Origin of the sequence: Paramylibacter kogurei, assembly GCF_002742285.1 — a bacterium.
In the GTDB taxonomy this organism is placed as follows: domain Bacteria; phylum Pseudomonadota; class Alphaproteobacteria; order Rhodobacterales; family Rhodobacteraceae; genus Amylibacter; species Amylibacter kogurei.
Genome location: NZ_MDGM01000015.1, coordinates 1 through 57,671 on the forward strand (window position 1 = coordinate 1; position 57,671 = coordinate 57,671).

At 49.6% G+C, this 57,671-nt stretch carries 51 protein-coding genes, 1 tRNA gene and 1 riboswitch (1 of these 53 running past the window's edge); of the genes, 28 read left to right on the forward strand and 24 right to left on the reverse strand.

From position 1 onward, the window contains the following. Positions 1–393: 393 nt before the first annotated feature. From msrQ to clpB, 4 genes are all read right to left on the reverse strand, one after another. Positions 394–1,002: a protein-methionine-sulfoxide reductase heme-binding subunit MsrQ gene (gene msrQ / locus BFP76_RS14025; protein WP_240514073.1), complete on the reverse strand. Its 609-nt coding sequence runs from the start codon at positions 1,000–1,002 to the stop codon at positions 394–396. Between the two features lie 23 nt (positions 1,003–1,025). After that, positions 1,026–1,937: a protein-methionine-sulfoxide reductase catalytic subunit MsrP gene (gene msrP / locus BFP76_RS14030; protein ID WP_099594591.1), complete on the reverse strand. Its 912-nt coding sequence runs from the start codon at positions 1,935–1,937 to the stop codon at positions 1,026–1,028. 91 nt (positions 1,938–2,028) lie between these two features. Beyond that, entirely contained in the window at positions 2,029–3,522 is a 1,494-nt protein-coding gene (locus tag BFP76_RS14035) for an FMN-binding glutamate synthase family protein (RefSeq protein WP_099594592.1), read from the reverse strand. 275 nt (positions 3,523–3,797) lie between these two features. Further along, on the reverse strand, positions 3,798–6,407 hold the full coding sequence (gene clpB, locus BFP76_RS14040; RefSeq protein WP_099594593.1) for an ATP-dependent chaperone ClpB: 2,610 nt from the start codon (positions 6,405–6,407) through the stop codon (positions 3,798–3,800). A gap of 222 nt (positions 6,408–6,629) precedes the next feature. Between clpB and pyrF the strand changes: the two genes are divergently transcribed. Continuing rightward, on the forward strand, positions 6,630–7,325 hold the full coding sequence (gene pyrF, locus BFP76_RS14045; protein WP_099594594.1) for an orotidine-5'-phosphate decarboxylase: 696 nt from the start codon (positions 6,630–6,632) through the stop codon (positions 7,323–7,325). 20 nt (positions 7,326–7,345) lie between these two features. Continuing rightward, positions 7,346–8,605 (forward strand): DNA polymerase IV, encoded by a 1,260-nt coding sequence (locus BFP76_RS14050; RefSeq protein ID WP_099594595.1) that lies wholly within the window; start codon positions 7,346–7,348, stop codon positions 8,603–8,605. Here BFP76_RS14050 and BFP76_RS14055 read toward each other — a convergent pair whose 3' ends face one another. Beyond that, positions 8,606–9,466 (reverse strand): N-formylglutamate amidohydrolase, encoded by an 861-nt coding sequence (locus tag BFP76_RS14055; protein ID WP_099594596.1) that lies wholly within the window; start codon positions 9,464–9,466, stop codon positions 8,606–8,608. 104 nt (positions 9,467–9,570) lie between these two features. Between BFP76_RS14055 and BFP76_RS14060 the strand changes: the two genes are divergently transcribed. From BFP76_RS14060 to BFP76_RS14070, 3 genes are all read left to right on the forward strand, one after another. Beyond that, a tRNA-Val gene (locus BFP76_RS14060) sits at positions 9,571–9,645 on the forward strand. Positions 9,646–9,716: 71 nt separating this feature from the next. Beyond that, positions 9,717–9,842, forward strand: a complete 126-nt coding sequence (ykgO, locus tag BFP76_RS14065) for a type B 50S ribosomal protein L36 (RefSeq protein ID WP_072746485.1) — start codon at positions 9,717–9,719, stop codon at positions 9,840–9,842. 112 nt (positions 9,843–9,954) lie between these two features. Continuing rightward, positions 9,955–10,170: a WGR domain-containing protein gene (locus tag BFP76_RS14070; protein WP_240514074.1), complete on the forward strand. Its 216-nt coding sequence runs from the start codon at positions 9,955–9,957 to the stop codon at positions 10,168–10,170. 8 nt (positions 10,171–10,178) lie between these two features. Here BFP76_RS14070 and fdhF read toward each other — a convergent pair whose 3' ends face one another. The 11 genes from fdhF to BFP76_RS14125 form a co-directional block, all read right to left on the reverse strand. Further along, positions 10,179–12,953: a formate dehydrogenase subunit alpha gene (gene fdhF / locus BFP76_RS14075; RefSeq protein ID WP_099594598.1), complete on the reverse strand. Its 2,775-nt coding sequence runs from the start codon at positions 12,951–12,953 to the stop codon at positions 10,179–10,181. A 100-nt stretch (positions 12,954–13,053) separates the two neighbouring features. Beyond that, positions 13,054–14,337, reverse strand: coding sequence for a DUF3422 family protein (locus BFP76_RS14080; protein WP_099594599.1), 1,284 nt, complete (start codon positions 14,335–14,337; stop codon positions 13,054–13,056). Positions 14,338–14,438: 101 nt separating this feature from the next. Further along, complete coding sequence (locus tag BFP76_RS14085) at positions 14,439–15,602, reverse strand: DNA recombination protein RmuC (RefSeq protein ID WP_099594600.1); 1,164 nt, start codon at positions 15,600–15,602, stop codon at positions 14,439–14,441. Further along, entirely contained in the window at positions 15,599–17,449 is a 1,851-nt protein-coding gene (mutL, locus tag BFP76_RS14090) for a DNA mismatch repair endonuclease MutL (RefSeq protein WP_099594601.1), read from the reverse strand. Before mutL ends, BFP76_RS14085 begins: the two co-directional genes overlap by 4 nt. A gap of 48 nt (positions 17,450–17,497) precedes the next feature. Next, positions 17,498–18,811 (reverse strand): M16 family metallopeptidase, encoded by a 1,314-nt coding sequence (locus BFP76_RS14095; RefSeq protein ID WP_205661474.1) that lies wholly within the window; start codon positions 18,809–18,811, stop codon positions 17,498–17,500. Continuing rightward, entirely contained in the window at positions 18,808–20,151 is a 1,344-nt protein-coding gene (locus tag BFP76_RS14100; RefSeq protein WP_099594602.1) for a M16 family metallopeptidase, read from the reverse strand. The genes BFP76_RS14095 and BFP76_RS14100 overlap by 4 nt, the downstream gene beginning before the upstream one ends. An 84-nt stretch (positions 20,152–20,235) precedes the next feature. Continuing rightward, the gene (locus BFP76_RS14105; protein ID WP_165775729.1) at positions 20,236–20,733 is read right to left on the reverse strand and encodes a DUF3035 domain-containing protein; all 498 of its coding nucleotides are present in this window, start codon (positions 20,731–20,733) and stop codon (positions 20,236–20,238) included. A gap of 57 nt (positions 20,734–20,790) precedes the next feature. Beyond that, positions 20,791–21,339 (reverse strand): signal peptidase II, encoded by a 549-nt coding sequence (gene lspA, locus BFP76_RS14110; protein ID WP_338064521.1) that lies wholly within the window; start codon positions 21,337–21,339, stop codon positions 20,791–20,793. Further along, the gene (gene purH, locus BFP76_RS14115) at positions 21,263–22,855 is read right to left on the reverse strand and encodes a bifunctional phosphoribosylaminoimidazolecarboxamide formyltransferase/IMP cyclohydrolase (protein ID WP_099594686.1); all 1,593 of its coding nucleotides are present in this window, start codon (positions 22,853–22,855) and stop codon (positions 21,263–21,265) included. Before purH ends, lspA begins: the two co-directional genes overlap by 77 nt. A gap of 55 nt (positions 22,856–22,910) precedes the next feature. Next, entirely contained in the window at positions 22,911–24,545 is a 1,635-nt protein-coding gene (locus BFP76_RS14120; RefSeq protein WP_099594605.1) for a heparinase II/III family protein, read from the reverse strand. Positions 24,546–24,602: 57 nt separating this feature from the next. After that, a complete protein-coding gene (locus tag BFP76_RS14125) occupies positions 24,603–25,895 on the reverse strand; it encodes an RsmB/NOP family class I SAM-dependent RNA methyltransferase (protein WP_099594606.1) in 1,293 nt (430 codons plus the stop codon). An 89-nt stretch (positions 25,896–25,984) separates the two neighbouring features. On the opposite strand from BFP76_RS14125, the gene BFP76_RS14130 reads away from it, so the two are divergent. After that, a complete protein-coding gene (locus BFP76_RS14130; protein WP_099594607.1) occupies positions 25,985–26,161 on the forward strand; it encodes a DUF1674 domain-containing protein in 177 nt (58 codons plus the stop codon). 116 nt (positions 26,162–26,277) lie between these two features. Continuing rightward, positions 26,278–27,078: a hypothetical protein gene (locus BFP76_RS14135; RefSeq protein ID WP_133117444.1), complete on the forward strand. Its 801-nt coding sequence runs from the start codon at positions 26,278–26,280 to the stop codon at positions 27,076–27,078. Here BFP76_RS14135 and dapB read toward each other — a convergent pair. Then, on the reverse strand, positions 27,075–27,884 hold the full coding sequence (dapB, locus tag BFP76_RS14140; RefSeq protein ID WP_099594609.1) for a 4-hydroxy-tetrahydrodipicolinate reductase: 810 nt from the start codon (positions 27,882–27,884) through the stop codon (positions 27,075–27,077). The genes BFP76_RS14135 and dapB overlap by 4 nt on opposite strands. Positions 27,885–27,998: 114 nt before the next feature. On the opposite strand from dapB, the gene rbfA reads away from it, so the two are divergent. From rbfA to BFP76_RS14160, 4 genes are read left to right on the forward strand one after another with little or no spacing between them, the layout of a single operon-like run. Next, the gene (gene rbfA, locus BFP76_RS14145; RefSeq protein ID WP_099594610.1) at positions 27,999–28,403 is read left to right on the forward strand and encodes a 30S ribosome-binding factor RbfA; all 405 of its coding nucleotides are present in this window, start codon (positions 27,999–28,001) and stop codon (positions 28,401–28,403) included. Between the two features lie 6 nt (positions 28,404–28,409). After that, a complete protein-coding gene (locus tag BFP76_RS14150; RefSeq protein ID WP_099594611.1) occupies positions 28,410–29,168 on the forward strand; it encodes a sulfotransferase family 2 domain-containing protein in 759 nt (252 codons plus the stop codon). Next, complete coding sequence (gene truB / locus BFP76_RS14155; RefSeq protein ID WP_099594612.1) at positions 29,155–30,063, forward strand: tRNA pseudouridine(55) synthase TruB; 909 nt, start codon at positions 29,155–29,157, stop codon at positions 30,061–30,063. The genes BFP76_RS14150 and truB overlap by 14 nt, the downstream gene beginning before the upstream one ends. Beyond that, on the forward strand, positions 30,060–30,566 hold the full coding sequence (locus tag BFP76_RS14160) for a DUF1643 domain-containing protein (protein WP_099594613.1): 507 nt from the start codon (positions 30,060–30,062) through the stop codon (positions 30,564–30,566). Before truB ends, BFP76_RS14160 begins: the two co-directional genes overlap by 4 nt. On the opposite strand, the gene BFP76_RS14165 is transcribed toward BFP76_RS14160, so the two are convergent. After that, a complete protein-coding gene (locus tag BFP76_RS14165; protein WP_099594614.1) occupies positions 30,563–31,480 on the reverse strand; it encodes an alpha/beta hydrolase in 918 nt (305 codons plus the stop codon). The genes BFP76_RS14160 and BFP76_RS14165 overlap by 4 nt on opposite strands. Positions 31,481–31,559: 79 nt before the next feature. Between BFP76_RS14165 and BFP76_RS14170 the strand changes: the two genes are divergently transcribed. From BFP76_RS14170 to pnp, 3 genes are all read left to right on the forward strand, one after another. After that, positions 31,560–32,438, forward strand: a complete 879-nt coding sequence (locus BFP76_RS14170) for a DMT family transporter (protein WP_099594615.1) — start codon at positions 31,560–31,562, stop codon at positions 32,436–32,438. 126 nt (positions 32,439–32,564) lie between these two features. Further along, positions 32,565–32,834 carry a 30S ribosomal protein S15 gene (gene rpsO, locus BFP76_RS14175; protein ID WP_099594616.1) on the forward strand — a complete coding sequence of 90 codons (270 nt, stop codon included), beginning with the start codon at positions 32,565–32,567 and terminating at the stop codon, positions 32,832–32,834. A 395-nt stretch (positions 32,835–33,229) separates the two neighbouring features. Further along, positions 33,230–35,362, forward strand: coding sequence for a polyribonucleotide nucleotidyltransferase (gene pnp, locus BFP76_RS14180; protein WP_099594617.1), 2,133 nt, complete (start codon positions 33,230–33,232; stop codon positions 35,360–35,362). A 289-nt stretch (positions 35,363–35,651) separates the two neighbouring features. On the opposite strand, the gene BFP76_RS14185 is transcribed toward pnp, so the two are convergent. Beyond that, positions 35,652–36,092 (reverse strand): hypothetical protein, encoded by a 441-nt coding sequence (locus BFP76_RS14185; protein WP_133117445.1) that lies wholly within the window; start codon positions 36,090–36,092, stop codon positions 35,652–35,654. Between the two features lie 147 nt (positions 36,093–36,239). On the opposite strand from BFP76_RS14185, the gene BFP76_RS14190 reads away from it, so the two are divergent. Beyond that, positions 36,240–36,665 carry a hypothetical protein gene (locus tag BFP76_RS14190; RefSeq protein WP_099594619.1) on the forward strand — a complete coding sequence of 142 codons (426 nt, stop codon included), beginning with the start codon at positions 36,240–36,242 and terminating at the stop codon, positions 36,663–36,665. A gap of 57 nt (positions 36,666–36,722) precedes the next feature. Continuing rightward, positions 36,723–37,073: a RidA family protein gene (locus BFP76_RS14195; protein WP_099594620.1), complete on the forward strand. Its 351-nt coding sequence runs from the start codon at positions 36,723–36,725 to the stop codon at positions 37,071–37,073. Between the two features lie 25 nt (positions 37,074–37,098). Here BFP76_RS14195 and BFP76_RS14200 read toward each other — a convergent pair whose 3' ends face one another. Next, positions 37,099–37,551, reverse strand: coding sequence for a GAF domain-containing protein (locus BFP76_RS14200; RefSeq protein WP_099594621.1), 453 nt, complete (start codon positions 37,549–37,551; stop codon positions 37,099–37,101). A gap of 239 nt (positions 37,552–37,790) precedes the next feature. On the opposite strand from BFP76_RS14200, the gene BFP76_RS14205 reads away from it, so the two are divergent. The 5 genes from BFP76_RS14205 (at position 37,791) to BFP76_RS14225 (ending at position 42,997) form a co-directional block, all read left to right on the forward strand. Then, a complete protein-coding gene (locus tag BFP76_RS14205) occupies positions 37,791–39,092 on the forward strand; it encodes an extracellular solute-binding protein (protein WP_099594622.1) in 1,302 nt (433 codons plus the stop codon). A gap of 65 nt (positions 39,093–39,157) precedes the next feature. Continuing rightward, a complete protein-coding gene (locus tag BFP76_RS14210; RefSeq protein ID WP_099594623.1) occupies positions 39,158–40,039 on the forward strand; it encodes an ABC transporter permease subunit in 882 nt (293 codons plus the stop codon). Positions 40,040–40,049: 10 nt separating this feature from the next. Next, a complete protein-coding gene (gene ugpE / locus BFP76_RS14215; RefSeq protein ID WP_099594687.1) occupies positions 40,050–40,937 on the forward strand; it encodes a sn-glycerol-3-phosphate ABC transporter permease UgpE in 888 nt (295 codons plus the stop codon). A 9-nt stretch (positions 40,938–40,946) separates the two neighbouring features. Further along, positions 40,947–42,002 carry a sn-glycerol-3-phosphate import ATP-binding protein UgpC gene (locus tag BFP76_RS14220; RefSeq protein ID WP_099594624.1) on the forward strand — a complete coding sequence of 352 codons (1,056 nt, stop codon included), beginning with the start codon at positions 40,947–40,949 and terminating at the stop codon, positions 42,000–42,002. Continuing rightward, positions 41,999–42,997, forward strand: coding sequence for an endonuclease/exonuclease/phosphatase family protein (locus BFP76_RS14225; protein WP_099594625.1), 999 nt, complete (start codon positions 41,999–42,001; stop codon positions 42,995–42,997). The genes BFP76_RS14220 and BFP76_RS14225 overlap by 4 nt, the downstream gene beginning before the upstream one ends. A gap of 46 nt (positions 42,998–43,043) precedes the next feature. Here the strand turns inward: BFP76_RS14225 and BFP76_RS14230 are convergent, their stop codons facing one another. Then, complete coding sequence (locus tag BFP76_RS14230) at positions 43,044–43,697, reverse strand: peroxiredoxin (protein ID WP_099594626.1); 654 nt, start codon at positions 43,695–43,697, stop codon at positions 43,044–43,046. A gap of 68 nt (positions 43,698–43,765) precedes the next feature. After that, complete coding sequence (locus BFP76_RS14235) at positions 43,766–44,512, reverse strand: sulfite exporter TauE/SafE family protein (protein WP_165775731.1); 747 nt, start codon at positions 44,510–44,512, stop codon at positions 43,766–43,768. 110 nt (positions 44,513–44,622) lie between these two features. Between BFP76_RS14235 and BFP76_RS14240 the strand changes: the two genes are divergently transcribed. Both BFP76_RS14240 and BFP76_RS14245 read left to right on the forward strand, forming a co-directional pair. After that, the gene (locus tag BFP76_RS14240) at positions 44,623–46,056 is read left to right on the forward strand and encodes an aldehyde dehydrogenase family protein (protein WP_099594628.1); all 1,434 of its coding nucleotides are present in this window, start codon (positions 44,623–44,625) and stop codon (positions 46,054–46,056) included. 70 nt (positions 46,057–46,126) lie between these two features. Beyond that, entirely contained in the window at positions 46,127–47,305 is a 1,179-nt protein-coding gene (locus tag BFP76_RS14245) for a lytic murein transglycosylase (protein ID WP_099594629.1), read from the forward strand. A gap of 54 nt (positions 47,306–47,359) precedes the next feature. Here the strand turns inward: BFP76_RS14245 and smc are convergent, their stop codons facing one another. Beyond that, positions 47,360–50,818 (reverse strand): chromosome segregation protein SMC, encoded by a 3,459-nt coding sequence (gene smc / locus BFP76_RS14250; protein WP_099594630.1) that lies wholly within the window; start codon positions 50,816–50,818, stop codon positions 47,360–47,362. A 212-nt stretch (positions 50,819–51,030) separates the two neighbouring features. Continuing rightward, positions 51,031–51,248, forward strand: a riboswitch (cobalamin riboswitch). Between the two features lie 112 nt (positions 51,249–51,360). On the opposite strand from smc, the gene BFP76_RS14255 reads away from it, so the two are divergent. The 3 genes from BFP76_RS14255 to BFP76_RS14265 all read left to right on the forward strand — a co-directional run bounded on the left by BFP76_RS14255 (position 51,361) and on the right by BFP76_RS14265 (position 53,611). Next, positions 51,361–52,008 carry a HupE/UreJ family protein gene (locus BFP76_RS14255; protein WP_099594631.1) on the forward strand — a complete coding sequence of 216 codons (648 nt, stop codon included), beginning with the start codon at positions 51,361–51,363 and terminating at the stop codon, positions 52,006–52,008. Between the two features lie 68 nt (positions 52,009–52,076). Beyond that, the gene (gene cobW / locus BFP76_RS14260; protein ID WP_099594632.1) at positions 52,077–53,150 is read left to right on the forward strand and encodes a cobalamin biosynthesis protein CobW; all 1,074 of its coding nucleotides are present in this window, start codon (positions 52,077–52,079) and stop codon (positions 53,148–53,150) included. After that, positions 53,147–53,611: a GNAT family N-acetyltransferase gene (locus BFP76_RS14265; protein WP_099594633.1), complete on the forward strand. Its 465-nt coding sequence runs from the start codon at positions 53,147–53,149 to the stop codon at positions 53,609–53,611. The genes cobW and BFP76_RS14265 overlap by 4 nt, the downstream gene beginning before the upstream one ends. 4 nt (positions 53,612–53,615) lie before the next feature. Here BFP76_RS14265 and BFP76_RS14270 read toward each other — a convergent pair whose 3' ends face one another. Further along, a complete protein-coding gene (locus BFP76_RS14270) occupies positions 53,616–53,819 on the reverse strand; it encodes a hypothetical protein (RefSeq protein ID WP_099594634.1) in 204 nt (67 codons plus the stop codon). Between the two features lie 79 nt (positions 53,820–53,898). Here BFP76_RS14270 and cobN point away from each other — a divergent pair, with 79 nt between their 5' ends. Together cobN and BFP76_RS14280 are read left to right on the forward strand one after the other, a co-directional pair. Continuing rightward, a complete protein-coding gene (cobN, locus tag BFP76_RS14275) occupies positions 53,899–57,591 on the forward strand; it encodes a cobaltochelatase subunit CobN (protein ID WP_099594635.1) in 3,693 nt (1,230 codons plus the stop codon). Next, positions 57,588–57,671, forward strand: the beginning of a protein-coding gene (locus BFP76_RS14280) for a GFA family protein (protein WP_240514075.1). It continues 309 nt past the right edge of the window; 84 of the gene's 393 nt are visible here — the first part of the coding sequence; the start codon lies at positions 57,588–57,590; its stop codon lies off the right edge, out of view. Before cobN ends, BFP76_RS14280 begins: the two co-directional genes overlap by 4 nt.

Sequence of the window (57,671 nt, forward strand, 5' to 3'; positions counted from 1 at the left end):
CCAATCTTTATCTCTTTTTTCAACCTTCAGACCGTCTCAACTCCGTCGCCGTAGCGCCTAACTTGTCGTCGTCCCTTCCGGTAAGGGGGCTTTTAGTGTGACCAATCAAAACCCGCAACCCCTTTTTACAAAAAATACACATCTTTTAAAAAAATATAGGTAAACTACTGTTTTATAAGAGGAAAAAATACATGAAGCGTATCATCAGCCTATAAAAACAGCGTAATGAAACCGCATGAATAAGAGAAAACAGGGCTATCGTTTAATCTGGCTCAATGAATCGGATAAACTTTGCATGTGATTCAATCCAATTTTGGTGAAATCGCATGTCGGAATCGTCAAAAAATGCCCAGATCAAGCGACTCGTATTCGGGAATCGATCCGAATTTGCATTTATGCGAGTCGTTTTCGCCAGAATCGATACCCAACAAGCAGCAATCCAACGCCAAGATACAGAATCGGCTCTAGCTGCCATGTCTTTTTCAGCAAAACAAAATGCAACGCTGCCAAGGGCACCACGATATATGTCAGCTGATGCAGCTTGCGCCATGTTAAGGGGCCAAGTTTGCGAATGGATAGATTGTTCGACGTGATTGCCAGCGGTACCATCGCCAAAAATGAAATCACACCAATGATTATGTAAGGCCGTTTTGTGATGTCTTTCCAAATCGCAGACCACCACCATTGCTGATCAAGCCATAGATAGGTCAGCAGATGACCCAACGCGTAGAAGAATGCGAGCAGCCCAATCGCGCGACGGTATTTAATCAGGTTGATTTTGAACAGATCGCGCAAGGGTGTGATCAAGAGTGTAGCGATCAACAGCTGTAACGCCCATTCGCCAAGTTGATGTTCCAACGCCTTTAACGGGTCAGCGCCCAGATTATTGGAAACCGCTTGATAAAACAGCCATGCCGCCGGCAAAACACCCACTATATATATAGGCCACGCTGAAACAGTTTTCACAACTTGGTTCAAACGCTGCGTTTGGGTCATCGACATATCACTTCATTCCTTGCTTCGAATTAAAAATTCGTGCGCAAATCCATGCCTGAATAAAGTGATGCAACTTCGTCTGCATAACCATTGAACATGAGTGTGGGAATACGCTTGGCAAACAGTCCGCCACCAATGGGGCGTTCGGATGCTTGTGACCAACGTGGGTGATCCACCTCTGGGTTCACATTTGAATAAAAACCGTATTCGTTATCCGCGATCAAATTCCAAGTGGTGGGTGGTTGTTCGTCTGTCAGTGTGATTTTCACAATGCTTTTGATCGACTTAAATCCGTATTTCCACGGGACAACCAATCGCAACGGTGCACCATTTTGATTTGGAAGCTCTTCGCCGTACATCCCCGTTGCGATCATGGTGAGCGGATTCATCGCCTCGTCCAGACGAAGACCTTCGACATATGGGTATGGAAAGCGGCTGTTTTTCTGACCTGGCATTTCTTCGGGGCGGTATAACGTTTCAAAGGCCACGTATTTGGCACCCGATTGCGGATCAGCCTTTTTCAACAATTCGGATAATGAAAATCCAATCCACGGTACAACCATTGACCAAGCTTCGACACAGCGGAAACGATAGATGCGTTCTTCGAGTGTTACGTCCTTTAGAATGTCATCCAAGCCAAAGGTGCCCGCATTATTGACCAAGCCACCAATTTCAACGGACCACGGGTCGGTTGTTAGTGTGTGTGCATTTGCAAGCGGGTCGCCCTTGCCCGTACCAAATTCATAAAAGTTATTATATGTAACGGCGGCATCTCTTGGGGTGATTTCACCATCAACAGTATATTCTGACTTCACTACGTCCAAAGGTTTTGCAAAACCTATTTGTGGCAATGCCGTGCTCGCCAGTGCACCTGCTATGATTTTACGGCGATTTAAAAATACACCCTTGGGCGTTACGTCAGAATAATTCAACTTGGTCATTTCAATGCTCCCTTTGTCACATAATGACCTAATGCGCTTGCCTGAAAAAGACAAAACAAGCGCATTCACAAAGACGTTGGAAATCTTTCAATTAGTTGCCGGGCAACACATCGGGGCGCGGATACATGCGCGCCAGAGACATCGAACGCCCATTGGCCTGAACCACCCGAATATGTTTGCGTCTGATTTGGCGCGGCTCGGTGACGCCAACCGAATGAGCAATTGTTTCAACCTCATGGATGACACCATTTGCATAATTCGCCACTTTTTCCGATTTTACCAATGGCACCAATCCTTTTTGGAAACGTGGATCATGTGTGGTGATCCCAGTTGGACAGGTGTTTTTGTTGCATTTCAGCGCCTGAATGCATCCAAGCGAAAACATGAATCCGCGCGCAGACACGACAAAATCCGCACCAAGCCCCAGCGCCCAAGCCACATCAGATGGATTTATCAATTTACCTGATGCAATCAATCGTACACGTTGGCGAAGCCCTCGTTCGTACAACAAGTCCGACACGCGTGGCAAACTTTCGGCAAGTGGCGAGCCCACCAGATCCATCAATGGCATTGGTGCGGCACCCGTTCCCCCATCCCCACCATCAAGTGTGATAAAGTCGGGCGCATGTTCAATGCCCCGCGCAACAACACGATCCAAAAATTCGGCCATTGCCGAATAATCACCCATCACGGTTTTATATCCCACGGGTTTGCCCGTAACCTCGCGTATATGAATAATCTTGTCGATCAATTCATCCGCGTTGGCGATATCTTTGTGGCGGTTTGGCGAAATGCTGGCTTGGCCTTCTGGAATACCGCGAATGGCGGCAACCTCTGCATCCACCTTGGATGCGGGCAAGATACCACCCTTACCCGGCTTTGCCCCTTGCGCCAATTTAATCTCAAACATGCGTACCTGTGGATACGCGGCGACTTCACGAAGTTTATCATCGCTCAGGTTCCCCTCGTGATCACGCACACCATATTTTGCGGTACCAATTTGATAAACAATGTCGCAACCACCCTCCAGATGATAGGGCGATAACCCACCCTCGCCGGTATTTAACCAGATGCCCGCCTTTTTCGCGCCTGCACTCAATGCCTGCACCGCTGGTTTTGATAACGCACCATAGCTCATGCCAGAAATGTTGAAAAACGATGGCGCCAGAAATGGTGTCTTGCAATACGGACCAATTTCCAGTGGCTCGGTTTTGGCGGCCTGTTCATCAAGCGGTGGAAATGCCGCGTTCACAAAAATCGTTGTGCCAGGTTGGGTAAGGCTACGCGTGGAACCAAATGCAATGGTATTGCCTTTGGCCTTCGCTGCGCGCGCAACCCAATCGCGTTGTGCACGGTTAAATGGCATTTCTTCGCGATCCATCGCAAAGAAATACTGGCGAAAAAACTCACCCAGTTCAGTGAATAAATATCGGAACCGCCCCAAAACAGGATAGTTTCGCCGCACCGCGTCTTCTGTTTGGTTGCGGTCGATGAAAAACATAACAATCGCTGCAATCACGATGAAACAAAGCGCAACAACAAACACTGTAACGATCAGTTGCAATATATTCCCGATGAAACCCATGAAACTTCCTCCGCTTCAATTTGATTCCACATTATGTGCTATTGCAGCAGTAGCAAGTGCTAGTTTTTTAGGCACCAAAATAACTGATCTAAAAATTCGTTTTGAAATACGCGTATAGCAATGCGCCCACGATAATCATCCCAGGTATCCCCAGAATACGTCGTGCAAGCCCAAAAAATATCATCCGAAGGATCATTCCCATGCGGACTATCTAACCGCATTTTAACAGAATTCAACAGATGGAAAAATGGCGGCCAATATGACCGCCACTTTGCTCAATGTATCTTGGCATCTGATGGTTTGCGCGGGGGCTTTGATTTACCGTTCAAAACCAAACCCGTATCATCTGCGGTCACTTTCACGGCACTGCCATCCAACACATCACCAGACAACAACAATTCGGCCAATTCATCCTGCAATGCTTTTTGGATCACCCGTTTCAACGGACGTGCACCATAAACAGGATCATACCCTTGATCGGCCAACCACGTTTGTGCCGCATCATCCACATCCAGTGTAATTTTGCGCCCTTCCAATCGTTTTGCCAAAATGGCCAGCTGGATATCAACGATCCCATCCATATTTTCACGGCTTAACCGATCAAACAGGACGATTTCATCCAAACGGTTTAGGAATTCGGGGCGGAAATGCGCGCGCACCGCTTCCATCACTTGACCCTTTGCCTCTTCGGTATCTTGGCCATCGGGCAAAATGCTCAATGCTTGTGATCCAAGGTTCGAAGTTAAAATGATCAAGGTTTGTTTGAAATCAACGGTGCGTCCTTGACCATCGGTCAATTGCCCATCGTCCAAAACTTGCAACAACACGTTGAACACATCTGGATGGGCCTTTTCGACTTCATCAAACAACAACACCTGATATGGACGACGACGCACAGCCTCGGTCAACACACCACCTTCGTCATATCCCACATATCCGGGAGGCGCCCCGATCAGACGTGCAACCGAATGTTTTTCCATGAACTCGGACATATCAATGCGCACCATCGCGCTATCGTCATCAAACAGATATTCGGCCAATGCCTTGGTCAATTCGGTTTTGCCAACACCCGTTGGTCCCAAAAACATAAACGAACCAAGTGGGCGTTTGGGATCGTTCAACCCGGCACGTGCACGGCGCACCGCGTTTGATACCGCATGAACCGCATCAAATTGGCCGATCACCCGTTTGCCAATGGCCTCTTCCATTTTCAACAGCTTCTCGCGCTCGCCTTCCAGCATCTTGTCCACAGGGATACCTGTCCAACGCTCAACAACAGATGCGATTTGTTCTGGGCGCACGGCCTCTTCGACCATGACATCGTCGCCCGCCTCTTCTGCCTTGGCTAATTTCTTTTCCAATTCAGGAATAACGCCGTATTGCAATTCACCCATTTTGCCCAAATCGCCCGCACGTTTTGCGTTTTCAAATGCCACGCGTGCGCCATCAAGCTCTTCTTTGATATCACGAGCAGATGCCAGCTTATCGCGCTCGCCTTGCCACTTTGCGGTCATTTGGCTGGATTGTTCCTGCAATTCAGACACATCTTTTTGCAATTTTTTCAATCGATCTTGCGATGCCGCATCGGTTTCGGTTTTCAACGCCTCCACTTCGATTTGCTTTTGCAGCAATTCACGATCAATTGCATCCAATGCTTCTGGTTTGGAATCAACCTCCATACGCAAGCGCGATGCGGCCTCGTCCATCAAATCAATCGCTTTGTCTGGCAAAAACCGATCCGTGATATAGCGTTCGGACAAAGTCGCCGCCGCAACCAATGCACTATCGGATACGCGAATACCGTGATGCAGCTCGTATTTTTCCTTGATGCCGCGTAAAATCGAAATGGTATCCGCAACTGTTGGCTCTTCAACCAACACAGGCTGGAAACGTCGTGCCAATGCCGCGTCTTTTTCAACATGCTTGCGGTATTCATCAAGTGTCGTCGCACCAACACAGTGCAATTCACCCCGCGCCAATGCAGGTTTCAACAGGTTTGATGCATCCATCGCACCTTCTGATTTACCCGCGCCAACCAGCGTGTGCATTTCGTCGATGAACAAAATGATTTCGCCCGCGGCCTCTGTGACCTCGGTTAAAATTGATTTCAATCGCTCTTCAAATTCACCACGATACTTCGCGCCCGCAATCAATGCGCCCATATCCAACGCCATCAGCGTTTTGTTTTGCAAACTCTCTGGCACATCACCATTCACAATACGAAGCGCCAACCCCTCGGCAATTGCTGTTTTGCCAACACCGGGTTCACCAATCAAAACTGGGTTATTCTTGGTACGGCGTGACAATACTTGCATCGTGCGGCGAATTTCTTCGTCGCGCCCTATGATCGGATCAATCTTGCCATCACGTGCGGCTTCGGTCAGGTCACGTGCATATTTTTTCAATGCGTCATATCCATCTTCAGCACTCGCGCTGTCCGCTGTGCGTCCTTTGCGAATATCATTGATCGCTGCATTTAAATTTTGCGCATTAAGACCTGCATTTTTCAAAATTTCTTGCGCATCCGTTTTCACAATACAAAGCGCGGTAAGCATCCGCTCCACAGGAACAAAGCTATCTCCTGCCTTTTGCGCCAACTTCTGCGCCTCATCGAATACCTTATTCGTCTTTGTATCCAGATAAATGCTCGCGCTATCACCAGTGACCTTGGGCATTTTAGTCAATTTCGCATCAACATCCTGTAATGCACGGGATGGATTTCCACCCGCCGCCTTGATCAGGTTTGCCGCCAAACCTTCGCTGTCGTCGAGCAACGCCTTTAATAAATGTTCAGGTGCAAATCTTTGATGGCTTTCGCGCATCGCAATGGTCTGAGCTGCATTAATCATGCCCCGAGACCGTTCAGTGAACTTTTCAAAGTCCATGTTCATCTCCTATGTTAAGCACTTGCTGTGAAATTTGACGCCCAACATTAGGCACGTCTGGTGCAAGCCTTCTCAAAATAAATAAGAACTCTCGCAACACCTCGCAAGGGTTCACTTCCAAATGTTCAAAATATCCTCGCCGAAGGCATGCAAACCGAACCGTAAAACTTGACTTCACCATTGGATTGCAACAAACCAACCAAAACTTACAGGAGCCCACCCATGCAAGCAGATGATCGCCTTATTGTTGCCCTTGATGTGCCAAATGTTTTGGACGGTATGAAACTGGTGGAACAGCTTGGCGATAGTGTTTCTTTTTATAAAATCGGGCTTGGTATGCTAACTGGTGGTGGGCTAGCGCTTGCAAATGAATTGAAAGAAAACGGCAAACGCGTTTTCCTTGATATGAAATTTTTCGACATCGGTGCGACCGTCCAAAAGGCTGTATCAGGTATCGCACAATTTGATCTGGATTTTTTGACCGTTCACGGTGATCCACATGTGGTGCGGGCCGCCGTTGCGGGGCGTGGCAATACAGACTTGAAAATATTGGCGGTCACAATCCTTACATCGCTTGATCGCGGTGATCTTGACGACTGCCTTATTCAATCGGGCGATATTCAAAAATTGGTTGTTGAACGCGCGCGCCTTGCGTTGCTTGCAGGTGCCGACGGGGTCATCGCTAGCCCACAAGAAGCCGCACTGATCCGTGCATTACCAGAGGCAAACGGAAAACTAATCGTAACCCCAGGCGTGCGCCCAGCGGGTGGTGATGTTGGTGATCAAAAACGCATCGCAACACCAGCATCCGCCATCGGTGATGGTGCCGATCACATCGTAATGGGTCGCCCCATCTGGGCCGCAAAAAATCCCAAAGATGCGGCATTGGCCGTATTGGCAGAGTTGCAAAAAACCTGATCAAGTACGATAATCGCGCCATGAAACGCCAAGCTTTGTGCCGCGATTGTCTATCCGCAATCCCCGATAAAAACCGCTGCCCCAAATGTGGGTCGCCGCGCGTAATCGCGCACGGTGAATTGTTTTCCCTCAATATCGCGCATATGGATTGCGACGCGTTTTATGCATCCGTCGAAAAACGCGACAATCCAGAATTACGGGACAAACCCGTCATCATTGGCGGTGGCACCCGTGGCGTTGTATCCACCGCTTGTTACATTGCGCGGATCAAAGGTGTGCATTCCGCGATGCCAATGTTCAAGGCGTTGAAAATCTGCCCCGAGGCCGTCGTAGTGCGCCCGCGCATGGATGCCTATGTCGCCGCATCCAAAGAAATTCGCGATATGATGGATGCGCTTACCCCCATTGTGGAACCGCTATCACTGGACGAGGCTTTCATGGATTTGTCAGGAACCGAGCATCTGCACGGTGAACCGCCCGCATTATCAATGGCACGCTTGATTAAACGTATGGAAACCGAATTGCAATTGTCTGGGTCCATCGGCCTGTCGCACAATAAATTTCTTGCAAAATTAGCATCCGATTTGGACAAACCGCGCGGATTTTCAATCATCGGCGTTGGCGAAACGGAAACGTTGTTGGCGCCATTGCCGATCAAAAAAATCTGGGGTGTGGGCAAGGTGACTCAATCCCATCTAGAACGCGATGGTATTCGCACCATCAGCGATCTACGACGGTATGAACGCAAAGATTTGGCAACGCGTTATGGAACACTTGGTGATCACCTGTGGCACCTGTGTCGCGGAATTGACAATCGCAATGTTTCGCAACGCGCCAAGGTCAAAAGCATATCCAAAGAAACCACATTTAATGAAGATACGGCCAGTGTTGATGTATTGGATGGTCACCTATGGCGGCTATCCGAACAAGTATCCATGCGCGCAAAGGCCAAAGGCCAATCGGGCCATGTCGTCACGATCAAAGTAAAGCAAAGCAATTTTCAAAGTGTGACGCGCCGCATCACATTGCGCGAACCCACCCAAATGGCAGAACGCATTTATAAACATGCGCGTCGGATGCTTGATGATGTCATGCCCCTTGGCCCTTTTCGTTTGATCGGTGTGGGGATCAGCAATCTTGACGGTGAAGAATTCGCGGATCAATTCAATGACCTGTTGGAACAAGATGACAAAGCACACGCCGCCAAAGAACGCGCAACCGATGCCATTCGTAAAAAATTTGGCAATGATGCAATTGTTAAGGGGCGTTCGCTACGCTGATCACTCTGCAGCGAACTTCAATGGCGCCTGCGAGATTTCGGCCAATTCCAAAATAACCTGATCAATCCTTTTTTTCACCGCGCCAAATTGATCGTTTTTAGTAATCGACGCTTCATCCATATAAAGTGCCCGATCAATTTCCACCTGCACGGCATTGCGCCGCTGTGTTGGGCGTCCGTATTCGCGCAATATATATGCCCCCGCAAATGGCAAATTTCGTGCGACGATGAAACCTTGTCTGCGAAATGCGGCCTCAACCTTGTCCGCAACTTCTGGTGCACATGCCGATCCGAACCGATCGCCGATAATCACATCGGGGCGCGATCCACCGCGCACCGATATATTATCAAGCGCTGTGTGGGGCATGGAATGGCAATCCACCAACAAAGATTCCCCAAACGCCTGAAATGTTTGGTTGATCAATTCCTTTAGTCTTTGATGATATGGCACATAATAATTCGCGATGCGATCTTGTGCATCTTGATGTGATATCTTGCCCGTTTGGATCGCTCGCCCTTGGGATACCACACGTGGAATAACACCAAGTCCAGCCGCCGTTCGTGGGTTGCCCTTGGTCGGCTTTACATCTTCTATAATCGCGCTATCCAATTCATCTGCACCGCGATTTAAATCAATGAACGCCCGTGGCATGACGGCCGCCATCAATGGCGCACCTGATTCTGGTGCACTTGAAAACAGTTCATCCACAAACGCATCTTCAGAACTTCGCAGATGATTGGGAGACAGATTCGATTTTTGAAAATACGAATCCGTATAATCCCGCCCGCTGTGAGGCGAGCTAAAAACCGTTGAACTGGTCCAATTTGTCGGTAAAGACAGGGAAAATACGTCATTTGTCATGTTTCTGTCATAACCTATTCATTGTTTTCGCAAAACCCCTTGATCCTTTTTCGTAACCCTTCTATAGAAGCCGCTCGTTAAGGGGTTTTCCCCTTGGTTATATCGGGCGTATAGCTCAGCGGGAGAGCACTTCGTTGACATCGAAGGGGTCACTGGTTCAATCCCAGTTACGCCCACCATCCTCGCCGAGGGTGGCCCACGAATTTCACAGGCATCGGCATTGTCCGGCGCCACGACAAAGGAGAAGGCCATGAAGGTCAAAAACTCACTTCGCTCGCTCAAAGCGCGCCACCGCGATTGTCGTGTCGTGCGCCGCAAAGGCCGTGTTTACGTTATCAACAAAACACAGCGTCGCTTTAAGGCACGTCAGGGTTAATTGATTGCGAGATCAGTTTTAAAAAAGCCGCTCTTTGAGCGGCTTTTTTTATGCGAAAATGCTTGAGCCCCGAATCATCACTTGCTAGAATCACTCTATGCCAAGCTGCCTCTTGCATAGAATTAACCAAACACATGATTTCGCGAGCTTTTATCGCGTGGAAATCTGTGCGAATTTGTTCGAAGAATTCTCCGTCGTGCGCGAATGGGGTCGCGTTGGGCGACACGGGCGGCAAATTATCCAACTGTTTCCAGATTTAGTAAGCGCATCCACCGCTGCAGACAAGGTACGTGAAACCGCGATTAAACGCGGCTATCAACGCATTTAGCCTCGCAACTATTCCGCTGCAATTTGATCCGCCTTTTCAACGCGCACCGCTGAAAATTTAAACTCTGGAATTTTGCCAAACGGGTCTAGTGCCGAATTGGTCAAAATATTCGCCGCCGCTTCGACATATGCAAATGGCAGAAAGACCATATCCTCGGACACAGCGCGATCAGCCCGTGCCATTACAGTGATCGAACCGCGTTTAGTGGTCAGGCGTACAATACCACCTGCATCAACACCCAGTTTACGCAATGTGCGTGGATGGAGTGAACAGTTTGCTTCTGGTTCCACCGCATCCAAAACGCTCGCTCGGCGCGTCATTGAACCCGTGTGCCAATGTTCCAATTGACGACCGGTTGTCAGGATCATTGGATATTCTTCATCTGGTACGTCATCTGGTGCAATAATGCTCGCAGGTGTAAATTTTCCCCGTCCATCGGCACGCGGAAACCCATCGCCAAAAACAATCGCTTGCCCAGGATCGGTGGGTGAAAGGCTGGGGTATGTCACAACGTTTTCACGCTCCAGCCGTTCCCAAGTTATATTCGAAAGCGATTCCATGTTGATCGCCATTTCACCAAACACTTGGGATGGATGTGTGTAATCCCAATTCAACCCCAATCGTTTCGCCAATTCAACCGTGATCGCCCAGTCTTCGCGCGCATCCCCCGGTGGGTTGATCGCAGGGCGACCCATTTGCACCTGCCGATTGGTATTTGTAACCGTACCCGTCTTTTCTGCAAACGCAGATGCTGGTAAAACAACATCGGCATAATTTGCGGTTTCGGTCAGGAAAATATCCTGCACCACCAAATGTTCCAGCTTTGCCAATGCGGCGCGGGCATGATCGACATCGGGGTCGGACATGGCGGGGTTTTCGCCCAAGATATACATCGAACGAATGTCACCTGCATGAATCGCTTCGATAATTTCAACAACCGTCAGACCTTTTTGCGATGAAAAATCATCAGATTTCCACACTTCGGTAAAGGCAGATCGCACGCCGTCATCGCCAACGGGTTGATAATCAGGCAAGAACATCGGGATCAACCCCGCATCAGACGCGCCCTGAACATTGTTTTGCCCCCGTAACGGATGCAGCCCCGCACCCGATTTACCAACATTGCCTGTCATAAATGCCAGTGAAATCAAACAACGTGAATTATCTGTGCCGTGAATATGCTGGGAAATCCCCATGCCCCAAAAAATCATCCCCGCCTTGGCGCCTGCAAACACACGCGCCACATCGCGCAATGTATCCGCATCAATGCCACAAATCGGTGCCATTTTTTCGGGGCTGAAATCGGCAAGATGCTCTTTTTGCGCTTGCCAATTTTCGGTATGGTTTTTGATATAATCTTGATCGAACAGTTCTTCTTCGACAATCACATGCATGATCGCATTCAACATGGAAACATCCGCACCAGGGCGGAACTGTAGCATGTGTGATGCATGGCGTTTCAATGCCTGCCCACGCGGATCCATCACGATCAATTTTCCACCCCGTTTGGCGAATTGTTTGAAATAGGTTGCTGCAACAGGGTGATTTTCGGTGGGGTTTGCACCAATTACGATGGCCACATCGGCGTTTTCAATTTCGTTAAATGTCGCCGTCACTGCGCCTGATCCGACGTTTTCCATCAATGCCGCCACGGATGATGCATGACACAACCGCGTACAATGATCGACGTTGTTATGCCCGAATCCTTGGCGGATCAGCTTTTGAAATAAATAAGCCTCTTCGTTGGTGCATTTGGCGGAACCAAACCCCGCAATTGCTTCGCCGCCAACGCTATCGCGCAATTTCGCCATACCATTTGCGGCGGCATCCAATGCCTCGTCCCATGTTGCCTCGCGAAAATGGGTGAATGGATTTGCGGGATCAACATTCAATCCCTTTGGTGCGTTTTCCAAACGGATCAACGGATTGGTCAGACGGTGCGCGTGATCGATGTAATCGAACCCAAATCGCCCCTTAACACACAAACGATTTTCATTGGCTGGGCCATCAATACCATCAACCCATGCAACTTTGTCATCTTTGATTTTCAGGCTGATTTGACAACCAACGCCACAAAACGGGCAAACGGATTTTACCTCGCGGTCAAAATCATTGCTATCGCCGATCTGGTTTTCGTCAACTGCGCTGGATGGCATCAATGCACCCGTTGGGCAGACTTGCACACATTCACCACATGCCACACAAGATGACGCGCCCATGGGATCATCCATATCAAAAACGATCTTTGCATCATGCCCGCGTCCCGCCATGCCAATCACATCATTAACCTGCACCTCGCGACAGGCGCGCACGCACAGGTTACATTGAATGCAGGCATCCAAATTCACCTTCATCGCAACATGGCTATCATCGAGCAACGGCACACGGTTTTTTTCAATCGCGGGAAAACGGCTCTCGCTTACGCCTTGCATTGCGGCCATATCCCACAGATGCGAAGATTTATCATGCGCCTGATCTTGGGCCGGTTGATCAGCCACCAGCAATTCCATCACCAATTTGCGTGCATTTTCTGCGCGTGCAGATTCTGACTTCACCACCATCCCATCGGTGGGGGTGCGAATACACGATGCGGCCAACGTACGTTCGCCATCAATTTCCACCATACAGGCACGACAGTTGCCGTCCGAACGATAACCCTTTTCACCAGAATGGCAGAGATGGGGAATTGTTGTTCCTTCCCGCTTGGCCACGGACCAAATGGTTTCATCCTTGTCTGCGGTGACTTCGCGCCCATCAAGGGTAAAGGTGATTTTGTCAGACATAACATTTCCACATTCGATTTGTTTGTCTTACTAGAACACAGAAACGCGCGATTGGTAAATAATTTACCGACATGAATGGCGCAAAACGCGCCGCTGATGTTTATTTCGAAACCACCATTAATCGGTTGCGAATGCGCCGCACTGCGATTGCCACAACGATCATCACAGGCAAGACCAGCATCGCCGTGATTGTGTGTTTTTCCCAACCCAACAAATTGCTACCAATTGGTGACAACAGATATGACATCAGGCTGACGGCGTAATAGCTAATCGCGACGATAGAGAGTCCTTCTACCGTTTCTTGAAGGCGCAATTGAATATCGGCACGTTCATCCATTCGCGCCAATATCCGTTGGTTCTGGCTACTTTGGCGTACACTCACGCGGGTGCTGAGCAAATCAGAAGCCCGCGCAGATCGCAGTGATATATCTTTTAATCGCTCTGACGCTGCTTCGCATGTGCGCATGGCTGGATCAAAGCGGCGCATCATGAATTCAGAAAACGTTTGTCGGCCCAAAAACCGTTCTTCGCGCAGAACGGAAATCCGTTGGTTCACCAATGTGCTGTATGCACGCGCCGCAGAAAATCGAAACGCGTGTTTTGAAATAAGCTCTTCGATACGCGCGGAAATTGACAAAAGTTTTTCCAATGCCTCTTGCGAACTGCCTTGTTCATCGGACAAGCCATCCACAGCATTGGATAATTCAGCATCCAAATCTTCAAGCTGTGCAAACACTTGGCGTGCAATTGGCAAGGTTAGCATCGACATGGATTTATATGTTTCGATTTCCAACAACCGCTGCAAAATGCGGCCCAACCGATTGCGCCCGACCTGACCGATGGGATAGATCACAAACCGAATATTATCCGCCGTATCAATGCGAAAATCCGATGCAACCACGGCGGTTTTATCAACAACGTATGACACGGATAAACTTTCGGAAACCAAGTTATCTGCAAAAAATTTCTGTGCCGTTTTTTCAACGTTTTTCGTGGCATCTGTTGGATGCACAACCACACTAACCGAGGTGATCACCTTGGATTGCACCGTTGCCAGCCAATCTTGTGGAAACAGATCATAACCCGCAATGTCAAACCCAACATCACCTGCGATCGGTTTGATTAATGTATAGGTCACAAATTCGGTGTGCTTCTCCCATTTCAACACTGCGCCGCCCAATTCGCAAAAATGATGCGTAGCATCGCGTGGAATCGCCGTGGCACCAAATCGTTGCAATAATTCGGACAGGAATTTGTGGTGATCACCGTCATCAGTGAACGCGACATAGCCAACCACGCTTGGCGCATCCACCTGTGGAAACGGACGCGCGTGCAATTCATTTGCAAGACCATAACGTAGGCTGTGATTTTCAACCGAAGACATATGCGAACACCTTTAATTAAGATTTCGCAGTTTAGTCCATCCAAAATTTTTGTAGATTGTATATAGCGTCGCAGTCCCGTTTTAACATTAAAACCGTGGTTTTAGCGTTGCAACTTCAATACATCTGCTGCTTTTTCCTCGGCGATCTCTTCAAAATCAAACGCATCAAGACGCTTGGCGCGTGTGCCTGCCTTGGTCGCGGATATCTTGATTTCTTGCACGTCTTTCGCCGCTTGACCAAAATGCCGGTCTAGGTTTTCAACGCGCGTCCCCAGTCGTTCCACATCTTTGTAAAGTGCGCCCAATTCACGGCGAATTGCACCCGCCTGTTCGCGCATTCGCGCATCCTTGAGCACAGCACGCATGGTATTTAATGTCGCCATACATGTGGTGGGGGATACGATCCAAACACGCGCATCGAACCCTTCGCGAACGACCTCTGGGAAATTGGCATGCAATTCTGCGTATACGGCCTCGGATGGTAAAAATAACAATGCGCCATCTGCTGTTTCACCATCAATGATGTACCGCTCGGATATATCTTTGATGTGTTTGCGAAGCGAGCTTCGCATAAATTGCCCCGCGCGTTGAGCATCTGCATCGGTTTGCGCGTTGCGCAAGGCTTCGTACGCCTCTAGCGGGAATTTGGAATCGATCACAATCGGGCCGGGTGGATTGGGCAAATTGATCAAACAATCGGCACGCTTGCCATTTGAGAGGGTCGCTTGAAATTGATATGCCTCGGGTGTCAATGCTTTGGTTACAATGTCATTCAATTGAATTTCACCAAATGCGCCACGCGTTTGTTTATTGGACAAAATATCCTGCAATGACAAAACATCACCGGAAAGTTTTTCAATATTGGTTTGTGCCTTGTCGATGGTTTCAAGGCGTGTGTGCAATTCACCCAACGACCGCGCCGTGCGCGTAGCGGTGCCATGCAGGCTGTCACCCATATTACGTTGGACTTCTTCAAGGCGACGTTCAACCGTTTCCAACATCTGCGCCTGTGCCTTGGCCTGAGCATCGGACACATGTTGCAAACCACCGGTCAACTGATGTTGATTATCATTCAATCCGCGTACGCTTTCGCCAAGCTGTCCCATTTGAAATGCCAATGGCTCCATCGCGCGTGCGGATCGCGCCGATGCACGCAACGCCAAAAACACCATGATTAACAGCGCTAAAAACAGAACCCCACCGATCAATGCCGCAACAATAACCGGTTGATTAAAATCCAAAATGATATCGCCTATCTGTATCATGTGCGGCCAAACAATCGTTCGATGTCAGACAGTTTCAATTCCACATATGTCGGTCGTCCGTGATTGCATTGACCAGAATGCGGTGTTGCCTCCATCTCGCGCAGCAACGCGTTCATTTCTTCACCGCGCATAATGCGCCCAGAACGAATGGAACCGTGACAGGCCACGCGGGACAAAATCGCCTCGATTTTATCCTTCACGCTTTGTGTTTGGTTAAGATCGGACAGCTCGTCCAAAATATCGTGCAACATTGCCTTGGCGTTCACTTCGCCCAAGATTGCGGGCGTTTCACGCACAGCCACCGCATTGCCACCAAATTCTTCGATAACCAATGCAAATTCTGCCAACTGGGGTGCAGCATCCAAAATCGTTTGACGTTCAGATTCTGACAATTCGATAATTTCTGGGATCAATAACGCCTGTGCCGCAACTCCATTTTGCGCCATTTGATTTTTCAGCTTTTCATAGACCAACCGTTCATGTGCCGCGTGTTGATCAACAATCACCATGCCATCATTGGTTTGCGCGATGATATAATTTTCATGCACTTGTGCACGCGCGGCCCCCAACGGATGATCGGTGACTGGTACATCATCCATTGGTTCCACTTCACGCGGATTGTCAACGCGCCCTGAATATCCCGTAACGGATTCGTCAAATCCTTGTTGTTGCGCCATATGATTAACCCGCAACGCCGTTTGCGAGGGCCGATCCATTTGATAAATTGGTGCTGCGGGTCGTTGTTCTGGACGAAACGCACCAAGCGTTGCATCGGCCACGGTCGATGATGCGCGGTGCCCTGCACCCGCCAATGCATAACGCAAGCCAGACACCAACAATCCACGTGCAACACCAGGTTCGCGAAAACGCACCTCTGCCTTGGCTGGATGAACATTGACATCAACACGTTCAGGGTCGCATTCGATAAACAAGGCAACAGCCGGATAACGATCACGGCTTAAAAAATCCGAATAGGCCGCGCGTAATGCGCCAATCAAAACCTTATCTTTGACGGGACGACCATTAATAAACAGATATTGTGCCACCGCCGCGCCACGAGAATAGGTTGGCAAGCTGGCGTAACCTGTCAATGTCATTCCTTCGCGTTCGGCATCCACCAAAATGGAATTTTCTGCGAATTCCTTGCCCAAGATTGTACGCAACCTTGCATGCAACGCCTCGAACAGATCACCGTTGCAAGGATCCGCACGAAACACGATGCGCCCTTCACCCCCGCCAGAAACATCGCGTAGAATAAACCCGATATGGGGTTCTGCCATAGCAAGGCGTTTCACAACATCACCGATCGCTTGCGATTCTGATCGATCTGTGCGCAAAAATTTAAGCCGTGCAGGGGTTGCATGAAACAGATCGCGCAGTTCAACAATGGTTCCTTTGGCCAAAGCCGCTGGTCGTACCGGTTCAATGTCACCACCGTTCACCGCGATTTGTGCGGCACTTTCTGCACCCAATGCACGCGATGTAATGGTTAAACGCCCAACCGCACCCATAGACGGCAATGCTTCGCCGCGAAATCCAAATGTATGGATGTTCAACAAATCAGAACCATCAATTTTTGATGTTGCATGGCGCGACAATGCAAGGGGCAGTTGATCCTGAGCAATACCATGCCCATCATCGGTCACACGGATCAGGGTCTTACCGCCATCTGCATAGGCGATTTCAATCCGCGTCGCCTGTGCATCAATCGCGTTTTCAACCAATTCTTTCACTGCTGAACATGGTCGTTCCACAACTTCGCCAGCGGCAATACGATTCGCCGCCGCCTCATCCAACTGGCGGATTTGCGGAAGATTTGCGCTTATATTGGGTTTTGCTTGGCTCATACCACTAGGGATAGCATAAATTGACGGGTTCGCGCCATAACAATCACATCAATCGGTACTGGAAACACCCTCTGGTTTTCCAACCACCACGAACCGCAATTCATCGGGTTTCAACAGACGTTTCGCAACGCGAGAAACGTCTTCTATTGTAACCGCGTTCACTTGATCGTTGCGTGTGTTGATATATTCAATTGGCAATTCTTGCGATTGCATCCCTGCCAAAATGCCTGCGATTTGGCTATTACCATCAAAACGCAAAGGATAAGCACCCGTTAAATAGGTCTTCGCCGCGTCCAATTCATCTGCTGTCACACCACCATCTGCCATACGCACCCATTCGGCCCGGATAACATCCAATGCTTCTTTGATGCGCCCATTGGCCGATGCAACGGATCCGCCGATGTAATCGCCAAAATCGCCTGATGCGATGAACGAATAAACACCATAAGTCAGCCCACGTTTTTCGCGCACTTCTTCGGTTAGGCGTGATGTGAACCCACCACCACCCAAAATGCGATTCATCACATAGGCTGCGAAAAAGTCGGGATCATGACGATCAAGCCCCGCTTGCGCCCACAATGCCTGTGCCTGTGGTGTTTCAAATTCAACAACCGTTGTACCACCCGTTGCGCCAAAGGGTGTTTTGGTTGGCATCGGCGCGCCAGTCGCGGGTAAATCTCCCAACAATGTATCCAACATCGGGCCAAGTTCGTCTGCGGTAACATCACCAACAACCCCAATAAAAATACGATCAAGCGCCATGGCGTTTTGATGTGCAACGTTCACGTCATCAGGCGTAAGGCTTTGAACCGTTTCAATTGTGCCCTCTTTTGCGCGCGCATATGGATGATTTGGGAATGACAATTCACGCATTGCTTTGGCTGCGATGGCATCAGGATCGGTTTCATCTGATGCAAGGCTCGATAAAATTTGCATCTTTACCCGATCAACGGCGACCTCATTAAACGCGGGCTTTGTGATCGCTTGCTTTAATAAATCCAACGCCTCTGTTGCATTTGATTTCAAAACCTCTGCTGTGATCGAAACTGAATCGCGGCTTGCGCTGAATCCAAATCGTGCAGCCAAACTTTCAGATGCACGCAAAAACGCGGCCGCATCCATATCTCCTGTGCCTTCTTCCAATGTTGCGGCCATAAGGTATGTCGCACCGCTTTTGTCATCGCTGTCCAAACTGGCACCACCGCGAAACGCGATATCGAATGCAATGATGGGGATAGAAGGTTCAGAAACCAGCCACGCTTTGATCCCATTTGGTGAAGTGACTTCTTGAATTTTCACTTCGGCAAAGCTTGGAAACGCAGTGACCACGAAAATGATAAGGCTTAGAAAAATTCGGATCATTTTGCGGATTCCTTATCTGCAACCAACCATCCTGTTACGGATGCTTTGTTGTTCAATACGTTGCGCGCTGCATTCATGATGTCGTCTGGCGTAACGGCCTGTAATGCATCCGCCCAGCCTTGGACATCGGCGATGGTTAAACCTGCGGTCAATGCCTCTCCATATCGGCGGGCAAGTCCACTTTGATCATCAAGCGCATATATTTCAGAGGCTGCAATTTGGGTTTTCAGTCGCGCCAAATGATCGACATCCACGCCCTCTTGCAAAAATGCATCGATGGTTGCGTCTAGTTCTGCTTCTAACGCGGTCAAACCAACGCCAGGCGCAGGAACTGCATATATTCCTAGTGAATGCGGATCGTATGAAACACCTTCATAAAATGCCGCTTGGTTGATCGACACCTTTTTATCCAACTGCATCCGCTGTCCCATAAAAGATGTCACACCAGACCCACCGAACAGCTCCACAAACATGGTTAACGCCGCTGCTTCTTTTTGATCGCCAGCTTTGCGATTTGTGGCGGCATAGTTTCGAATGACATAGGGTTGGCGCACCCGCGGATCTTCAAAAATTGTGCGAACCGCCGCGCGATGCGGTGGCTCTATCGGGCGGATGCGTTCGGGAATGGCGGTTGAAGGTGTCAGTGGACCGTAATATTTTTGCGCCAGTTCTTTCACGTGGTCAGGCTCAACATCACCAGCCACAATCAAAATGGCATTGTTTGGAGCATAGTAAGTTTTGTAAAATTCCAATGCGTCTTCACGGCTGAGCTGTGCGATTTCATGCATCCAGCCAATCACGGGAATGCCATATGGGTGATTGTCAAACATCAACGCCGTGCGGTGTTCGCTGAACAACGCGCCTGGGTTGCTTTCGGTGCGTGAATTGCGTTCTTCGATAATGACATCACGTTCTGGCAACACCTCTGCTTCGGTTAATTTCAACCCCTGCATTCGATCCGCTTCCAATTCCATCATCAATGGCAAACGATCCGCAGCGATACGTTGAAAATATCCTGTATAATCTTGGTTGGTGAATGCGTTTTCAGAACCGCCATTGGCGGCAACAATCTGTGAAAATTCACCCGCTGCCATTTTATCCGTGCCCTTAAACAACAGGTGTTCCAGAAAATGGGCGATCCCTGATTTACCCGGTGCTTCGTCCGCGGCACCCACCTTGTACCAAACCATGTGCGTTACAACGGGTGCGCGGTGGTCTTCAATGACCACAGCTTGCATTCCATTATCCAACGTAAATGTGCTGACATTTTCATTGTCAGCGATTGCAACCGAGGGGATTATCAACATCGTCATAGCGACGAAAAGGCGGCGAATGTTCATTTCTTCTCCGAAATATATTTCACGCCAAACGTATTGCACCAATTGAATGATGCAAGCCCAACAAACGCGAATGTGAGAAAAATTTTATTCAGCGGGTGGTGCTGTCGGGGTGCGCACACCCAAACGGCGCAAACGCAACAATTCCAATTCGGCATTCAATTCAAACTTGGTATAGGCGCGAATTGTGCTTTTCTGACCAACAAGGCGTTCCAAAACCCGTGGCGGGTTATCTTTGCGTTGTTTCAAATCTTCGGCGGCAAGGGTTGAACGAATGGATGGATCAACACCGTAACGCTGTGCGTTGCGCAGCAATGCCTGTTCGCTGGACCGGACCAAATTGCTATCAAGTGCAGCGCCATTGCCGCCAAGGGCGATTACCGCATCTTTGTTTGGTTCCTGATCAACACGGCTTAGCGTGCCAGGGCGTGGTTCTGGCAATGCACTAAGATCATCAGGCATGGTCAATGGTTTGGTGGGCACCACGGCAAATTCATCTGGGCCTTTGCTGCTTTTGCCAGCGCCACTACACGCTGCCAATGAAACCACAGCAATGCCTGCCAATATAACCGCTGATTTTGCCATCACTATCAAACCTAAATTACCTGTTCGCAGCATCATTAACCCATTTCAAATCAAACGTCACGCCCGTTTGGGCAAGCGTTCGCCAAAGATTATCAAACCAATGGCACCCGCGAAAACCCAAATATCCGCCACATTGAATGAATATGGGTTGTAAAACCCGCAACATGACATGTTTAAAAAATCCGCAACCGCACCGTGCAAAATGCGATCAATTGCATTGCCCAGCGCGCCACCAACGATCAAACCAACCAGCGTTGCCGCCAGCCAACCTTTGAATTGACGCGCCCATATCAAAATCCCAATGCTGATGCCCAGCGCAAGAATGATTAAAAACCATCTTGCCGACAGGCCAGACAACAGACCAAAATTGATGCCTTCGTTCCAACCCATCCGAAAATTTAAAACGGGTGGCAAAACGTCAATCGCGCGTTGATTGATCAAATCCAGATGCCATACGACATACCATTTGGTGAATTGATCAACCAAAAACGTGATTGCAGCAATGATAAGGGCGCGTGGTATCATGTGATCAATGGCGGAAATGGCGCATGCCAGTGAACACCATTGCAAGCCCAGCATCATCTGCGGCTTTGATGACTTCGTCATCACGCATGGAACCACCAGGTTGAATGATCGCAGTTGCACCAGCAGCAGCCGCTGTTAGCAACCCATCCGAAAATGGGAAAAATGCATCAGATGCCACAACAGACCCTTGGGTTAATGGGGCATCCAAACCCATCGCTTCTGCCATGTCTTCGGATTTGCGTGCGGCGATACGTGTGGAATCAACGCGGCTCATTTGCCCAGCGCCGACACCAACGGTTGCACCGTCTTTCACATATATAATCGCGTTTGATTTCACGTGTTTTGCAACCTTCCATGCGAATAGCATGTCTTGCATTTCCTGATCGCTTGGCGCGCGTTTGGTCACAACCTTGAGATCAGCCAAATCAATAGCGCCGTTATCGCGATCCTGAATCAGATATCCACCCGATACCTGACGCCAGGTTTGCCCGCCTGATTTCACATCTGGCAACCCACCGGTTGTTAACAATCGTAGGTTTTTCTTGGCTGCAAAAATTGCCTTGGCTTCGTCCGTAACATCAGGGGCAATCACAACTTCGGTGAAAATCTCAACAATCTTGGTTGCCGTTTCTGCATCCAGCGTTGTGTTCAACGCAACAATACCACCAAAGGCCGATGTCCGATCACAGTTATAAGCATTTTCATAAGCCTCTACCAATGTTTTGCCGCGTGATACGCCACATGGGTTTGCATGTTTGATAATCGCAACAGCGGGGCCATCTTTGGGGTTAAATTCCGCAACCAATTCAAATGCTGCATCCGTATCATTGATATTGTTGTACGATAATTCTTTGCCCTGATGTTGGGTTGCCGTTGAGACACCCGCACGTGTGGAGCCATCAGAATAAAAACTTGCGGATTGATGCGGGTTTTCACCGTAGCGCATTTCTTGCACAAATGTTCCCGCAATCGCACGGCGGCGCGGCGCAGTATTGCCAATCGCATCTGCCATCCATGTGGACACCGCTGCGTCATATGCGGCCGTGCGTGCATATGCGATTTGCGCAAGCTCTTGGCGGAATGCCAATGTCGTTGCACCATCATTCGTATCAAGCTGTTCCAACAAACGCGCGTAATCCTCGACATCCACAACCGTCGTCACAAAACCATGGTTTTTAGATGCCGCACGGATCATCGCAGGACCACCGATATCAATGTTTTCGATGCAATCCTCATAATCGCCACCCTTGGCAACGGTTTCTTCAAACGGGTACAGATTTACTACCAACAAATCGATCGCACCTATTCCATGTTCATCCATTGCGGCAACGTGGTCTTTGTTGTCGCGCAGGGCGAGTAATCCACCATGAACCATTGGGTGCAATGTTTTTACACGCCCATCCATCATTTCTGGAAAACTAGTTATTTCGGACACGTCTTTAACAGGCAGGCCAGCATCGCGGATCGCGGCGGCGGTGCCACCTGTGGACAATAATTCAACGCCCTTGTCGTTCAATGCTTTGGCTAAATCAATCAGCCCCGTTTTATCAGATACAGACAGAAGCGCGCGGCGCATTTTCACAAGGTCGTTTGACATTTCCATTCCTTTGTCATGATGCCCAGCCAGTGCAGATTGGCCAAGCAAACCCGCATCAACCGCGGGTCAGGCTCCAACTTATGCTGCCCTCATAATCGGTTGCTTGCGAAGTTACCACAATCTGTTTGGTCGCACGCATTTTTAATCGTCCATCTTCGACATATGCGCTGTCTTGAAGCTCTATTTTTGAATTCTTGCTTTGGAAAACCCAGACCGTGCCATCGGGTAAATGCAATGAAACGGCGCGGCCATTCATACCAATTTGCGCATCCACATCGGGATGGATGTGAAAATGTGCATTGATTGGCATTGTGTATTTGCCGTGAAATGTCATCCAATTGTCAAACCGATTGGTGGCATCCGCACCTTCGGCCACCAAACGATCACGACCGCGAATAATGCGCCCGTTGCGCGCCACATCGATGCTGCGAAAATGTTCAAGCCCATGCGTATGCACATACCCGCTGTGTTTGCACACCAGCATTTGATATTCTTCATTTTCGCTATGGGTAACAACAGGGGGATCAAGTTCACTGTTTTTACCCATTTCGGCATTTTTTTCTGGCGCTTTGCCAAGGATTGAAACGGTGTTATGCGCACCTACTTCTGCGCTGGCGCTGTGCCATTCATCACCATAATAATGCCCAGGGCCGACATTGACGAATATTGGATATGCTCCCGCGGACAGCTCAAATGCAAGGGGGCTGTTATGCGCCAATGCGCCCGTTGGTTGATCACCCGTATCCACCAAAATCGTCACTCCCGATTGGGAAAGCCGTGCATAACCCATGCCCCCCAATGGATAAGCAGCGAGCCGAATACTCGCATCCGCCAAGGTTTGATCCAACAATCCATCACGCCCACGCCCACCGCCGTGAAAATGTGCAAGCCCCCCATCGCCCAACCTTAGCGCGCGCAACGTGGGCACGATACGTTCCATCGCCAACAAATGTTCGCGATGTGGTATATGGCCCGCATCACTTAATGATTGCGCTGCCCAAGTTAACAGTGTGAAAATTTGCAACAATTCCTCTGGATTGCGCGATTGAATGCTACCATCGCTTTGAATGCTTTTCTGGCATTCCGCCCCCAACGAGCGCAACGCGGGTTCCAAAAGATTTGATTTCGTTTCCAGCGCAAGCCCACAATAAACCAAGCCAACCATTGCCTCGAACCGTGGTAATCCAACGGGTGCTGCTTTCCATCGGCGCGACAGAAAACTGGCCTGATGTCCCAATGATTTAAAATATTGCACTGAACGTTCTGTGGGCTCACCCTGCAACAATAACAGTGCATGATTGACCCAACGAATGACGCGGCGCCCCGTGATATGAGGAGACCAGCCCGCACCCGCGCCAGAACCATAATGTTCAATCCAATACCAAAGCCATTCTTTGGATTTTTCTTTGCCATCTTTGGTCCCCAGCGCCACCAAATCATCCAGCCACGCAAAACCGTGAATATCCTTGGCAAAGGCTGTTGTGTTTGGTTCGGCATCCCAAATGGATCCATCAGGCACCACAACCAGTTCACCAGCAAATAAAAAATTTCCTGAAATCAACTGCATGCCACGATTGGGCAATCCAATTGATTTTGGTTCTGGGTAAGAAACGAATGCTTTGGCAGGGCGTGCAAACCGCGTTAAGCGCGCCGCAATTGCATTGCCAATTTCCGTTCCGATAAACCCCATATGTGCTGCCTGTTTTTTTCTATCCGCCAGTTTCCATGACGCGTTATTTTGGCAAGTTTACGCGTTCATTTGAAATTTAGCTACGAAAAATCCATCCATGCCACCTTCTGCTGCCCAGAAATCAGGACGCAGTCGAAGATCACCCGTGGGTGTTGCGGCATCTTGGGGCAATCCCATATCCGTTGGAGACAGGCGCAGATGGGTTAAACCATTGTCCTCATCGACCAGCCAATCTGATTGATCTTCGCCTTCTTCGGCAAATAATGAACAGGTGCTGAACACCAATTCGCCGTTTGGTTTTAACCATTTCAGCGCCTTGGACACCATCGCTTGTTGCAACTCGACCAGCGCATATAAATTCAGCTGATCAATCAACAGGGGCAAATCTGGGTGGCGACGCACAGTGCCCGTTGCCGAACATGGCGCATCGATCAAAATTGCATCAAACTGAATTTCAGGTTCCCATTCCATGGCATCTGCAACAACCAATTCGGCATTTAATCCTGTGCGTTTCAAATTTTCACGCACCCGTTTCATGCGATAATTCGATATATCTAGGGATGTCACATCCGCGCCCATCGCGGCCAATTGCATGGTTTTACCACCAGGTGCGGCGCATAAATCCAATACGCGTTTACCCTTTAAATCGCCAAAGCAACGCGCAGGTATTGTTGCCGCTGCATCTTGTATCCACCAATCGCCCGCATCAAATCCATCAAGCGCGGAAATCTGTGCATTGTGATACATGCGCAGCCCACCCGTGGGCAGAACCACTGCATCCAATCGGTCTGCAAATTCATCCAGTCGCGATGCATCCTTAAGCGAAATATCAACAGGGGCGCCTTGTTCATGGGCAGCTTCGATTGCATCGGTGATTTCGCGGCCATAAATGCCAATCATATGCTGGCGAAATTCTTTGGGTAAATGTTGTGGTGCTTGCCCGTCAAAATGTGTTGCACCATCGGCCACCAATTTTCGTGCAACCGCATTGGTTAACCCAGAAAAATGGCTGGTACGACGATTGTTTTTGACCAAGGTCACCGCCGCATCAACCGCACCATGTGGCGCAATGCCATCGATCAACAATTCAGCGGCGCAAAGGCGCAAAATGTTATGAACCGCGGGTGGTGGACGTTTTGTTAAAAACCGTGCCAAGACAGCATCAAGCCGACCAAGATATCGCAAGGTTGTTGTTGCCAATGATTGAGCACGTGCGCGTTCTGCGGGTGCTAACCCAACCAGTGGACCATCACGACGATCCAACACTTCGGACAACAACCGTTGCTCGCTCAGTACTGCGTTCAACAATTGTGCCGCCGCTTTGCGCGCCTCTAAACCTTGTTTTGCCATCGAATAGTCCTTTCACCGCACCCTCTACCCCAACAGTTGCGACAACAACAGGGCTTTTGCATGAATAGATAACAGGTTATATTGCGCCCATGACCGATAAAGACGAAAAAATCAAAGCCGCCGCCAAACGCGCCCTAAAAGAAGCCGCAGAACGCAAAGCGGAAACACCCGCAAAACCACGCCCAACCGAACTGGGCGGGCGTGATGGGCCTGAACCAACACGATTTGGCGATTGGGAAAGAAAAGGCATAACGTCTGATTTTTGATATGCGTCGATAAAATTTGAAACAACTACGCGCAAAGAAATGCGCTGTGCCATCAAAATTTTACCAACCGTAAACACTGTTTCATTATCAAGTCAGCCAACTGGATGGGGCTGACATTGTTGAAATTGATTATCCGCGTGGTGATTGGCGGCATATTTTTATGCACTGCATTCGCGACACAGGCACAAAATGAAACCAACCGATTTTGGTTAATGTGGGAACAAAGCCGGATTGATCTGGCGGCATGTTTGCACGATGGCCTATGCGATCCTAAACGATCATTTGTCACCCGCCTGATTGAAGAACCCGATTCCGCACGTGCACAAAGTGTATTTTACGAATTGGATCGCGTTTCCCTTGCGCGACGCCAACCGCCCATTCACCCTGAAACCCCAATCGTTTGCCCCGCTAATTTCTACAGGATTGAACAACCAGCATCACCATCATTACAGGTAAACACCGATACTCCAGATTATGAAAAAATGGAAATCAGCGATAAACTCGCACCGTTAAAAAACCTCCCTGGGGTTTATTTCAAACTCGACGGGGTTCGCGGCCCCACGGATGATGGCGGCAAATTTGGCAAGCAACTGCACGGATACGTCACCGATGCGATGAACAAGGCTGGCATCCCAATATTAACCAAAGAAGAATTGGAAAACACGCCCGGGAAACCCCAATTCAGCGCGTCATTTTCCGGCACACAATCCAACGGATGCACATGGCGTGTGTCTGCAATGTTGAAACAAACCGTTCTTTTGTCACGCGATTTATCGGTGAAATTGGCCAGCACAACCTGGGCTTCGTTTGGTGGGTTTGATGCGGCACAACCCAAACAAGATGAATTTGATGCGCTTACCATGTTGATCGACAAATTCATCACCGATTACAAAAAGGCGAATGAGATAGCGGATTAAAGCCCAAGCACATCCATCATATCATATTCACCTGGGCCTTTGTCCTGACCCCAAAGCGCGGCCTTGACCGCACCGCGTGCAAATATATTGCGATCCGTTGCCAGATGACGCAACACAATCCGTTCGCCGTCTGCCGCAAAAATCACATCATGTTCGCCCACAACATCACCGCCACGAATGGCGTGAAAACCAATGTCTCCGCGCTTGCGCTCACCCGTAATGCCATCACGCCCCCGATCGGAAACATCATTCAGCGCAACACCGCGCCCTGCCGCGGCGGCCTCGCCCAACATCAATGCCGTGCCTGATGGTGCGTCCACCTTGTGCTTGTGATGTGATTCCACGATTTCAATGTCAAAATCTGCATCCAATGCTGCCGCTACCTTCTGTGTCAGCTTGGTCAATAGGTTCACACCCAATGACATATTGCCCGCACGAATGATCGGCGCATGGCGCGCAGCGGCGGATAGCTTTTTCAAATCATCTGGCGCAAATCCAGTTGTGCCAATTACATGTACCGCACGTGCCTGTGCTGCCAATTCAGCATGGGCAATTGTGGCCGCTGGTGTAGTGAAATCGATGATTGCTTGGGATCTTGCAAACACTTCCAACGGGTCATCTGAAACGATTACACCATTTAGCGCACCGCCCATGCACTGCCCTAAATCCTGTCCAATCCAATCATGCCCAGCGCGTTCTGTGACCCCCGCCAATGTGGCATTTTCATTGTCCAAAACAGCCTTGATCAACATCTGACCCATACGCCCCGATGCACCCACAATTGCAATCGCTGTTTTATTTGACATGATTAAATCTCCAATTCTGCTGCAAATCCTTTACAATGGGATTGCACGAATGGCAAAGCCTGCCTTGCGATAGATCGCCAAAGCGCATAAATGGGCGCGAAAAGGATACACACCATGGCAAAACGCAACGATTTTTCCCCACAAGGCCCAAGCCAGCGTCAATTGCGCGTTGGCGAATTGATCCGCCGTGCGGTTGCGGAAACGCTCCAACGTGGGGATATTCATGATCCCGATTTGGCGCATGTATCCATCACTGTGGGCGAGGTCCGCCCAACGCCTGATCTTAAAACCGCAATTGTGTTTGTGTTACCCCTTGGCGGTATCAATGCAGAGGCGGTGATTGATGCACTCAATCGCAACACCTATGAAATTCGCCGCGCGATGAACAAGGCCGTGACTTTGAAATTCTCACCCAAACTAAAATTCGTGTTGGACACGACATTTGACAATCTGGATGAAACACGCCGCCTGTTGTCCCAAGACAAGGTTGTCAAAGACATCGCGTCAGACGACGAATAATCCGATATGCTGACCCGTCAGATTCAATCGCTTGCACGTTTTCATAATGCGTCGCCGCCGCCAAATTATGGTAAGAAACTGACAACAACATCACAATATCCAATCCTGTATCGCCAAATCACCAAATGCGGCTGTACGTTTATGAATAATGTGTTGCGCAATTTGGATGGGCGCGACGATGATCACAACATCCTTGCAACGGCGTCTACCAATGATGACATCATGCAAGCCACGCATAAATTCATCATTATTCGAAATCCAATTGATCGCTTTACGTCACTTTATTTCGACAAAATCATGGGTGAAGACAGCAAGGTCCAGCGCAGCGTTTTACGCCGTGGCTTGGTCGATTTGAATGCTGGTGATAACATCGACACGCATCAAGAAAACTGTGTTCGCGTGTTGCGGTATATCAAAAAAACGCTAAGCCCAACATCCAAGCACAAGCCGAACTGGCATTGGAAACCGCAATTGTTGCGCCTAAAACAAGTGACCCCGTTTAATTTCAACGTGGTCACGTTGGAAGGCATGATTTGGCAATTGCCACCGCTCTTGCACGATATCGCACCTGACTTTGCACAAGCGATGTATGATGTACCGCGGCGCAACATTTCTAAAAAAACTGTCGATCCCAAAGAAATGATTGTCCAAGAAATCGAGGACATGTTGATCGACATTTACCCGATGGATTTTCAAATCTTTGACGAAGTGTCCGCATATTGGGATAAACGCAAACAAGAATTGGTAAAAAATGGCACGGCGTAAAAAAGGCGATCGCGTGGATGGTTGGCTGGTGGTTGATAAACCAAGCGGCATCACATCTAGCGCAATGGTGAACAAGGTGAAATGGGCGATGAACGCGCAAAAGGCGGGCCATGCCGGCACGCTTGATCCCGATGCGACGGGTGTGCTGGCCATCGCCCTTGGCGAGGCGACAAAAACCGTGCCCTACATTACCGATGCGACCAAGGCTTACACATTCATCGTACGCCTCGGTCAGGCGACCAACACCGATGACGAAGAAGGCGAAGTGATCGCACAATCAAACCTACGCCCCAGCGATGATGACATCCGTGCGGCACTGGTTCAATTCACAGGCGACATCATGCAAATCCCACCCAAATTTTCCGCTGTGAAAATTGATGGGCAGCGTGCATATAAATTGGCGCGTGATGGTGATGATTTTGAAATTCAGCCCCGCCCCTTGTTCGTCGAAGAATTGCGTATGGTATCACGTGATGATGCGGATCACGTCACGCTTGAAATGGTCTGTGGCAAGGGGGGATATGTGCGATCCATCGCCCGTGACTTGGGCGCGGCACTTGGCTGTTATGGTCACGTGAAATCGTTGCGCCGCATTTGGTCTGGCCCGTTTGAATTGTCCGACTGCATCACGCTAGAAACTATCGAAAAATTGGCCAAGGATCCCGCTCTTCGTGATCATTTGCTACCGCTAGAAACAGGATTACATGATCTAGAACAGCTCTCTTGCACACCCGAGGCGGCGGCAAAACTGCGCAATGGCAACCCCGCGTTGGTGATCGCATCCGAATTGGATTACGGCGACGAGGCTTGGGTTGCCTGCAACGGCGAACCCATTGCCGTTGGCGTTTACAAGGCGGGCGAATTGCACCCCAACCGCGTTTTCGTTCCCGCATGATCACCCGCAGTCACACCAAGGGCGATGCCCCATCGGTTGCGATTTATTCCGATTGCGAACAATATCGTTATGCGCTGACCCGTGTTTGGGATGATACGGGCAAACGCGCATTGTTCGTTATGCTCAACCCATCCACCGCGACAGAGGTGCAAAATGATCCCACCGTGGAACGCTGTGAACGGCGTGCACGTGCCCTTGGGTTTGGGGCATTTCGTGTCACAAATATTTTCGCATATCGCGCCACCGATCCACGCGACATGCGTGCACAATCCGATCCTGTTGGCAAGGAGAATGACACGGCCATTATGGATGGCGCGGCTTGGGCGGATACGGTGATATGCGCTTGGGGCACCCATGGCGAACATATGGGGCGCGGCGCGTTTGTGGAACGATTGTTGCGCGATCAATCAAAACCGCTGACCCATTTGGGATTATCAAAAGCGGGGCATCCAAAACACCCACTTTATATCAGCTATGCCAAAGAATTGGAAAACTGGGGCTAACCTTCGCTTAAAATGAAATGGGCGATTTCATCCATGACCAGTGGTGACAATGGCATATCACTGGGCGGGAACGTTAAATCCGTTTCTTGAAACACATGATTAACCCCATCGAAAATGCGCAATGTTGCATGGGGCAATGCGCGTGCCAGATTGCGCGCATCTTTGGGTTTGATGCGCACATCCGTATCGCCCTGAATTATCAAAACGGGTTTCATCAGGTTTTGCACCACCGCGATTGGATCATAGGTCATCCAATCAATGAAATAGGCTTGGTTCACCGGTGAAAATAAATCGCGCAGCGTGATGGGAATATCATCCTGATCGATCATATCACCACCTTTCATCGCATGAACCGCATTATCAATTTTACGTAAAATCCTTTTGCTACGGGTGTAGCGGGTAAGCTGTTCTTGCAAAATTACATCGATGCCACGCCCAGCGGACGCCGCCAGTATCACACCACATACCTTCGCATAGGAATCGCGCATCGCTACGGTGGTGACCAATCCCCCTTCGGAATGGCCCAGCACCCAAACACAACGATTGTCCGCAATGCGATCAATCCAGACGCGCACGTCATTTGCATAACCTGCAATGCGCAAATCATCGCTGTTACGAATGGCACCTGTTGAACCATAACTGCCGCGTTTATCAATGCGCAGCGTTGAAATCCCCCGCGCAGCCATTTCATTCGCCATTTTGTGATACACACCCAGCCCAAGTGCGGGGGGTTTTTGTCCATCGCGATTTATCGGACCTGATCCAGGTACAATTAACAGCAACGGCGCGTCATCGTCGATTTGGTGAAACGTCCCTGCCAATTGCCCAAATTCGCCAGCCGCAAAAATTTCAAATTCATCCGCATCGACCGAAATCGCCCAAATGATCAGAAAAATTGCCAGCAATTGTTTCATGAACCTATCCAAGCACTAATAATCAATCCACGCAAATAATGGCTTTACTCCTTGCGGATAATCGCCGAAGTCTGGCGCCATGAATGATCAAACCAAAGGCTTACTCATTACCATATTCGGTGTGTTGTGCATTGTGCCCGACGCGCTGTTTGTGCGCCTGATTGATGCCAGCGCCATGACCGTCACCATGTGGCGCAATTTGTTATGTGGTGGCGTGATGCTGATTGCGATGTTGCTTTTGCATCGCGGTCAAACATTTGCGGCCATTCGTGCTGCGGGTAAGGCGGGGTTGATCTATGCCGTTTGTGCGGCGGGTGCGTCGATTTTATTTGTAGTTTCGGTGCGCTTGACCACGGTTGCAAATACCGTATTCATCATTTCTTCCCTGCCCATATTTGCCGCATTTTACAGCTGGCTTTTGATGGGCGAACGGATCAGCAAACGCATGGCATGGACCATCGGGCTGGTTATGATGGGGCTTATCATCATTGGCTATGGCTCGCTTGGGCAAGAGGGTGGTAATATCTGGGGTGATCTGGCGGCACTGGGCGTGGCGGCAATATTTTCGCTTGGCCTGACCGTGGCGCGACAGAAAAAATCGGTTTCAATGGTGCCAATGGCGGCTGTGGCCTATCTGGGTTGTGGGATATTGCTTATCCCGTTTAGCCAACCTTTCAGTGTTCCCAGTGATGATTGGATTTATGTTGTTCTACATGGCGGTGTTTTTATCGCGATCAGCACGGCAATGCTGGCCATCGGCCCACGATACATTCCATCTGCGGAGGTCGCGGTCATCATCTTGCTTGAATCCGTGCTCGCACCATTGTTGGTTTGGTTCGTGATCGGTGAAGAGCCACATACATCTGCATTGATCGGTGGTGGATTGGTGATTGGGGTGTTGTTCATATCAAATCTGATCGTGCTGACACGCAAACGCCCACAAAACGCGGTTAAATGATTCCGCTTTCATTTTAAGACAAACCCGATTATACGCGCCAAATCCGATTCATTTTGGATACTCCAAGGGCCTTTCTGGACGACATCCCGGATTGTGCCATAACGCTAACCTTTTAAGGAGACCCCGATGTCGATAACACCAGAGCGTAAAGCTGAATTGATCAAAGAATTTGCAACAAAACCGGGCGACACTGGTTCACCCGAAGTTCAAGTTGCGATCCTGACATCACGTATTTCAACACTGACAGAGCACTTTAAAACCAACAAGAAAGACAACCACTCACGTCGTGGTCTTTTGAAAATGGTTGCGCTGCGTCGTAAACTGTTGGACTACACACGTGGCAAAGACGAAGCGCGTTACCAAGACCTAATTAAACGCCTTGGCATCCGCCGCTAAAGGTTTCGATACATTCGTATCAAACGATCAACGCCCGCCTCAATTGAGCGGGCGTTTTTTTGTGGGTTATGTGAAACCGCACAGAGCGCGGCAGCGTTAGATGTATCCAGTCTGTTTTCTCATCCTACCATGTGCTAAAATTCAAATTTACGACTATTCCTAAATTCAATTAATATCATTGGGCATTACGCATTCGCCTATTTCCTTCAAAATATACCGTCAAAATTCACACCCCTTCCCATAGACGCGTTTTCCCTGTATACGCCCGCCTATCTGAGACGTGATGCTTTGACCTCGGCACATGAAATAGGATTGAGGTCGGTGGCAATGGGGCCACCATTTAGATCGGGAGACCTTGGAAGGCCAAGGAGTGCTCCCTCGTTAGGAAACGATACATGTTTAACGAAGTAAAAAAATCAATCCAGTGGGGCGAAGAAACCCTAACACTGGAAACAGGCAAGATTGCACGCCAAGCTGACAGCACCGTTATCGCCACATTGGGCGAAACTTCTGTTTTGGCTGCGGTTGTTTTTGCCAAGAAAGAAAAGCCGGGAATGGACTTCTTCCCGCTGACTGTGAATTACCAAGAAAAATATTACGCTGCGGGTAAAATCCCAGGTGGCTTTTTCAAACGCGAAGCGCGTCCAACAGAAAAAGAAACACTTACCGCACGCTTGATCGACCGTCCAATTCGTCCATTGTTCGTGCCGGGTTTCAAACATGAAACACAGGTAACATTGACCGTATTGTCACACGATCTGGTCAATGACCCAGACATGGTTGCGATGATCGCGGCATCTGCGGCGCTAACATTGTCAGGCGCACCATTCCGTGGCCCAATCGGCGCATGTCGCGTTGGCTTTGAAGATGGCGATTACATCTTGAACCCAACGGTTGATGATATGCACGACATCCGCAACAAACCAGAACAACGTCTGGATCTTGTTGTTGCCGGCACCAAAGACGCCGTGATGATGGTTGAATCAGAAGCATACGAATTGTCAGAATCCGAAATGCTCGGTGCGATCAATTTTGCCCATGAACAAATTCAGCCTGTGATCGATTTGATCATCGACATGGCCGAAGACGCCGCCAAAGAGCCATTTGATTTCCAAGCACCAGATTATTCCGATCTGTACGCTGTTGTGAAAAAAGCTGGTGAAAAGGCTGTTCGTGCCGCATTCGCAAACACAGACAAACAAGAACGCACCGCCGCAATCGCGGCCGCACGTGAAACAATCATCGAAGCCTTGAGCGAAGAACAACAAGAAGACCCAAATCTGGGCTCTTGCATGAAAAAGCTTGAAGCAGAGGTTGTTCGCGGTGACATCGTGAAAACAGGCAAGCGTATTGATGGCCGTGATCTGTCAACTGTACGCCAAATCGTTTCTGAAACTGGCGTTTTGCCACGAACACACGGTTCTGCATTGTTCACACGCGGTGAAACGCAAGGCTTGGTTGTGACCACATTGGGCACAGGCGATGATGAACAAATGATTGATGCGCTGAACGGCACATACCGCTCACCATTCTTGTTGCACTATAACTTCCCGCCATATTCCGTTGGTGAATGTGGTCGTATGATGGGCCCAGGTCGTCGTGAAATCGGTCACGGTAAATTGGCATGGCGTGCATTGCAGGCGGTTTTGCCACCAGCAACCGAATTCCCATACACAATCCGCGTGGTATCAGAGATCACTGAATCAAACGGCTCGTCTTCAATGGCGTCTGTTTGTGGTGGCTCTTTGTCCATGATGGATGCGGGTGTACCATTACGCGCACCTGTTGCGGGTGTTGCCATGGGCTTGATCCTAGAAGAAAACGGCGAATATGCTGTTTTGACAGATATCTTGGGCGACGAAGACCACCTTGGTGATATGGATTTCAAAGTTGCGGGTACTGAAAACGGTATCACATCTTTGCAAATGGATATTAAGGTCGCGGGTATCACACCTGAAATCATGGAAAAAGCGATGGCACAGGCCAAAGATGGCCGCATGCACATCCTTGGTGAAATGGCGAATGCACTGACAGAGGCGGGTTCGTTCTCTGAACATGCACCGCGCATTGAAACCATCCAGATCAACCCAGAAAAAATCCGCGAAGTGATTGGTTCTGGCGGCAAGGTTATCCGTGAAATCTGTGAAACATCTGGCGCCAAAGTCGACATTAACGACGACGGCGTGATCAAGATTGCATCATCAAACGGCGAGCAAATCGAAAAAGCCCGCGAAATGATCATGTCAATCGCCGCAGAACCAGAGGTAGGCACAGTCTACACTGGCACCGTGGTCAAGGTGATGGATTTCGGCGCATTCGTAAACTTCTTTGGAAAACGTGACGGTCTGGTGCACGTATCCCAAATGGCGAACGAGCGCGTAAACCACCCGAACGATTTGGTCAAAGAAGGCCAAAAAGTAAAAGTGAAATTGATGGGCTTTGATGACCGCGGCAAAGTGCGCTTGTCTATGAAAGTTGTCGATCAAGAAACTGGCGAAGAAATCGCCGCAGAGAAAAAAGAAGACTAAGGTTTTCGAAAACTCTGAAAAATTGGAAGCCCTCGCATTTGCGGGGGCTTTTTTGATTGCACAGTACGCATAGGCTACCTAAAGTTGACAATTAACTGATAAAGACCTATTTATGTCTTGTGCCTTAAAGAGCATTTTGAGTCGGTATCACCTGTAAATTGACCCGCTCATGTGGAAGTTAAGTTTGACAGGAAACTTAATTGCAGGACACTTCGGGTGGTTTCCGACCCCTTGAGCTAAGGAAACGCTGCTACTGCAAGCACACAGAATTAGAGCGCGGCACCTTATGTTAAGGTGTCGCGCATTTTTGTATGTTACCGACCTTAACTCCATGTGGTTTTGTTCCCGAAAATGCGGTCACAATTGACCAAATGTTTTTATCGCGCTGCTCTTTCAACTCTAATATACATGTACCCGCACTAGAACGAACAGCCATAACTCGCGAATGTTTAAAACTGCCTCCCTCATAAAAAATTGGCGTACCGACTTTAAGTATAGTGGTTACATAATTTGGGACTTCTTCCCAAGTACCAAAACCCGCTTGCATCATTTCCTTTTTGTGCTCAACCCAGATATGTTTGGCTCCATAGCCTCTATGAGGACCGCGGTGCTTTCCAACGGGTAAACGAATGTCACCTGCGGGAATAACAAATCTCTTAGTATTCTTCTCAGGGATAACACCGAAACAAGTTTGCCCAGTTTCGGGATGGAACAGCAATTTTTGTGACAAAAAACTTCACCTAATATATTTTCAATTATATATGCACAATCAAATGGAGAACTGCAAACCTTCTAATAGGGAACAATTTGCTCTACGACAGCGTACCGCCCCCACCCCCCATTTGCCCCAACCCTCAACCTTTGCTACCATCCCCTTATGCGTACACCTTGGCATATCTGGCTGATCGGCATTGTCTCTCTGATCTGGAATAGTTTCGGAGCGCTTGATTATGTCATGACGCAAACCCGTAACGAGGCTTATCTTGCCAGCTTTACCCCAGAACAGCTTGCGTTTTTTCACAGCTTTCCCGCATGGGCCGATGGTACGTGGGCGCTGGCGGTTTGGGCGTCTGTGGCGGGGTCAATCCTTTTGCTGTTGCGCTCGCGCTTTGCGGTGACGGCATTTATCATTTCATTCATTGCCATGATCATCACCACGTTCCACAACTTGGTTTTGGCAGAGGTGAAAGCATATGAAATCATGGGGCCAGAGGCCGTGATAATTTCCATTGTTATATTCATCATCGCGCTTGCGCTCATGCTTTATGCGCGGGCGCAAAAAATGCGCGGCGTGTTACGCTAGACAGGCGTAAATTTCTGACCTAATCCTTTGGCAAAACCAACCAAAGGAAAACAACCCATGTCCATCACCCGTCACGATTCCAACCAACGCATGTCGCAACTTGTTGTTCACGGCAACACTGCCTATTTGGCGGGGCAAGTCGCCGATGATTTCAACGCCGACATTACCACCCAAACACAACAAGTACTGGCCAAGGTTGAATCCCTGCTCGCCACCGCAGGATCGGACAAGGATCACATCCTATCCGCCACGATCATTATCAAGGACATGGCACAGTTTGGTGAAATGAATGCGGTTTGGGATGCATGGGTTGCCGATGCTGGCAAACCCGCGCGCGCCGCCATTCAGGCCGATATGGCCGCGCCAAACATCTTGGTCGAAATCTGTATTATTGCAGCAGTGAAATAATTTTTGGGGGCGCAGATTTGCGCCCCTATCCAAATGTCGATTTTAAGATCGCGGATAATGCATCCGCATCCGCTTGCGTAAACGCATCGGGCTGATCGCTGTCGATATCAAACACGCCGATTATTGCGCCCGCGCCATCATAAACGGGGATCACCAATTCGGATTGCGTGGAACTGGCACAAGCGATGTGCCCGTCAAACGCATTTACATCCGCCACCAATTGGGTTTCACCGCTTCGCGCCGCGGCACCACACACGCCACGCGAAAATGGAATCACCAAACAACCATGCCCGCCCTGATACGGGCCGATTTTCATCAACTCTGGTTCCACCACACGATAAAACCCCGTCCAATCAAACCGATCATCCGCATGATGCACCTCGCAGGCAATCGTTGCCATCAAAGCCACCTGATCGGATTCGCCCGATGTTAAACTTTCGATGGATTTGGCCAGATCAGCGTAATTTACGTTACCCATTTTTGTCCCTCTTTGCCCGACGACCTGTCCGACGGATGTCCGACACATGTCATACGGCTGTCCCACGGAGGTCCGCAAGGTGAAAATCACGAATGGCAGAGCGCGAATTTTTTCGTTTTTGTTCTTTTGATCAAAATTTTACACAAGCGTCATACACATGTTTTTCCATTGTTACATCGGCTCCCTATTCGCCCCCTCACCGCACCCGCTGGGGTGCCTTGCAAATTTAGGAATCAAAGATGAACTTGAAAAACACACTGCTCGCCAACGCAGTTGCATTGGGCATGGCCACAGCCGCAACAGCGCAAACAGAAATTTCATGGTGGCACGGCATGGGCGGGTCTTTGGGAGAGACCGTCAATAAAATCGCATCTGATTTTAACGCAAGCCAGTCAGACTATAAAATCACGCCTGTTTTCAAGGGCACATACGAAGAAACATTGACCGCAGGCATCGCTGCATTTCGCGCAGGCGAACAGCCAAACATCATGCAGGTGTTTGACGCAGGTGCTGCAACAGTGATCGGCGCCAAAGGTGCGGTTCTGCCAGTACAAGATTTGTTGGCGGCAAATGATGTGCCATTCAACATCGAAGATTACATCGCAGGTGTGCGTTATTTCTATGCTGATGAAGATGGCAAAATGATCGGCATGCCGTTCAATTCATCAACGCCAATTCTGTATTACAACACAGAAGCGCTTGAAAAAGCAGGCGTAACAGCGCCAAAAACCTGGGAAGAGTTTCAATCCGTCACAGCCCCAGCATTGAAAGATGCAGGTTATGTTGCATTGTCTCAATCACACATGCCTTGGATTTTCACAGAGAATTTCTTCTCTCGTCACAACCTACCGTTTGCGACAAATAATAACGGTTATGGTGGAACAGACGTGACAATCAACGCCGATGCACCTGAATTGAAAGCACATTTCGAAGCATTCAAAAGCTGGATCGACAACGGCTATGCTGGCTTCTTTGGCGCGGCGTGGGATGACAACGCCAAGCCGTTTGAATCTGGTGAAGTTGCCATGTGGCTTGGTTCATCTGGATCATTCGGCGGTTTGGTTCAAAAAGCGGATTTTGATTTTTCCGCAACCGTATTGCCATATTGGGAAGGTGTGACCAAAGAGCCAAAACAGACCTTTATCGGTGGTGCAGCATTGTTCGCAATGGCTGGCAAATCTGACGCAGAAAACAAAGCGACAGCTGAATTTTTCCGCTTCATGACATCACCAGAGGTTCAATATATGTGGCACAAAGAAACCGGTTATGTGCCAATCACAGAGGCCGCATATGAAATGGCCAAAGCGGATGGTCACTATGATCGTTTTCCAGCCGCTGAAACAGGTATCCAGCAATTGCAATTGCCAGCTGGCGATTGGACCAAAGGATATCGCATGGGTTTTTACGTACAAATCCGTGACGTGATGAACCGTGAATACACGCGTTACCTGACAGGTGAAACATCACTGGATGATGCGTTTGGTGCGATCAAATCAGAAGCAGACAAACTGCTTGAACGTTTCGCAAAAACGCAAGGCTAACGCCCCCACAAATCCAACAAGCAGCCGCATCTTTGGCTGCCTGTTTTCGTTCAGGAGAATACACATTGAAACGCGCAGGCTTTGCCAACTATTGGCTCCCGATTTTGTTATTGCTGCCGCAACTGACAATCATCGCAGTTTTCTTTTATTGGCCCGCGTTTAACGCGGTGCAATCATCGTTTTATCTGCAAGACCCATTTGGGTTTGGTTCTCAATTCGTCGGGTTTGAAAACTACGCCGATCTGTTCGCATCCAAAGAATATGCCAAGGTCGCACGTTTCACATTGCTATTCACATTGTTGGTCACTGCGACCTCTCTTGCCACTGCGTTATTGTTGGCGGTCAAAGCAGACAAGGTTCTGCGCGGCGCACGTACATATAAAACCTTATTGATGTGGGTCTATGCCGTGGCACCACCGGTTGCGGGTTTGATGGGTGTGATGTTGTTTGACCAGAACATCGGATCGGTAACCGATCTGTTTGCATGGTTTGGATATGATTATCGTTTGGGCGTAAATTACTGGGATACAGCATTTGCAATGATCATTGTTTCGGTCTGGATTCAGATCCCCGTGAATTTCATTTTCTTCCTTTCCGGTTTGCAATCAATCCCGCAACATGTGCGTGAAGCAGCAATGATTGATAATCCATCTGGCTTTGGCCGTTTTTGGCAGATCACATTTCCACTGCTCGCGCCAACCGCGTTTTTCTTGCTGATTATCAACATCACATATGCGCTGTTCGATACATTTGGCATCATTGATACGCTGGTCAAAAACAACCCCGCCAGCAACCCGATGACGCTGGTTTACAAAGTGTTCGTCGATGGTTTCCGAGGCAATGATATGGGTGGTTCATCTGCGCAATCTGTTGTGTTGATGGTGCTTGTTCTTGCGCTCACAATTTTTCAGTTCCGCCTGTTGGAACGCCGCATTCATTATACGTAAGGTGCGCAAAATGACCGATACAACATCTACAACACCGCGCGCGAAAAAACGGTTTCGCTGGTCTGCGGTTTTTGATCATTCGATCCTAATCCTTGGTTCATTATTCATGTTGCTGCCTGTGTTTTTGGCACTAACAACATCCAGCCATGACAATGTTGAAATCCAACGCGAAGGTTTGAAATTCTGGTTTGGCAGTGACATCGACGAAAACTTTGGCAATGCCATGTTTGAAAAAGGTGGCTTTACCAAAACGGTGACAGGCATGACCATGTTGATGAATTCTTTCATCCTAGGCATTGGCTTTGCCATTGGCAAAATTATCCTCTCGATGATGGCGGCATATGCGATTGTTTATTTCCGTTTTCGGTTTGCAACTTTCGCATTTTGGATGATCTTCACCACGATTTTGTTGCCCCTAGAGGTGCGCATTTTACCATCCTATGAGGTGATCCAAAGCATTGGTTTAACCAATAGCTACACCGGCCTGATCGTACCTTTGCTGGCATCCGCCACAGGCACTTTTTTCTTTCGCCAATTTTTCCTGTCCGTCCCCGAAGAATTGGTCGAGGCCGCACGCATTGATGGCGCGGGACCAGTGAAATTTTTCATCGATATCTTGGTGCCACTATCGCAAACCATGATTGCCGCGATTTTTATCATCATGTTTGTATATGGTTGGAACCAATATTTGTGGCCCACTTTGATCACAACGGACGAAGGTCTGTTCACATTGGTGCGCGGCATTCGCCAAATCATCCAAGCCTATGCCGAAGGCAGCGAAATCCCCGAATATGGTCAGGCCATGGCATTGGCGCTGATCGCAATGTTGCCCCCCGTGGCAATCGTTATTTTCTTCCAGTCTTGGTTCGTCAAAGGCTTGGTCGAGTCTGATAAATAGGAAATCAAAATGGCAAACGTAAGCGTTAAAAATATACGCAAAACCTATCCCAATGGAACAGAGGCCGTGATGCCGTGCAATTTTGATATTGCCGACGGTGAATTGGTGGTTTTGGTTGGGCCTTCTGGCTGTGGTAAATCTACGTTGTTGCGCATGGTCGCAGGGCTAGAGGATATTACCGATGGCGAATTGCAAATAGGTGATCGTGTGGTCAATGATCTGGACCCAGCCGAACGCGATATCGCGATGGTGTTCCAAAACTATGCGCTTTACCCGCATATGAGCGTTTATAAAAACATGGCCTATGGTTTGAAAAACCGTGGTACATCCAAGGAAGATATTGATCACAAGGTGCGCGAAGCATCCGCGATGTTAAATCTTGATGATTACCTTGATCGCCGGCCAAGCCAGCTTTCTGGTGGGCAACGCCAGCGTGTGGCGATGGGGCGTGCGATTGTGCGTGATCCTGCGCTGTTTTTATTTGATGAACCCCTATCCAATCTGGATGCAAAGCTGCGCAATCAAATGCGGATCGAAATTCGCAACCTGCAACGGCGCCTTGGCGTCACAGCCATGTATGTAACCCATGATCAGGTCGAGGCGATGACAATGGCCGATCGCATTTTTGTATTGAACGCTGGGCGCATCGAACAGGTGGGCACACCATCCGAAATTTATCGCACACCTGCATCCACATTTGTCGCAAGCTTCATGGGTGCACCGCCAATGAACCTGTTACCCGCGACATACAATGGAAATGGCAGTGTGCATTTGAACGGTGAAACCAGCCTGAAAGTTGACGCACCCAAAGATCACATAGGTGATATTCAACTGGGCATTCGCCCCGAAGAGGTGAAATTGGCAACAGGTAAATCTGCAACGCCGTTCAAACTTGAATTGATCGAAGAACTGGGCGCAAGCCGTCTGTTGCATGGTAAACTGGCAGGGCATGATTTTACGGTCAATGCGCCAAATAATGATGCGCCACTTGCGGATAATCTGATGTTGGATATCCCATCTGATGCTTTGCACATGTTTGATCATGAAACAGGAAAACGGCTATGACAAATTTGGTTGACCACCTGCCATTGGCAAGTGCAGCCATGCGCAAACGCATCGTCACCGTTGAACGAAATGCATCTGAACACCGCGCGATCATGAAAGTTTTTCCAGCAATGCATTTGTTGGAAACAGGTGGGAAATCGGAAACGTCAGAGCTTTCTAAATCATTCAACGTGGTTGCCTGGAATTTGGAACGTTGTTTGTTCCCAGAGGATAGTGTTGCACATCTGGCATCCCTGAAACCTGATGTGATTTTGTTGTCTGAAATGGACAGCGGCATGTCACGCACAGCACAGCGCAACACAACCGCAGAAATGGCGGCGGCGGCGGGTATGTCTTACCTGTACGGTGTTGAATTTTTTGAACTCGATTTAGGCGGCCCAACCGAGCGTAAATTCTGCAAAGACGATTTTAATGCGTCTGGTTGGCACGGGAACGGGATGCTGACATCTGTCAAACCAAAGGATGCGGTATTGATCCGCCTTGACGATCATGGCCATTGGTTTGCACCTGATGAAAATGCGGGCGACAATCAACAACCACGTGTGGGCGGGCGCATGGCCGTGGCCGCGATCATCCCAACATCGGGGGGTGATGTTTGTTTCGTTTCCACCCATTTAGAAAGCAATGCAACCGTTGAACATCGCCACAAACAGTTTGTTGTTTTGCTTGATGCCATTGAAGATTTTGCACCGAACCTGCCTGTTGTGATTGGTGGTGATTTGAACACTGGCAACCATTTGGATGACGCCGATTGGCGCCGTGAAACCCTGTTCGAATATGCGCGTTCTCGCGGTTATGATTGGGAAACAAATGCCGATGGCATGACAACCCAAGCCAGCCTGATCACACCCCATCTTGATCGCAAAATGAAACTGGATTGGTTTTGTACGCGTGGATTATCAGGATCAAACGCACGGATTGTGAATGCAACCAATGACAGCGGAACACCGCTATCCGACCATCACGCCGTCTGTGCCAAGTTTTCAGTAAAATAAAAAAGGGGCGCAAAACCATGCGCCCCTATATACTTTGATCGATGATTTATGATGGCAACGATGTTTTGCGCAAATAGGGTAGAACCGTTTCAAATTCACCAAACTTAGCTTTTGCATCATCATTGTTCACGGCTGGTGGGATAATCACATCTTCGCCGCTGACCCAGTTTGCGGGTGTTGCAACGCCATGTTTGCTCGACGCTTGCAACGCATCAAGAGCACGTAGGATTTCTGCAAAATTTCGCCCAACGGTCATTGGGTAAGTCATCGACAATTTCAATTGTTTATCGGGGCCAATGATGAAAACCGAACGCACGGTTGCGCTGTCTGCTGGTGTGCGGCCATCGGGCAAATATGCCTCTGCTGGGAGCATATCAAATGCTTTGGACACTTCTAAACCTTCGTCCGCGATGATCGGGAAACCAGCGGTCGCACCCGATACCTTTTCAATGTCCACTTTCCATTTTTTATGATCGGACACGCCATCGACGGAAACACCCATCACCTTGGTTCCGCGTTTTTCCCATTCATCGGCAAGCTGTGCAACGGCACCAAATTCGGTTGTGCAAACGGGTGTGAAATCTTTGGGGTGGGAAAACAAAATGGCCCAGCTATCCCCGATCCAGTCGTGGAATTTTACGGTGCCAGTATCGGTTTCAGCGGTGAAATTTGGAACAACGTCGTTAATGCGCAATGACATAGAAGACTCCTGTTATGTGGTTGCAATGTGAATTTCGACTCAGAGGGTGGTACAAATCACCCCTAACTTCAAGCGCCCATTATTCCACGCCGGATCAAGTTGATCCCAAGCAGAAGGAAGGCAAACAAAAAAGCCTTCATAAATTGTGCCGTATCCATGCGTTTGCGAATACGTTCGCCAAAATACATGCCAACGAATGTGGGGATCAGCAATCCAATGCCAAGTATCGCGATCTGAAACGTCAATTCACCCGTCACAATAAACCCAGCCATCAAAAATATGGATTGGACGGAAAACATAACACCCAGCGTTTGAATCATGACATCACGCTCAAGTCGCAACGCCATCAGATAAACCGCCAATGGTGGACCCCAAATCGCCGTAAGCCCACCTAAAATCCCGCTTCCGATTCCAGCGCCAATTTGTGCGGGCACTTCCAATTTCGCAGTAAGCCTTGGGATCGCACCATAAAGGCTTGTCACAGCAAAAAGCACCATCGCCGCCCCGACACACGTTTGCAACAACGCCAATGGAACTTTGGCACCAATCAGGGACACCAAGAATATTCCAGCACATGCGAATGTAGCGAAATATTTGTGGCGCATTAATATCTCCCACATCGACCCGCCAACAGATGCCTGACGAAAGTTCGATGCCATGATTGCAATTAAAATCATCGCAACCGCAGCACGAGGTTCATAAAAAAACGTCAACAACCCAACCAACAGCGCGGGAAATCCAATTCCCAACGCGCCTTTGACAATGCCACCGAATAGAAATATTGCTGTAAGCAACCCGATCTCTGACAGTTCCAATTTTCCCTCGTACGGTTTCGATTTCCCAAATGTCGTAAAATCGATGTTGCGTTACCTTAACAGCGGTGTAACTGTCCCCCACAAACAAGTCCAATCGATATAGGTGTCATATGCTTGATAAACGCGAATTTTACATCAATGGTAAATGGGTTAAACCCGCCAAAGCCAATGATTTTGAGGTCATCAACCCCGCCACCGAAGAACCCTTTGCGGTGATCTCTCTCGGTGGTCAGGCGGATACTGACGCTGCCGTTGCGGCCGCACGCAATGCGTTTACAACTTGGTCAGTGACATCAAAACAAACGCGTATTGATTTGCTTCAATCAATCTATGACGAATATAAACGCCGTGCAGATGACATGGCCGAGGCGATCAGCAATGAAATGGGCGCACCCATCACATTGTCACAAACTCAACAATTCACCACCGGCATCAGCCACATCAAAAAATTCATCAAGGCGTTGCAAGAATTCGAATTCGAACACCCCATTGATGGGCACCCAACGGAAATGATCCTTCACGAACCCATTGGCGTTTGTGGGTTGATCACGCCTTGGAACTGGCCGATGAACCAAATCTGTCTCAAGGTTATTCCCGCGATCGCAGTTGGCTCCACCACCATTCTTAAACCATCAGAGGTTTCACCACTTTCCGCACATGTGTTTTCCGAAATCATGGATACGGCAGGCTGCCCCGCCGGTGTTTACAACTACCTAAACGGTGATGGCGTTGGTGTTGGCACACAGCTTTCATCGCACAAAGATGTCGATATGATTTCATTCACGGGTTCAACACGTGCTGGCACCGCAATCACCAAGGCCGCGGCAGATACCGTTAAACGCGTCACACTCGAATTGGGTGGTAAGGGTGCGAATGTGGTTTACGCTGATGCGGATGAAAACGCGGTGAAACGGGGCACACAACATGTGTTCAACAACACAGGTCAATCCTGTAACGCGCCAACACGCATGTTGGTGGAACGTTCCATTTATGACAACGCCGTTGAAATTGCCGCAGAGACTGCAAAAAATCATCCCGTTGGAAATCCAGCGGAAGAAGGCCCGCATATGGGCCCATTGGTTTCCGAGGCACAATTTAACAAGGTGCAAGGTTTGATCGAGGTTGGCATCAAAGAGGGTGCACGCCTTGTCGCGGGTGGTCTTGGCCGCCCCGAGGGCATCAACAAAGGTTTCTTTGCACGCCCAACCGTTTTCGCCGATGTTGATAATTCCATGCAGATTGCCCAAGAAGAAATCTTTGGCCCGGTCATGGTGATGATCCCGTTTGATGACGAAGAACAAGCCATGCAAATCGCCAATGACACGCCATATGGTTTGACCAACTATGTCCAAACCCAAGACCCAGAAAAAGCAAAACGCGCGGCACGTGCCATGCGTTCTGGTATGATCCGCATGAATGGCGATGGTGGCGCTGCGGCCTCTCCGTTTGGTGGATACAAACAATCGGGTAACGGGCGCGAAGGCGGAAAATGGGGATTGGAAGATTTCCTAGAAGTCAAGCACGTCACGGGCTGGAACGCTTGAATTTCATTGCGATAACGAACATATTAACACCGTCCCAAGGGGCGGTGTTTTCATTTAAAGGAGTCTCTAAATGTTTTTACGATCCACTTTAATTTCACTCTCGCTTCTTGCCATGCCCAGCATCGCATTTGCCAAAACGCCCTGTGGTGGCAATTTCAACAGCTTCATCAATGGCGTCAAATCAGAGGCCGCCAAAAAGGGGCATTCCAAATCAGAATTGGATAAATTCTTCGCCAATGTGCGCCAAGATAAAAAGGTTCTGCAACAGGACCGATCACAGGCTGTGTTTCGCCAAAACTTTAGCCAATTCGCAGGCCGCGTTGTCAGCTCAAATCGGTTAAAGGTTGGCGCATCTAAACGCAAACAATACGCCAGCTCATTTAAATCAGCACAGTCAAACTTTGGCGTTCCTTCATCTGTTCTGCTCGCCTTTTGGGCGATGGAAACAGATTTTGGTGCAAACCAAGGTAACTTCAACACATTGAACGCGCTCGCCACACTCGCACATGATTGTCGCCGCCCACACCTGTTTCGCCCGCAAATTTTCGCCACGATCGAGCTTTGGAAAAAAGGTACATTTAATCCTGCAACCAGCAAGGGCGCATGGGCCGGTGAAATCGGCATGGTGCAAATGTTACCAGAAGACGTGCTTTACCGTGGCGTCGATGGTGATGGCGATGGCAAGGTGAACCTTGTGTCATCTGCACCAGATGCGATCCTTACTTCCGCCAAAGTATTGTCCAGCCACGGTTGGAAATCAGGGCAACCTTGGATGGTTGAAGTCTCTGTTCCGCAAAACCTAGATTGGGCGAAAACGGGCTTGGGTAAACCGCAATCCGTATCCAGTTGGTCATCAATGGGCGTGAAAGCGCGGGGGAAAATGCCATCTGGAAAATACCAAGCATCCCTCTTGTTGCCAGAGGGTCGCAAAGGTCCTGCATTCCTTGTGTTCCCAAATTTCGACGTTTATTTCAAATGGAACAAATCACTGGTGAATGTGACATCCGCCGCCTATTTCGCAATGCGCCTTGCCGGTGCACCACCGTTTAACAAAGGCAACCCAGACAAAGCGCTGAGCACCAATCAAATGGTCGCATTGCAGAAAAAACTGAAATCACGCGGTCACGATGTTGGCCGTGTGGATGGCATTCTTGGTGCAAAAACACGCACCGCTGTGCAAAAAGAACAAGCCCGCGTTGGCCTACCTGCGGATGCATGGCCGACAACTGCACTGTTAAACAAAATCTAATCCATTTTGTAAAAATATCCTCGCCGAAGGCATAAAATCATTTGCCTTTGGCGATCAACCATCCACCATTTCTTCGGCAGCTTGTAGATCCACCGATACCAACTGGCTCACACCTTGTTCGGCCATTGTGACACCAAACAAACGATCCATCCTCGCCATCGTCACCGCATGGTGCGTGATGATCATAAAGCGTGTTTTTGTGCGCTGTGTCATTTCATCAAGCAAATCACAAAAGCGGCCAACATTGGCATCGTCCAATGGCGCGTCCACCTCGTCCAGCACACAAATCGGTGCAGGGTTGGCAAGGAACACCGCAAAAATGAGCGCAAGCGCCGTCAGCGTTTGTTCACCACCAGATAACAGTGAAAGCGTTGAAAGTTTTTTACCAGGCGGCTGGCACATAATTTCCAAACCCGCTTCCAACGGATCGTCACTTTCGACCAGAACCAAATTCGCCTCGCCACCACCAAACAGATGTTTAAACAGATTGGCAAAGTTTCGGTTCACTTCGTCAAAGGCCGCCAACAAGCGCTCGCGACCCTCCTTGTTCAAACTGGCAATCCCAGAGCGCAGCTTTTTAATCGCCTCTTCCAGATCCAGTTTTTCCTCGGCCAGTGTGTCGCGTTCTTCGTTCACTTCTTTGGCGTCTTCTTCGGCACGTAAATTCACCGCTCCCAAACCATCGCGTTGACGGCGAAGCCGTGCAACATCCGCTTCTATTCGATCGGCAGGTGGCATTTTATCGGGATCTGTTTCCAATGTTTCCAGCAATGCCTCTGGTTCGATTTCCAACTCTTCGCGAATCCGTTCAGCGGCGGTTGCCACCTGAACAGCCGCAGCATCGGCAACTGCATCTGCGCGCGCGCGTGCTTCGCGGGCTTCTGATGCGCTTCGTTCGGCGTTGCGTTCCGCTTGTTCCGCGTCGCGCAATGCGCCCTCGCCAACGGATAACGCATCGCTGGCCTCTGCAAGCCGTTTTTCTGCGTCCGAAATGGATTTTCCCAATTCTTCGCGCTTGGCCTTGATTTCATCTGGCGCTTGGGTCGCGGATTTCAATTCCGATTCTGAACTGGTTTTGCGCGTTGCCAATTCACCAATACGCTGTTCCGCTGTTTCCAGACGGTGACGCCAACCTGACACCTCTTTCATGATTTCTTGGCGGCGTTTTGTACGTGCTTCGCCGTCACGCCGTGTTTCATCATACATCGAACGTTTGGTGATCATCGTCATACGCGCAGCTTCAACCGCAACTTTGATCGATTCAACATTTGTCCGTGCCGCGTCCAGATCATCCAGATCGCGCACGCCCGCTTCTGCTTCTTTTACCGATGCGCGCGCAGCGATTGTTTCTTCTTCCAATCGCGATTGCGCGAGCTTCAGCGTTTCAACCTTGCCAGACAGCATATCGCGATCCGCTTCAGCGCGGGATAGCTGCCGGTTGGCATTTGCCGCCGCTTCATCCGCTGACTTTCGGGTTTGACGCGCGGCATGATCTGCAGAAATCAATTCTTGCAATGCGCTATGCACGGTGTCGAAGTTTTCTTTCGCACTTGCCATGCGAGAAATCGCGCTCGCGTTTGCTTTGCGTAAATCTTCAAGCCGATTGATTTGTTGCAATCGCAACGCAGATGCGGATGGCGCATCTTCGGCGCCGATACGAAATCCATCCCAGCGCCATAAATCACCCTGTGCGGATACCAATCGTTGACCCGGTTTTAAATCGGCCTGCAATGCCGCGCCTTGTGCACGTTCAACCACACCGATATGTGCCAAGCGCCGCGCCAATACATCTGGTGCGTCAACATATGCGGCCAAACTTTCAACGCCTGTTGGCAATGGTGCAATCGCATCATATTCGGGCAAACGTGCCCAACCCGATTCACCATCGGGATCAACCAACGGCGCTTTTAGATCATCGGCAAGGGCTGCACCCAATGCGGCCTCGTATCCTTTGCGCGCGCGGACATTATCGATCAATTGATCGTCATCAGATTTATCACGTGCAATCACACGTTCCAATGCACCCACTTCGGCACCAAGCGCATTTGCTTCGCCCTCGGCCTCTGACAATGCGGCGCGTGCATCAGAATCTTTGGCTTGTGCATCTGCACGTTTACCCTCGATAGCCAGCAAATCTGCATCGGCCTTTAATGCTGCTTCTTGGGCGATTGCACGTGTTTGTGTTGCCTCTTCAAAACGTGTTTGCGCATCGCCAAGGCTTTCTTCGACAGACAAAACAGAACTGGCCGCTGCATCGCTTTGTTCTGTGCGTTTATCCAACATCGCCTTTGCATCGGTTAATAAACGATGTGCCGATTGATGTCGTGCGGATAGGCGTGCGACATCCTCTGTCAGTTTATCAAGCGCGGCCTCTTGTTCTTGCATCACACTTGCCGCATCACGTGCGGCGCTATTCGCGGCCTCTACCTTGGCATCATGACCTTCGGACGCTTTTTCGATTTGTTCTTTTTCCCAATCAAGGCGCTTGATGGTTTCTTCGGCGTCTTTGTTCAAACCCTGTTCACGCGTAATATCCGCACCCAATTGGGCGATGCGGCGTTCCAGCGTTTCAATGGTTTCGCGTGCGCGGGCTTCTTGGTCGGCCAAGGTATCGCGCTGTACTTGCAAACGTTGCACGACGGCCGCGGCGATTGCTTGCTCTTCACGCAACGGTGGCACCTTGCCTTCCAACTCGATCCGTTCACGTGCGGATTTGGATGCATCCCCTTGCGCCGACGCTGCCTTTTGTGTGGCGGCGGTTAAATCGGTTGCTGCAGCTTGGCGCGCAACATCTGCCTCGCGCCAGCGACGATACAATAACAACCCTTCGGACTGGCGCAGCTCTGCCCCAATTTCGCGGTAACGTTTTGCTTGGCGTGCTTGGCGTGCCAATGAATTCAACTGACTATCGAGCTGTTCAACAACATCGTCGACGCGCGCCAAATTGGTTTCTGCACCTTTTAATTTCAACTCCGCCTCGTGCCGACGCTGATAAAGACCAGAAATGCCCGCGGCCTCTTCCAGAATACGGCGTCTGGATTTCGGCTTTGCGTTGATCAATTCCGAAATCATGCCTTGGCGCACCAACGCAGGCGAATGCGCACCTGTTGAAGCATCCGCAAACAGCATTTGAATATCGCGAGCACGGGTTTCTTTACCGTTCGCCTTGTAGGCCGAACCAACATCACGTGTGATGCGACGGGTCACTTCCAGCACGTCTTGATCGTTGAAATTCGCAGGGGCCAGACGATCGGCATTGTCCAATAACAACAGCACTTCGGCGTAATTGCGTGCAGGGCGTTTATCCGTGCCTGCAAAAATCACGTCTTCCATGCCACCGCCGCGCATCGCTTTGGCACGGTTTTCCCCCATGACCCAACGCAAGGCTTCCAACAGATTTGATTTACCACAGCCGTTTGGCCCAACAACACCCGTCAGGCCATCCGCAATCACCAATTCCGTGGGGTCCACGAAACTTTTGAAGCCAGTTAATCGTAATTTGGTAAATCGCAACGCGGATTCGCCCCTGTTGATTCTTGTTCGAATTAAAATCCGTTCCCAAAGGGGTGTGAGTCAACCCAAAACCACCGTATATGGGGTTTTGAGGCAAGTTATCCACAAGATATCGGTGTTTTTCGCAAAAAATGGCGTAAACGCGCCAATAAATCTGTCGCTAATTTTCACTGACTGTCGGAATCGACCTTGACCAAACCACCCCTAACAGCGCAAAGATAGGGCTGCATGGTTCCCCATAAGGATGCGAAGCGTCCGGGGATGAAATGGGAATATGGTACGGGAATACCCATCAGGGGCCCAAATCCATGACCGCCCCCGCGACTGTATGCGGAGAGTGTTGTCAATCACGCCACTGGCCTCGGCTGGGAAGGCAAGACAGCATGATCGATCCGCAAGTCAGGAGACCAGCCAAGCAACGATGCAGTCGCATCGGCCACAACAACGGACGGGGTGTTCCGTGATGGTTTCGTTTCGCAAAATGTGGAACAACATCGCAACCGAACTCCCCCAAAACACGAAAGATATTTGGGGATTCCATTATGAAAAAATTATTCGCGACACTTGGCGCAGTACTTGCAGCAGGTCCAGCATTGGCGCACCACCCATTGAATGGTGCACCGATGGAAACATTTGCGCATGGCGTATTTTCAGGGATCGGTCACCCTGTGTTGGGTTTTGACCACCTGTTCTTTATCGCACTTGTCGGTATCGCAGCGATTTACACAGGGCGTGCAATGCTAGCGCCCGCGGGCTTTATCGGTGGTATGTTGATCGGCACAATCATGATGTCTGCGGGCATTGCATTGCCAGCCGTTGAAACCATGATTGTAGGCAGCTTGCTTGTACTTGGTTATATTGTTGCATCTGGTCGCGCATTGGCGCTGACACCTGCATTGGCGCTATTTGCAATTGCTGGGTTGTTTCACGGCTCTGCATTTGGCGGTACGATCGCCGAACAAGAGGCGTCCATTGGTGGCGGTGTGATGATCGGTTACCTGCTGGGTCTTGGTGTTACGCAATACTTGATCGCATTGGGCGCTGGCTGGGTTGCCAAAAATCTTTGGAATGCCACCGAAGCGACAGCAATGCCTGCGCGTTTGGCTGGTGCCGTTGTTGGCGGCATGGGCGTGTTGCTGGCAATGGAACAAATCGAAGGGGCTGCGTTTGCCGCTCTTGGCTTGGGCTAATCCCAGGCAATGATAACGTTTTTGCGGTCGGGCCATGCTCGACCGTTTCCATTTTTACAGGATAAAACATGGCTCAAAAAATACCAGCAACCGTTGTCACCGGTTTTCTTGGCGCGGGTAAAACTACGCTTATCCGTCACATGTTGCAAAATGCACAGGGCAAGCGCATCGCGTTGATCATCAATGAATTTGGTGATCTGGGCGTTGATGGCGATATCCTGAAGGGATGTGGCGATGAAACATGTACCGAAGATGACATCATGGAGCTGTCCAATGGATGCATCTGTTGCACGGTTGCGGATGATTTCATTCCCACAATGGAAAAGTTACTGGCACGCGAAAATAAACCCGATCATATCGTGATCGAAACATCTGGTTTGGCATTGCCACAACCATTAGTGCGCGCATTCAACTGGCCCGAAATTTCAACCAAGGTCACCGTTGATGGCGTTGTCACCGTGGTCGATGGTAAGGCCGTGACCGAAGGGCGTTTTGCACATAACGTGGCGGCGGTGGATGCGCAGCGCAAATTGGACGAAAACCTTGATCACGAAACGCCGTTGTCCGAATTATTCGAAGATCAAATCGCCTGTGCCGATATGATTGTGGTGAACAAATCTGATTTGTTGAATGACTCTGAAACAGCCGCACTTGTTTCAAATCTGAAGTCTGAATCTCGCAAAGGCGTACAAGTGGTTAAGGCTAGCATGGGGGCACTTCCTGTTGATGTATTGCTGGGACAGGGTATCGGTGCCGAGGGTGATTTGGATGCCCGCCACGAAGTACATCACCACCATCATGATCACGACGACGACCATCACGATGATGATCACCATCATCACCACGATCACGACCATGACGAATTCGAAAGCTTTGTTGTTGAGCTGGGAGAAATCGCTGATCCAACGGCATTTGCACAACAGGTTGCCGACATAATCCGCACTCATGATATTTTGCGCCTAAAAGGTTTCGCCGCTGTTCAGGGCAAACCGATGCGTTTGACATTGCAAGCGGTTGGGCCGCGTGTGGATACGTATTTTGATCGCCCCTTTGGTGCGGATGAAACACGCAGCACACGATTGGTTGTGATTGGCCAAGCTGGATTGAAACAATCCGAAATCATTGCAGCGCTATCCGCATGATATCAATTGAAACAGGGGATCCCCATCACCCACAGGCAACCGCATTGTTGCGCGCCAGCCATGCGTTGATGGAATCCCTGTTTCCTGCGGAATCCAACCATTATCTTTCAATTGATGCGCTTTGCGTTCCTGACATTCGTTTTATGGTTGCCAAAAACAATGATCAAATTGTCGGTTGTGGCGCGATTGCGAACAAGGGAGATTACGGCGAAATAAAATCCATGTTCGTTTCAGAATCCGCACGTGGATTGGGCGTGGCCAAAATGTTGATGGATGCCTTAGAAAAACAAGCGCAACAGCAGGGTCTTTCGATCATGCGGCTTGAAACGGGTAATCTGTTACACGCCGCACATCGTTTGTACGAATCTTGTGGTTATACCTATATCGGGCCTTTTGGGGATTACCCCGATGATCCAAACAGCCTGTTTATGCAAAAGGTTTTATCAACGGATGATGCTTAGATCTCTATGCAAATCCTTTTTGGAATTCTTGCGCATGGCGAGGTTTCCACAAATTGCCCGCTCGTTTGGTTTCGGGCAATGGACGCCCACGCGGGAGCGCAATGAAATGTTTGGTTTTACCGCCACGCGGTCCAACCTCTTGGAAAATGATTGCGCTGCTTGGGCAAATTTCACCTGGCTGCATCGCGTTGCTAATATCAATTGGCATTTTTTGTCTCTTACTGTCGTTGGTATCAGAATAAATTCTGCACCCCCAGATTTAACACAAACTTAACAGGTAAAATTTAATGCATTTATTAGCCGCAACCGCTGGCAGCATTGATGATGGTTCAGAACCATTTGACCTTGGGCAAACCCCTGGCGATATCGTGTTTATTTCTGCGGCCGATACGGAATTGGCGGCACTATCCGAAGCGCGTGCGCAAATGGACACTGCACCTGAAATGCGATTGGCCAGCTTGATGCATTTGCAACATCCGATGTCAGTTGATTTACACATCGATGATTGCGCGTCAAAATCTAAATTGGTGATCGCGCGGTGCTTGGGTGGGCGCGGATATTGGAAATACGGTCTGGAACAATATGCAGCACGTTTAGGTGCGGCTGGTATTGCTTTTGCAGCTCTTCCGGGCGACGATAAACCAGATGACGAGCTTTGGGAATTATCCACGGTTTCGCGCGATGATTGGAATGCGCTTTGGGCGTATATGGTTGAGGGCGGGCCGGAGAATGCGGCCAATTTTATCAACTATGCTCAATCGATGTTGGATGGCTCTGAAAAACCAGCGACGGCCAGCCCATTGCTACGCGCGGGGGTTTATTGGCCGGGTGCGGGAATATCGGATATCGCCACCGCTCGGGATGCATGGGATAAAAATTCCCCAGTTGTACCGATCATATTTTATCGCGCATTGGTACAGGGCGCAGGGCTTCACCCGATAAATCGCATGGTGAAATCATTGCTGCGCCGTGGATTGAACCCGTTGCCGATTTTTGTGGCATCCCTAAAAGATCCCGTATCGGTTGCGACACTCGAACATTTGTTCGAAGCGGCGAAACCTTCGGTCATTATCAACTGCACAAGCTTTGCGGTTGGATCACCACACCAAGGCGATGAAAGCGCACAAAATCCGTTAACGATGTCCGCTGCAAATAATGCACCAATCTTTCAGGCTGTATTATCCGCAAGTGCGGAAGTGGCATGGGAAGAAAACCTTAATGGATTATCCGCTCGTGATATCGCCATGAACGTCGCCTTGCCAGAGGTTGACGGGCGCATCCTATCACGTGCGATATCGTTCAAAGGCGAAGCATTTTTTGATCAAGCAACACAATGTCCCATTGCCAGTTATCGCGCACGCGGTGATCGCGTGGAATTTGTCGCCGATCTGGCCGCACGTTGGGCACGCCTGCGCAACACGCCAACGGTGGATAAAAAGGTCGCGCTGGTCTTGGCGAATTACCCAAACAAAGATGGGCGTTTGGCAAATGGTGTTGGGCTGGATACACCCGCCGCAACCGTACATGTTTTGGATGCGTTGGCAGCGGATGGTATTAACGTCACCGACTTACCCGCCGACAGCGCCAATTTGATGGAACAGATCACATCAGGGCCAACAAACTGGCTGACAGATCGCGCGAACCGAACGGGTGGACAGCGATTATCATTGGCGGATTACGAAACCGCTTTTGCCACGCTGCCATTGGCATTGCGGGATCAAATCAATGATCGTTGGGGCGCACCCGCCGATGATCCATTTGTTGGCGATGATGGTTTTGCACTGTCAATCTTGCAGTTTGGCAATGCCGTTGTCGGAATCCAGCCTGCGCGTGGATATAACATCGACCCCAAGGATACCTATCACGCGCCCGACTTGGTACCGCCACATAACTATCTTGCGTTCTATTTCTGGCTACGGAACCAATTTCAAACCGATGCAATTGTCCATATGGGCAAACACGGCAATTTGGAATGGTTGCCTGGCAAGGCCGTGGCGTTATCCGATGAATGTTGGCCAGAGGCGATATTGGGACCAATCCCGCATCTCTATCCATTTATCGTGAATGATCCGGGCGAAGGAACACAGGCCAAGCGGCGCACAAGTGCGGTGATAATTGATCACCTGACCCCAGCCCTGACGCGTGCGGAAACATACGGACCGCTGCGTGATTTGGAAGCATTAGTCGATGAATATTACGAAGCGGCGGGTGTTGACCCACGCCGTATTGACCATATTCGCAAAGAGATACTATCCCTGACATCGAGCACCGGCATAGGTGACGATGTTGGAATGCACGGCGATGATGAAGAAACCGATCTGGCAAAGCTGGATGAATATCTGTGTGATCTAAAAGAGGCTCAAATCAGGGACGGATTGCATATTTTTGGTCAATCGCCAAAGGGGCGGTTGGAACGAGATTTGGTACAGGCATTGTTGCGCATCCCACGCGGTGATGGCATTGGCGCGGACGCCAGTTTGCAACGCGCATTGGCGGCGGATTTGGGCTTGGATTTCGATCCACTGGATTGCGAAATGTCCAAACCGTGGACAGGTTTGCGCCCCGATGTTTTAGCAAACATCAGCGATGATGCATGGCGATCACATGGTGATACCGTAGAGCGATTGGAACTGCTAGCGTCTGCATTGTTGGATGGTCAGCAACCCGGCGACTGGACACAAACCAATGCTGTTTTGGAATTGGCAAAAAAATCGGTTTTTCCAATCGTGCAATCATGTGGACCAAATGAATTGGACGGGTTATTAACCGGTATTCGCGGTGAATTTGTTCCCCCCGCCCCATCGGGCGCGCCGACGCGCGGACGTTTGGACGTATTACCAACTGGGCGTAACTTTTTCAGCGTGGATAGCCGTGCCGTGCCAACGCCCACCGCGTGGAAATTGGGCTGGAAATCTGCGAACCTATTGATCGAACGCCATTTGCAAGATCAGGGTGATTGGCCACGTGCGATGTTGCTTACCGCTTGGGGCACTGCAAATATGCGCACCGGTGGTGATGACATTGCACAGGCACTTGCGTTGATGGGTGTGAAACCAAAATGGGACAGCGCGAACCGCCGTGTGACGGGTTTTGAAATTATCCCGATCACCGCGCTCGGCCGCCCTCGTGTTGATGTTACATTGCGCGTATCTGGATTTTTCCGCGATGCATTTCCCCAACAAATGGCGCTGGTCGATTCCGCTGCACGCGCTGTGATGGAATTGGATGAACCCGTTGATATGAACCCCGCCGCTGCGCGGTTAAAATCCGAACAAACACCAGAAGCGGCGTTTCGCGTGTTTGGATCAAAACCAGGCGCATATGGCGCTGGGTTACAGGCAATGATTGATGAACGCCTTTGGAGCGATAAGGGTGATTTGGCCGATGCCTATTTGGAATGGGGCGGTTATGCATATGGCGCCAAGGGTGACGGTGTTCGCGCACGTGGTGCGTTGGAAAATAGACTGTCACAGGTTGATGCGGTTGTGCAAAACCAAGACAACCGCGAACATGATATTTTGGACAGCGATGATTATTATCAATTTGAAGGTGGCGCCGCAGCGGCGGTATCCACGCTGCAAGGCGTCGATCGCCCAATTTACCACAACGACCATTCACGCCCCGAACGCCCCGTCATTCGCACGCTAGACGATGAAATCGGGCGTGTGGTGCGCAGCCGCGTTGTAAACCCTAAATGGATCGATGGTGTGAAACGCCACGGATACAAAGGCGCATTTGAAATGGCGGCTACCCTTGATTATTTATTCGCCTTTGCCGCCACAACAGGTGCGGTGAAAAACCATCATTTTGACTTGGTTGAATCTGCATTCATCGCTGATGATGACACCCGTGAATTTATCCGTGATGCCAACCCTGCTGCCCTGCGCGAAATGGCAGAGCGTTTGCAAGAAGCGATTGATCGTGGGCTTTGGATCCCCAAATCCAACAGCGCACGCGCACGGATAGAGGAGTTGTTATGATGAAAGGTCATTGTTTTTGCGGTCAAACGCGTTGGGAGTACAGCGGTGATGAAACTTGGTCATGCTATTGCCATTGTGAT

Excerpts from the sequence above, each read along its gene's own strand:
- msrQ (WP_240514073.1), bottom strand. The coding sequence starts at position 1,002 with ATGTCGATGACCCAAACGCAGCGTTTGAACCAAGTTGTGAAAACTGTT.
- msrP (WP_099594591.1), bottom strand. The coding sequence starts at position 1,937 with ATGACCAAGTTGAATTATTCTGACGTAACGCCCAAGGGTGTATTTTTA.
- BFP76_RS14035 (WP_099594592.1), bottom strand. The coding sequence starts at position 3,522 with ATGGGTTTCATCGGGAATATATTGCAACTGATCGTTACAGTGTTTGTT.
- clpB (WP_099594593.1), bottom strand. The coding sequence starts at position 6,407 with ATGGACTTTGAAAAGTTCACTGAACGGTCTCGGGGCATGATTAATGCA.
- pyrF (WP_099594594.1), top strand. The coding sequence starts at position 6,630 with ATGCAAGCAGATGATCGCCTTATTGTTGCCCTTGATGTGCCAAATGTT.
- BFP76_RS14050 (WP_099594595.1), top strand. The coding sequence starts at position 7,346 with ATGAAACGCCAAGCTTTGTGCCGCGATTGTCTATCCGCAATCCCCGAT.
- BFP76_RS14055 (WP_099594596.1), bottom strand. The coding sequence starts at position 9,466 with ATGACAAATGACGTATTTTCCCTGTCTTTACCGACAAATTGGACCAGT.
- ykgO (WP_072746485.1), top strand. The coding sequence starts at position 9,717 with ATGAAGGTCAAAAACTCACTTCGCTCGCTCAAAGCGCGCCACCGCGAT.
- fdhF (WP_099594598.1), bottom strand. The coding sequence starts at position 12,953 with ATGTCTGACAAAATCACCTTTACCCTTGATGGGCGCGAAGTCACCGCA.
- BFP76_RS14080 (WP_099594599.1), bottom strand. The coding sequence starts at position 14,337 with ATGTCTTCGGTTGAAAATCACAGCCTACGTTATGGTCTTGCAAATGAA.
- BFP76_RS14085 (WP_099594600.1), bottom strand. The coding sequence starts at position 15,602 with ATGATACAGATAGGCGATATCATTTTGGATTTTAATCAACCGGTTATT.
- mutL (WP_099594601.1), bottom strand. The coding sequence starts at position 17,449 with ATGAGCCAAGCAAAACCCAATATAAGCGCAAATCTTCCGCAAATCCGC.
- BFP76_RS14095 (WP_205661474.1), bottom strand. The coding sequence starts at position 18,811 with ATGATCCGAATTTTTCTAAGCCTTATCATTTTCGTGGTCACTGCGTTT.
- BFP76_RS14100 (WP_099594602.1), bottom strand. The coding sequence starts at position 20,151 with ATGAACATTCGCCGCCTTTTCGTCGCTATGACGATGTTGATAATCCCC.
- BFP76_RS14105 (WP_165775729.1), bottom strand. The coding sequence starts at position 20,733 with ATGGCAAAATCAGCGGTTATATTGGCAGGCATTGCTGTGGTTTCATTG.
- lspA (WP_338064521.1), bottom strand. The coding sequence starts at position 21,339 with ATGACGAAGTCATCAAAGCCGCAGATGATGCTGGGCTTGCAATGGTGT.
- purH (WP_099594686.1), bottom strand. The coding sequence starts at position 22,855 with ATGTCAAACGACCTTGTGAAAATGCGCCGCGCGCTTCTGTCTGTATCT.
- BFP76_RS14120 (WP_099594605.1), bottom strand. The coding sequence starts at position 24,545 with ATGGGGTTTATCGGAACGGAAATTGGCAATGCAATTGCGGCGCGCTTA.
- BFP76_RS14125 (WP_099594606.1), bottom strand. The coding sequence starts at position 25,895 with ATGGCAAAACAAGGTTTAGAGGCGCGCAAAGCGGCGGCACAATTGTTG.
- BFP76_RS14130 (WP_099594607.1), top strand. The coding sequence starts at position 25,985 with ATGACCGATAAAGACGAAAAAATCAAAGCCGCCGCCAAACGCGCCCTA.
- dapB (WP_099594609.1), bottom strand. The coding sequence starts at position 27,884 with ATGTCAAATAAAACAGCGATTGCAATTGTGGGTGCATCGGGGCGTATG.
- rbfA (WP_099594610.1), top strand. The coding sequence starts at position 27,999 with ATGGCAAAACGCAACGATTTTTCCCCACAAGGCCCAAGCCAGCGTCAA.
- BFP76_RS14150 (WP_099594611.1), top strand. The coding sequence starts at position 28,410 with ATGCTGACCCGTCAGATTCAATCGCTTGCACGTTTTCATAATGCGTCG.
- truB (WP_099594612.1), top strand. The coding sequence starts at position 29,155 with ATGGCACGGCGTAAAAAAGGCGATCGCGTGGATGGTTGGCTGGTGGTT.
- BFP76_RS14160 (WP_099594613.1), top strand. The coding sequence starts at position 30,060 with ATGATCACCCGCAGTCACACCAAGGGCGATGCCCCATCGGTTGCGATT.
- BFP76_RS14165 (WP_099594614.1), bottom strand. The coding sequence starts at position 31,480 with ATGAAACAATTGCTGGCAATTTTTCTGATCATTTGGGCGATTTCGGTC.
- BFP76_RS14170 (WP_099594615.1), top strand. The coding sequence starts at position 31,560 with ATGAATGATCAAACCAAAGGCTTACTCATTACCATATTCGGTGTGTTG.
- rpsO (WP_099594616.1), top strand. The coding sequence starts at position 32,565 with ATGTCGATAACACCAGAGCGTAAAGCTGAATTGATCAAAGAATTTGCA.
- pnp (WP_099594617.1), top strand. The coding sequence starts at position 33,230 with ATGTTTAACGAAGTAAAAAAATCAATCCAGTGGGGCGAAGAAACCCTA.
- BFP76_RS14190 (WP_099594619.1), top strand. The coding sequence starts at position 36,240 with ATGCGTACACCTTGGCATATCTGGCTGATCGGCATTGTCTCTCTGATC.
- BFP76_RS14195 (WP_099594620.1), top strand. The coding sequence starts at position 36,723 with ATGTCCATCACCCGTCACGATTCCAACCAACGCATGTCGCAACTTGTT.
- BFP76_RS14200 (WP_099594621.1), bottom strand. The coding sequence starts at position 37,551 with ATGGGTAACGTAAATTACGCTGATCTGGCCAAATCCATCGAAAGTTTA.
- BFP76_RS14205 (WP_099594622.1), top strand. The coding sequence starts at position 37,791 with ATGAACTTGAAAAACACACTGCTCGCCAACGCAGTTGCATTGGGCATG.
- ugpE (WP_099594687.1), top strand. The coding sequence starts at position 40,050 with ATGACCGATACAACATCTACAACACCGCGCGCGAAAAAACGGTTTCGC.
- BFP76_RS14220 (WP_099594624.1), top strand. The coding sequence starts at position 40,947 with ATGGCAAACGTAAGCGTTAAAAATATACGCAAAACCTATCCCAATGGA.
- BFP76_RS14225 (WP_099594625.1), top strand. The coding sequence starts at position 41,999 with ATGACAAATTTGGTTGACCACCTGCCATTGGCAAGTGCAGCCATGCGC.
- BFP76_RS14230 (WP_099594626.1), bottom strand. The coding sequence starts at position 43,697 with ATGTCATTGCGCATTAACGACGTTGTTCCAAATTTCACCGCTGAAACC.
- BFP76_RS14240 (WP_099594628.1), top strand. The coding sequence starts at position 44,623 with ATGCTTGATAAACGCGAATTTTACATCAATGGTAAATGGGTTAAACCC.
- BFP76_RS14245 (WP_099594629.1), top strand. The coding sequence starts at position 46,127 with ATGTTTTTACGATCCACTTTAATTTCACTCTCGCTTCTTGCCATGCCC.
- BFP76_RS14255 (WP_099594631.1), top strand. The coding sequence starts at position 51,361 with ATGAAAAAATTATTCGCGACACTTGGCGCAGTACTTGCAGCAGGTCCA.
- cobW (WP_099594632.1), top strand. The coding sequence starts at position 52,077 with ATGGCTCAAAAAATACCAGCAACCGTTGTCACCGGTTTTCTTGGCGCG.
- BFP76_RS14265 (WP_099594633.1), top strand. The coding sequence starts at position 53,147 with ATGATATCAATTGAAACAGGGGATCCCCATCACCCACAGGCAACCGCA.
- BFP76_RS14270 (WP_099594634.1), bottom strand. The coding sequence starts at position 53,819 with ATGCCAATTGATATTAGCAACGCGATGCAGCCAGGTGAAATTTGCCCA.
- cobN (WP_099594635.1), top strand. The coding sequence starts at position 53,899 with ATGCATTTATTAGCCGCAACCGCTGGCAGCATTGATGATGGTTCAGAA.